The organism is Paenibacillus hemerocallicola, from assembly GCF_006265175.1.
Lineage (GTDB): Bacteria > Bacillota > Bacilli > Paenibacillales > NBRC-103111 > Paenibacillus_AB > Paenibacillus_AB hemerocallicola.
This window is the reverse complement of the sequence record NZ_VDCQ01000008.1, coordinates 115,344-173,014: the sequence shown is the minus strand read 5'-3', so window position 1 is coordinate 173,014 and position 57,671 is coordinate 115,344. Positions and strand designations below refer to the sequence as shown.

Genomic DNA, 57,671 nt, shown 5'->3' with positions numbered 1-57,671 from the left:
CGTTCCCTTCGAGTCGGTGCAAGCGCTAAGGAGCAGCATGGCTGAAATATAAAGCAGAAGTTTGAAATGCATAAGATCATCTCCGCGGATAAAAGTAAAAGGTTATAACCCTTTGAGCCGGTCTGCCAGAACGCGCAAAATACTTTTGAGCACATTCCGATTTTGAAAACAGAAAGCGATCACCAGATCTCTATGCAGCTCCAATACGATCACATCGTCGATCGCGGTGCAATCCGCAGAACGGGGGCCGCTGTCTATGACGGCCATTTCGCCGAAATACTCTCCTTCGTTCAGCCGCGCAATCTCTTCGGCGCCTCTGTGTACGCGTACCTTCCCGCTAACAATGGCATACATCGTTTCTCCGAACTCACCTGCACGGCATATCGGTTGTCCGGCCGGATATTCCACCTCTTCAATCAACTGAGCAAGCCAAATGAAATCGTCTTGCGCAAGATGGACGAACAATTCAATGTTCTGCAAGGTCAATATTCGACGTAAAATCGTCTCATGTCCGGATATGCCATTGCCGTGCATAGCCGAAATGGGACGGTCGCTGCCGGAGGATGCGGCGGCTGTTTCGGATAAAGACAATGCTTCCGTTTTCGCGCCGCCGTCTCTTTGCTCCAACAACGATCTCAGCCTGCGCGACAGCAGCTTCATCATCTCGAATGCTATACTTGAATGGTTAAACAAAATGTCGTAGAAAATGGAAGAATCGAGCCGCCATAATAAAAGATCGTCTTCCGCCCGAATGGTGGCCGTTCTCAATCCTTGGCCAAACAAAGCCATTTCTCCGAAGCAATCTCCTCTATGCAAATCGCCGAGCTTCCGTCCGTTCCGATAAACGCCGGCGTGACCGCTGCCCATAATATACATGCAATCGCCCGGATCGCCTTCGCGGATTAAAATAGTTCCGGAGCTTGCGCCTATTTGCTGCAGCCGTTTGGCAATACCTGACAGCTCTTTGCTGGTCAATCCCTGAAATACCGGCACTTTCCTCAATAAGTCGACACGATCGAGCTGTTCGGATATATCGCTGTCGGCTGCAGTGGAGTCTTTGCTTTGATTTGCGGCAAAGCTTACGACTTCCTGGAGCCATTCATCGCCTTGACTGGAGAGCCAAGCGTAGTGGGCTTCAAGTTCTTCTTGAGTAGAAGCGCTTCCCGAAATGTTTCGGGGGGCGGACATCAAGGCGGCCAGCTGCATCCGCAAGGAGCCATGCAGCGTTTGGTCGATAACCTCGGCCGCATTGGCCTGCTGCCTGGAGTCGCCCTTAGACCAATTGTTGAAAACAGCCTGCATCGTACTGGCATCGTACAGTAAAGCCAATAATTGAAACACGCGGCGGCTAATGGCTGACCGAGTTTGTTCAATGATGATCCCGATCTCCAAACCATGCCGCGTACCAATGAACGGTGCCCCGTGCCCGGCGAATTGGTGATAGGACTGGATCTCCGCAGCAATAAGACTTTCGACGATTTCCTTTGGACTGACGAAAAGCGACTTTTTACGCATACGTGTGAGCGATTCCAATATTTGATCCCGCATGTCGAATGTTGCCGCACTGTAGCAGGAAAGCAGCGTGTCGAAAGATTGCTGGGTACCGATTTTTTCAAATACGGCGGGCACATGCAAAGAGATGCCGGTTCCATCCATGGAGCCCTTAAGCAGCGGGATGATTTCCGTTTCCCCATAGGAAGAGAGCGCATCGACGGCATATCGTCGGGTCTCAAAGTCCTTTAAGCATGACAGGATAAGCGGAATCAATGCGGTCACGCCAAGTGCGGCTGCCGATTGCAAGGCATGTATTCTTACCGGAGAAGAGCTGTCCTGCAATAAAGCGGCCAAAGGCTTATAGAAGCTTCTCACTCCGATTTGCCCGAACAGAGAGGCCACCGCGACCCGGTTTTCTTCTCGATCGCTCTCGATTAGCTGTTTGAGCTTCGCTACCGATCTGAACATGCCTTCAATGCCGTAATATTTGACTAAAGCCGCAATTGCTGCCGCTTGAATCTCAGCCTCCCGTTCCTCAAGAAGGATTGTTATTTCATCCAGGTACTCCTCTTTTGCGTAGGCTGCCAATGCAAGGATCGCTTTTGCTTTTACCTTGGTAGGCGTTGAAGCTAGAAAGGTTTGCGCAATCCCCTCGAATCCGTTCGGAAGCGTCTGCTCTATTAAAGCCAGCGCCTCGATGCATACCTTCGGATCGGGATGATGAAGAAGCGGTTTGAGATACGGAGTGAAGTCGAAAGTCTCCATACCGCGCAAAACGCGGAGCGCATATAAAGCCTGCTGCGTATCCGGGCTTAATAAAGCATCGGTTAATAAGCGGCGGCTGGCCGGATCCATGACGTTCAGCTCTGTCCTTTGAAGGTCATGATTGCCCGTTTGCAGCGTCGATACGAGAGTTTGCAAATAAGCTTTCTTAAGCTTGATCGCGGCAACGACGCCGATGCCCAGCAGCGCAAGTATTACGTAACTGAGCTGCTCGGGAGCAAGAAGACGCGAGGAGATGAGCAAGCATACGGCTGCCAGCCCTTTTGCGCTGTTTCTGACGATACCATCCAGAAAGCTTTTTGCCCTCCCGCGCCATTCCGGGGGGATGGGAAACATGATGAGCTGGCTGACCGAGGAGTATATCGTATCTCCGACCACTTTGTCGCTACCTTTAACGATTACGGCCATGGCAAGGACAGGCAGCATCAAAATGCCCAGGCTTCCCGCAAATAAAGCGATGGGGAAAACAAGCAGCGCCGTCATAACCCCGAAACGCGTTATAACCCAACCGGAAACGAATAGCTGGACAAGCAGCGCGGCGATCCCGGAATATCCGTAAAAGCTGCCCATAAATCCAGCTAAAGCTTCATTTTGCAAGCTTCCTCTCAAAATGACCTTAAATTGATAATCGATTAACGTTAGCGAGAATACGAGCGCCGCCGCCAGCAGAGCCACATATTTTAGATGGGGAACATGTTTAAAAAGGCCCGCTTTTCTCTCAAAGCCCGGCTTTGCTTGCGGTTGGATTTTGGCCGGTCTTGCTTCTGCCTCCTGCGGATACAGGCGTATGATCAGAAGCACAACCGCCAGTCCTATCAATTGCAACCCTGCGTACACATAGATCAGATTGGCTGTTCCCAATAAAGGGACGAAGGCTTTTAGACCAAAGCCGCTTGCAATGCCTCCGGCAATTCCTCCGCTTCCGACAATTCCGATCATCCGCTTGGCTTTTCTTTGATCCATTACCGATGTGGCGAACTGCCAGAAGCAGACGATCATTAGAAAGTTAAACACATCGTAGCCTATATAAATCGTCGGAAAAACCCAGCGGAAATCCAGTCCTACTCCGATCCTGGAGATGAGCACCAGCATTACGACTACGGGGATCAGCGCCATAATGAGGCGCTCCAGCCGGAATCGGGGCGAATAACGTTGGAATATAATGCCGGATAGGATCATGATCATCGCTTGGGGCAAGTACATGAAAGATAAAGCGGAGTTGTCGAACCGGCTTAAAAATAAGGTATCCGACGCGGTTCTTCCTATGGTTGAGGCTGAGACCACACAAAATAAATAACCGCACAGCAGCATCACTTTCCTATACTCCGCGCGGTCTTCGCCAAATGTCGGAAACAGCCTGTGGATAGCCCTGTCAATCCCCATCTCCCGATTTACAACTCCTTTATGCATACGCCAACTCTATGTTGCATGCACGGCTATTTGATCGTTATAGCGGAAATACTTCCATTGGTTTTAAAGTCTTTCGTGTAGGATACCGCAGCTGTCGCAGTAACGGCGCCGTTTGGTCCCGTTACGGTTACGGTTGGAGTTGAAGAATACCCCGATCCCGGATTCGTGATCGTAATACCGGTCACGACGCCATTCGAAACGGTTGCGACTGCGGCAGCCCGAGTCTTTTGCCACGTTTCGCCGTTTCTTCCGTTATAGCGGTAATAGTCGGACACCTCGTCCAATCGTTCATTTGTAATCCCGTAGGGAGCAAGTACTTTCAAAAGGGCCGCTTTGTTTCGCTGAGCCAGCTCCGGGCTTGGCTGGCTATCCAGCCCTGCAGGAGTTACGCCGCTAAATGCTTCCCTAAACACCTCCGTGGGTACCCCGAGGGCCGCAGCGATAAGCACTACCGGTCTGCCATGATCCTGCGGGTCCGTGTCAAATCCATCGGATATGGCTACTGAAAACCCTTCTTGTTCAGAAGGAGTGCTGCCGGTAGTCGTGCCGGTGCTTGCGGCCCCTTCTACAGGACGGCAAAGCTCTGCTCTTCCGGGGGCGCCGATTGCTCCGGGGGCTTTGGTTTGATCTCTTTTCGGCGCATCTTTAGCCGGTCTATGTTTTACCGGTCCGGAAGACGGGGGAGGTTCGGTCGGCTCGGCGTATGCCCTGTAGCCGCTGTTCAACGCCAGCGCTCCACTGCCTGCGATAATGGCTGCCATTGTACTGACGATCATGATTTTCCTCACTTTGTTCATGGTCATGTTCCTTTCAATATATTGGATTTGTCGTTTCTTGATTCTCATATTACTTGGACTTGGTGAAATTACGGTGAAAGCTCGAAGGCTTTCGATTATACTATTTCTAGAAGAGGAACCGGGAGATGGAACGAGCCTATGAAAATCTTATTGGCGGAAGACGATATCCGGCTTGGAGAGCTAACCGCGCATATGCTGAAGAAAAAAGCGGGCTGCGTCGTCGATTGGGTGACGACAGGCAACGAGGCGTTCGAATATGCGACGGGTTCCGGCTACGATGTTGTCGTCCTCGATTGGATGATGCCGGAAGGGGATGGTCGGGATACATGCGCCAAGCTCCGCAATAGGGGGTATAGCGGTGCGATTCTAATGCTGACGGCGAGAGATGCGTTGCAGGACCGCGTTGAAGGTCTCGATGCGGGAGCCGACGATTATCTGGTCAAGCCGTTCGAGATGGACGAGCTGCTCGCTCGCTTGCGGGCACTGACGCGCAGAAATTTCGTTCCCCTGCAGGAGGATGTAATCCGGATCCGCGATCTGGAGCTGCAGCGGACGAATCAGACCGTCATTCAAGGCGGCCGGCAAATCCAATTATCCCCGCGCGAGTTTCAAATTTTGGACATGCTGCTGCAGAACAAAGGGCGCACTCTGACCCGCGAAGTTATTCTGGACAAAGTATGGGGTCTTGATGCCGACGTAAATCTGAAGACGATCGACGCGATCGTGAAATTAATCCGCAAGAAACTCGAGCAGTCCGGGGCGAGGGAGCTCATTCAGAGCGTGAGAGGCGTAGGGTATAAAATTGAAGCGTAGCTGGAGTTCGTTGAAAAATCGGCAAGCGGAAGGCGATTTGTTCGACCGGACGCGTAATAAGCTCACCTTGCAATATAGCGGGGTGCTTGTTGTGTTTCTCGGTTTGTTCGTCGTCATTGTGTACGGCCTGCTATATTTGCTCATATGGAGCGATCAGCGGAATCGTCTGAACGAGATCGCCGACAGCGAAATCCGTTTGCTGCAGAACTGGGCCGATCAAGACGAGAATCCTAATAGACGTCCCCCGCGCGAAATAGAGGATGCGTTCTCGATCAGCGCCGATCAATCGTTCTATTACTTGATTGCCGAGAATGGGACGATGGAGCTGGAAAATGAGATTCAGCCCGAGCTGCGCACTCAGGTGATGGAGTCGATCCGCAAGGGCCGGTTCAAACGGGATGGGATCGAGCAGATTACTATGCAGATGATCGACAATCCGTCTCTGGACGGGGAAGGAAGCCGGAGCCGGCTAACGGATGCGAGATTCCTTGTCACGGAGCGGGAGCTGCTGTGGAAGGGGGAACGGATCGCCGCCTTATACATAGGCAAGGAAGTTACATTCCAGCACGATTTGTTCCGTTTGCTGCTCGTTCTGCTGATCGGAATGGCGCTGCTGTTCTTTGGCTTGGCTTTATGGCTCAGCCATCTAATGGCGCGGGAAGCGATTATACCGATCGGCAACATGTATGCGAGACAGCGTGAGTTCGTTGCCGATGCTTCCCATGAGTTGCGCACTCCGCTAAGCGTCATGCTGACATCGATCGAAGCGCTTCAGCTTGATGCGCGCACCGAGAACGATTCCTTCTCGTACAACGTACTGGACGGCATGAAGGAGGAGGTTCATTCGATGACGAAGCTGGCCGGCGATCTGCTGCGGTTGGCCCGATCCGAGGCAGGCGAATTTGCGCTGGACCGTTCCTTGTTTAATCTAAGGGAGGTCTCCGAAAGCGCGATCCATAAGCTCCTGCCATTGGCCAAAGCCAAGGATATTGTCATTAAGCTGGATGCTCCCGATGGGCTGACGGTGAATTGGGACGCGGAGAAATTGAAGCAGTTGCTTGTCCTGTTAATCGATAACGCGGTTAAATATACGCCGGCGAGCGGATCCGTAGATGTAAGGCTTGCCGAGGGCATGGAAAAGGGGGGCCGCTTCCTCGCAATCGAAGTTAAGGATAGCGGTATCGGCATTGCCGCCGAATCGCTTCCCCGCATCTTTGACCGTTTCTATCGCCAGGATAAGGCGAGAACGCGCAAAGCCGGCGGCCACGGTCTCGGTCTGGCGATCGCCAAAACGATCGTGGCCGCCGGTCGGGGTACTATTCATGCGGACAGCACGCCAGGCGAGGGCAGTACGTTCAAGGTGCGTATTCCGTTGTAGTCAAGGCAGAATCCCGCCTCCGAACAAGAAGCGGATGTTCAGCTGTCTCCAATTCATTTCATCGATACGGACACCTCCGCTCTTTTTGGAAGCGCAATGAATGATCCTGCCATTCCCCAAATAAATAGCCATGTGGGATATTGGCCTATCGGATGGCTTTAAGCCTATGTAGTCGGATGCTTTATTGCCCCGATAGCTTGAGAAAAACAACAAATCACCGCGTTGCGCATGTTCCAGCGACGTATAGGTTTTTTTGGAAAAGGCTCTGACATAGGCGGCTTGACTCCTTGAATCCCATGGCAGGTCCATGCCCAAGGCAGACAGGAACACCCAACGCGTAAAATCGGAACAGTCGAAAGAGGACGGTTCGGTTCGGTCAGAGCCGTATAGGTAAGGAGTGCCCATATAAGTTGTGGCGGTTTTGACGATATTCTCCGCATAGCTCCCTTTGATCGGACGGATGGAAGGGAGGGGGGAGCGCCGGATAAGAGGAAACCCGTTAGGATCCAATAACGGTTGCGCATTCGGATCCGCAGCGGCAAAGCTCCTTACGCGGTAGCGATAGATCAGCTGCTCGATTCCTAAATCTCCAACATACAGCTCAGGGTCAGTATCGGGGGCTTCCGCTTCCGAATCGGTGTTGACGGTTGCTCCCGGGTCCGTGTTCGTGGAATGTCCTTTTATCGATTGGGATCGTGTCCCATCTTTCGCCGCACAAGAAGATAGGAATATAAGGCTGCACAATAACCCTAACTTCAGTACCGTTTTTTTGTCCATTCATCCAATTCCCTTCTGCGGGCAGTATGAAGTTAGGATTTCAATATTTCCTTTTTTTATCAAAAATAAAACGGAGCCCTCTCACACAAAGGCTCCGTTTCATTTTCATTCTCCGGCAATCATCTATTTGATTTTCCCCAGCATCCGATAAAGAACGACCGCGGCTTGGGCTCGCGTACTAGGATCGGCCGGGGCGAAGTTGCCCGCCTCGGTTCCGTTTACCAAGCCCAGTCCGGAAGCGGCTCTAACGTAAGCTCTGGCCCAATCGCTGATGCTACCCTCATCGGAGTACTTCACTTCCTGGGTGATAACCAGATCGGACAGCTTTTTCCCCGTCGCGTGCAAGTAGGCGTTCACCATCATGACAGCCATTTGCTCGCGGGTGATCGGGGCATCGGGAGCGAAGTCGGTTTCGTTTACGCCGCTTACGATGTTGGCTTCGTGGGCCGCATATACCGATTTGTTATACCAGGCGTCGGCCGTGACATCACGGAACGTTTTGGCGGTGCCGCGGCTCTGAAGCTGCAAGGCTTTGGCGAGCAAGGTTACGAATTGGGCTCTGGTCATGTCGGCGTCCGGTCTAAAGGACGTATCGTCAACCCCGTCTACTAGCCGGGCCGCGGCCAGCTTCTCGATTTCCGGCTTGGCCCAATGATTTTGGATATCGGCAAAAGTCCGCGCGGCGGGAAGCGGCTGTTGTTTATCGGTTGCCGGCAATTTCTCCAAAACCGCGTATTTGGAGAAATGCGGCAGGGACGCCGTAATCGCGCCGGACTCGCTCGGCGTTCCGCCCAAGCCGGTCCATGCGCCGGTTTTTTCATCGAGTACATACACGCCGAGATTTTGCGGATTGTTCACCTTCGTCTTATCGTAAGGGAAGGTGACCTGAACGGGCTTGGCAAATGAAGGGATCGGGTCCCCTTTTTCCGTTATAGTCAGATCGTATATAGACGAAGCGGCAGCAAAATTAGGGATGGCTGGCGCAGCATCCATAGCCGCTGTAAACTGAATCGTATTATTTTGATTGTTCACCTCGAAAGCATTGGGCGGAAACGATACCGTAAGCTCATTGGATTTGATGACGAGCGACTTGTCGCGGCTCCAAGCTTTCGGAATGATATCGGCATCGAATTTTACGGCGAGCTTGTCCAGCTTTTCTTTCGTTCTGGCATCCAGCAGCAGCTCGTTTGAGCCGGAACCGAGCGAGATTAACAAATCGATTCGCGGAGGGTTCAACGTATAGCTCATTTTCCCGTCGGCATCTTTGGACGGAGGCGACTGGCTGCTGCCCCCGCCGCCACCACCACCACCGCCGCCGCCGCCAACGGGCGTGACCGCCTTTGGCTTAATCAGGTATTGGTAGACGGCGTCGTCACTGTATAGATCATAGAGCAGCGTGGCGACGGTCAAGATCGAATCTTGCGTAATCTGCAAGCTGCCGCCGCGAGCATCGGAGCTGCCGGTAAAGGTTTTGTCAATCGTTTGAAGCATATAGTACAGGCGCCCATCCTGATAGGGAGAGGTGATCCTTACCGTTTGCTCTCCCGTGTACGTTCCCGACTGCAGACTGACGATCGGCGCCGAAGGGCGCTTCAGGAACGTGTCCGCGTTGGAGCGATGCGTATAAAATCCGCCGCCAGGGAGTGCCTCTTTCCAAGTGGCGTACAAATAAATATAGTACGCGGAATTGAAGTTGCCGACCGTAGCGGATAGACTTGTATATCCTTCCGCCAAATTCCGCTTGGAACCAAATCCGAGGGAACTGCTAGTGTCCATATCGCGGTCGAGAATCGTATCTTTGTAGAATCGGATTTCCAGAGAAACTTCATACGAAGCTTTGACTACCGTATTGCGAACGTTGAGCAAAGTCGCGTCGTATGTCACTTGTTGGCTCCCCGGGAAGTTCGCGATTACCGGCTTCAGCTTGAGCCTTGGAATCAGAAATGCCCGACTTCCTTGGATCAGGCCATCTCCGTAAGCCATCGAGTTGGAAACGTATGTATTGGGAGAGACGGTCAGGTTCGTGTAGGTCTTGCCGCGCAAAGTCACCAGCTCTACCGATTTCGCCGAAGTTTTAAGAATCGTACGGATATCCTCGGCACCCAAAGCTTTGTTCGTCGCTTTCAATAGCACGGCCAATCCGGCGGCCATGGGAGTAGCCTGGGACGTACCCGATTTGTACACATACCCTCCGCCCAAGGCGGTGCTATAAATATCGACTCCGGGCGCAACGATATCGACCTTCCCGATGTTGGAGAAATCGGCCAGAGCAAAGCTTCGGTCCGGCATCTGCCCGATGGCGCCGACGCTTATCACTTCTTCGTAAGCGGCAGGGTAATTGGTCAATGATACGTAACGCTTTGTATCGGAGGTGGGAATGTCGAGCTGTCCGGCTTCATTCGAAATCCAATGGCTGCTCTCATTCCCTGCCGCCGCCACCAGCACTATGTTTTGACTATAGGCATCCTTGATCGCTTCATGCAGCGCTTTGCTGTTGCCGCCAATGCCTATGCTCATATTTATGACGTCGGCCTGATGGGTCTTGGCGAATTGCAGAGCGTTTATGAGCTGCTCCGAGTCTCCGACTCCTTTGCTGTCCAGCACTTTGAGGGGCATGATCTTTACGCCCGGGGCAATTCCGTAAACGGATCCGTCGACCGAATTCGAGGCGATGATGCCGGATACGTGCGTACCATGGCCGTTGTCGTCTTGAGCGACGGCATCGCCGTTGACGAAATCGTAGCCCGGGACGATCGAGCCTTGCAGAGCGGGATGGTTCATATCCACTCCCGTATCCATGACTGCGACCGTGATTTGTTCATTTTGCGAACGGGACGAGAAGGCGCTCATGTCCGCCAAACCGGTCGCCAGCTTTCCCCATTGCCGCTTATACTCTTCGGAGCCGGAATATACCGCGCCGGAGACGGCGTCGTTCGACGAGGAGGCGATGAGATGGATTTTATAGACGGGCTCTGCGTACTCTACCTCGGGGTTTTGCCCGAGTTCCGCCAGCTTATCGGCTACAGAGATTTGTTCGTTAAAGGATAAGACCGTAAACGAAGAAGAAGCGAAAGACCGGGCTTGCACGCTCTGGTCTCCGTTGCCGGCATCGTTTTTGTATTTGACCATAACTTTTCCCGGAACAATTTCGCTTTCGTTAAACCGCGCTTCCGATGCTGCCGTAATCGTGCCGTTACCGTCTTCGGCAAACCCTCGTACGGGAATGGCGAGACCGGATAAAAATAATAGAGAAATCAGGAAAATGAGTATGTTCCGCTTTTGCTGCAAAAGCATGGTGCGCCTCCTTTTATAATCGCGAATCAATTGTAGTACCTGTATGTATTGTATAAGAATTGGAAGTCTATCATTGTCGAAATTTGTAAATACATATAAATAAATATCGGTTCTATTGTAAAAATGCGGACAGTAAAGAGAAGCAGCCGGCTAACGCGGGTTGCTTCTTGTAATCTATTACTCTCAGTCGCTATCGTTATGAAAGGTCCCTTCCCGACGAAAAAAGACTGCCGATATTACTCGACAGTCCCAGGTTCACAACGGCAGGCGCCGGCGTCGCTTTACGGCTCAGCACGGCTCCCGAATCGATGGCAATAAGACTCTACCTCCCGGAAGGGGACGGTATAGAACGCCAAATCGTTTACGATCGATCTCGTCGAACCGGGAAGAGCGACTAGTTTGGACAGAAGCTTCTCCAGATTCTCCTGACCTGCAGGAGCCCAGAACTGAACCTGTTCGACGTCGGGGTTGCCGGCCTTCATCTCCGCGGCGAGCGCGTGCAATCCGCGTATAAACAAAGAGGTTCGCCTGTATTCCTCCCGGATAAAGGCAACCTCTACTTGGCATATGTGCCGATCCTGATACTCATTGGCGCCCGTGCCGTATACGAACCCTGCGGCAGCGGCAATTTCGTAAGGCTCCTCATCGATTACGAGGATGGCCTTCCCGAACAACAGAGGGCTACTCATAAAGCTGAGCTTCATGGCAAACGGATAGGGCAAGTTCAGTCCGTCGTGATGCTGGAGCAGAAAATGCATATATGCCTTGTGGTCCATTTCCATGTTACAAGGACGAAACTGGAACGGCATTACTTCGGCTGTGCTCTCAAAGCATCGTTCAAAATAACGATTCTTCCGAGACTGCTGCCGTTTTTCTTGTTAATGCTAGGGGGTATTATGATCATTGGGTACTCCTCCTTCTCTTGTATCACATCGGTATCACTGCTGTAATTATACCCTACCGTATTTCCTTAAGATAGCCTTTAATTTGTTAATTTTGACACAAAACACGAGTTGTTCGAGCTCCGTCCCTGCACGCGAATAGCTGGTCTCGGTAAATTTGGAATACAACCTGCACAAATATGCATTATCCGCAAGAGCGGCCAGCCTGATTTCCTGTACCTCCGTGTGCTCCTGGGCGATCTGGTTCACCATATATTGAAGTCCGACAAGAAAGAGCCGCGTACCCCGATAAGCTTTGTCGGCAATAGCCATGTCCAAAAAAGCGATATCTTTGTCCTGAAAATCCCGTTCCGGAGTTCCGTGGTAATAGGCGGATGCCCCGATGACCCGATTATCGGCGTCTTCGACGAAAACCATATGGGCTTGAGTCACATACGTATACAGCACTTCCACCATGTCCATGGTATAAAAAGATCGATGCAGCTCGTGTTTGTTATCGAGAACGAACAAACAGACTTTGGCGAAGTCTTCATCGGTTGTACAGCGTTTGCAGTGCATGGTCATGGCATATCCTCCTTTACTTAGGAGCGGTCAAATGCGCTTCTGCAGCGTACGCTCGAGCGTTGCCAACATCTGCGGATATTCGGCCGTCAATCTATGGAAAGCTTCCCGTCTTACGGACAACAGCACGGAGGGCCCCGCAGCTCTCACTGTTGCGGTCCGCGGAATGCCCTTGAGCAGCGCGATTTCGCCGAAATGATCGCCGTCCTGCAGAACGGCTACCCGCTTCTCGCCTTCCCCCGCCAGCTGCTTCATGATCTCGAACTTGCCGCGGACAATGATATAAAATTTATTTCCTTCCTCGCCCTCACGCACGATAGCGTCGCCTTCTTGACAAGTTTCGGTTGAAAACAGGGTGGCGATATCCCGAAGCAGCGGAAGCTCGATCCCTTCGAAAAAAGGCAGCTTCGCAAGCCGGTCGACCTCGACCGTTGCATGAAGTCCGTCCTGAGACAGGTGAAACCCGTGCTGCTTCTCCCACAAACCGGAGTACAGCCCGTTCTTGCTTAGAAGCTCCCGGTGGGTGCCGTATTCCGCGATTTGGCCGTCCTGGAATACATAGATGGCATCCGCATCGACGACGGAGGCGAGACGGTGGGTGACGGAAACAATCGTCTTGTCCCCGCGCAGTCGTCGAATCAATCGGTTGATATCCGCTTCCGTAGCAGGGTCCAGCGCGGCCGTCACCTCGTCGAGCAGCAGCAGCTCGGGCTTTCTCAGCAGCGCCCGGGCAAGCGATACACGCTGGCGCTCGCCTCCGGACAAGGACCCGCCTTCATGATGAATCCATGTGTCATAACCATCCGGCCAACCGGAGATGGCGTCATGGATATTGGCTTGCTTCGCCGCTTCGACCATGTCCGATTCCGCGGACTGGTCGCCATCCAGCAGCAGATTTTCCCGGATCGTGGCGTTAAAGAGAAAGGTATCTTGAGTAACCAGAGTCGATAGCCTTCTTAATGAAGCCTCGCTTACGGTACGCAAGTCGTGATCGTCTATGGCTACCGAGCCTTGCTTCGGATCGTAGAAGCGGGATAGCAGCTGCAGCGCGGTGCTTTTGCCGGAACCGCTAGGCCCGACGAAAGCGACATAGCTTCCGCCCGCAATGCGCACGGAAACGTCACGCAACTGGTCGGCATCTTCCGTATAGCCGAAGGTAACATGATCCATGCGGATCGACGTTATGCCGGAAGATAGCTCTATCGGGTTCTCCGCCTCCGGAACGCCGGGCGGGGACTCGAATATTTCCGCGACGCGCCGGAAGCTGACGCCCGATTCGATCAGGGTCGGAATGAGGAACGCCAAATTGGAGCCCGATTGGCCTACGCTCAAAAACAGGGTGAAAAACGCCATGAAGCCGCCGACCGTCATCTCGTCCTGAAAAATCAAATAGCCGCCGAAGCCGATCATAATCCCGTTCATGATCAGCAAAGCCGTTACGGGCAGCCGTTCCATCAAAGAGTTGAACAGGTGCAGACGCAGGCCGAACGAAAACAGCTCGGAAATTTGCTTGCGGGCCCGTTCCCGGATCCGGTTCTGCTGATGCAGCCCCTTAATCGTTTTATGACCTTTGACCGTCTCGTCGATCGCATTGGAGAAGCGTTCTTGAGCTTCTTTATAATTCGCATTGGCCGCTTCCGTGCGGCCCTGCAGCATCCGGGGGCCGACGAACATCAGCATGGAGCCGGCGAGCATGGCAAGCGTCAGCTTCCATTCGATGGAAAACAGCATGAAGAGCCCGAGCAGGACGCTTAAAGCTTCTTTCAGAAATAAAGGAGACGAGAAGCGGATCACTCTCTCCATGGAAGCCATGTCCGCGGAGAAGCGCGTGACCAGATCCCCGACCCGATAGCGCCGGTAGAACGGAAGAGACTGCAGCTGCAGGTGATCGAACAGCTCCGTTCTCAGTCTCCGGATCACTTCGCCGCTCAGCTTGCCGAGTGTAAAGTCTCCGAGGACGCCAGCGCAAATATTGAAAAAACCGCCGCCAAGCAATATGCCCAAAATAATCATAAACATCGTGAAGTCTTTGGGCGTGAAAGCCTCATCGACCATATATTTCAAGCTCAAAGGAGCCGCCACCGCATAAGCGGCCTCTACGAATATGCCAAATAAAAATATGCCGCACAGCAGCTTATATGGTGCAAAATGGCGCAGCATCGTCCGTATAAAGCTCAAGTTCATCTCCGCCTCCCGGTACCCTTAGATTACCGCAGTTCCAATAGGATGTAAACGGTGCGGGTGGCGGCTTAAACACTGTCCCGAGCCAAGCCGCCGATGACAAAATCGGTTACATCGTGTCACTGGCTAGCCGGCGGCAACCTTTGTAGTATAAGAACGAATAATGGATCGAAGGGATGATGAACATGAATTTGGAGCGGGTCGCTACAGCGTTGGCGGGAGTCGCCATATTGGGCGGGATCGCGAGGATCGGCATGACGCCCAGTGCCCTCATATGGGGAGAGAACAGCGTTCAGGAGCTGGTGTTCGGCTTGATTGCTTGTCTGTTTATGGGGGTCGGGATATTTGGCGTCTACCTGTATCAGGCGCATCGACTCGGGATCACCGGCCTGGCGTCCGTGCTGCTCCTGTCGATCAGCAGTACGCTTACCGCCGCTTTGGTATGGTCTACGATGCTCGGCGTTATGGCGGAAGATCAACCGTTCGTGGCGCCGTTGCAGACGATCAACTCGACGGCGGCGATGCTCGGCACAATCGGGTTTTGCGTCCAGACGCTCCGCGCGCGAATTCTCCCGGCCTGGCCGGTCGTCCTGTTCCTGCTCTTCCCGGCGATTATGTTCATTCCGGCGCTATCCAATTGGGGAGCTGTTCTCTGGGGGATCAGCTACATGGGCTTGGGTTATTATGTCGTCGGCAAAAAATCGGTAAGGCATCCATCCGTATTCGGCATGTAACGGTAACGGGGTTGCGGTGGAGGGGGAAGAAATAAGGTTAGCTGCAAACGGCGCATTCCCCAACTCCTTGCCTTCATCGCTTCCTCTTCTTGCTCGCGTTCTCAACAACCTGATATTTATTTGCTTTTTTGATTCGACTGCGGTATAATCTTCTTATTGGAATATGACCTGAATTCGCATATCGTAGAGGGTTATTATTTTGACACAAATAACCTTGTACAATATGTGAATTTTTTATTTTAACGAAATAAAGAGCTCATGTAATTTTCTAGGAGGTGTTCCCATGGAAACAGGAACAGTAAAATGGTTTAACGCAGAAAAAGGCTTCGGATTTATCGAGGTTGAAGGCGGCAACGACGTATTCGTACATTTCAGTGCGATTGTCGGAGACGGCTACAAATCGTTGGACGAAGGCCAACGCGTTGAATTCAATGTGGTACAAGGCAATCGCGGACCGCAAGCCGAGAATGTCGTAAAGCTGTAAGAAACCTTTGAAGCCAATGCCCCGAACATCGCGTTTGGGGCATTGTTTTTTTTCGACAACGAGAAGGGGGCCGATTTATGCGTGAATTTGCGGACTGGAACCAAAAAGTGAAAAAGACGTTTAATGCAACAAGCAATGAAGTTGTGTTAACCGTTACGGAAGCGGGCAATTTCATCGGTCTCTCCAAAGACGAGATGAAACAGTATGTGGATAAAAACAAGCTGACCAAAGTTCCGATTATGAGAAGCGTCCATCGCTATTTGTTGCTGAAAAGCGAAATCGACCAGATCGTTCGTCGGGTATAGGATACAGTGCTATAATGAAGGGAACCATTTGTTACATGGAGGCCACTTTATGCTCAGTTTTGAACAAAAGCTTGCCATTGCGGATTCATTCCCCGAGCTGCAGCGCAAAGACGTATCCCTCGGTCGCGTAAATTATCACTACGAGAAAAGCGCGTATGACAAAAAGAACGTTCTGTACCATCTGCATCCGAACGGCAACGGGTATGTGTACGCGGGTCTTCTGAAGCAATACGACACCGACGAGAAAGGGTTCGTCAGTATTCGCGAGCTGTCCGAGGAAGAGCTTCGAGCCCTGATCGGACAGTCGATTCGTTCTTTGACGTCATCGGGCGCCCGCCAGTCCGGCAAAGCCGCGAAAGCTCGGGAAGAGCAGTGGGCGAACGACAAGAAGCAGTCGCTTACGCTCAAATTCGAAGACGAAGATCAGATGTGGTACATTTTCGCCGGAATGGATCTGGACGCGATATTCGAAACGTACGAGGAAGCGAAGGAATACCTTGAGGAAGAAGGGTTTTCGCGTCTCTGAGCCGGTAATAGAAATATCCGGAGGTCCCGCAAAGTTGTCGGTTTCGAAGCAGAAGCTCCGCCTTTGCGGGGCTATTTTGCGCGTGCGGGCGTGTAAACGCTTCGATGGATTTAATTCGGAAAATTTGATACGATAGCTGCAGGCCCCGATATGCGGAGGCCTATCTTGCTATAGGAGGAAAACGATATGAGAAAAGCCGTCATCACTGTCGCAGTGGAGAAGCTTCGTTTAGGAGGTGAGATCTACTATGAGCCATAGTCTCGCATTGAACGGCTCCCGGACGCAGCTGATCAGCCAGCTTATTTATTTGAATGACGAGAAGACGCATTTCCTGGACCAATATTGCCCGAGCTACGGTCACGAACGGAGCAAGATTGATCAAACGCTTACCGCTTATTCCTCGACGCTCGAACAAATATTGGCCGAATTCAGCGAAGAAAGCATAACCTCCGCCGTATTGATCGGCAGCCAGGTGAAGCTATGCTATGTAGAAGACGATTTCACCGAATCGTATACGATCGTGTTTCCTCATCAAGCGGATCCGAATGCCAACAAAATCTCATTCTTGTCTCCCATCGGTTCCCAACTGCTGATGACGAGAACGAACGGAACGTATCAGCTCAAAATACCTTCCGGAGAGGTTCAGGTCAGGGTAGAGGAGATCAAATATATGAACCGCGGCGATTTGCATGAGGAGATCTATTAGTTAATCCATCATTATCGGATCGGATCCGAGCGGATATCGATGCGCAACCGAACAAGCAGCCGCCTCCAACGAGGTCAGGCTGCTTGTTTGGCTGCCGGCACTATGGCTCCGTGTAGATACCGCTCTGTGCAAGGGGATACCGGGCCAACGCGGGAGCGATCACTTCGAGTCCTCCCCGCCCGTCTTATAAACGACCAGTATCGTGCTTCTCGGATAAACGGTGCCCGACGGAGACGGTTTCATGATGGACCCGTAGCAAATATTGACGATTTGATCTTCCTTCAGTTCCGCCAGAAACTCATTCGCTCTCTTCTCGGCATAGGACTTGTCGGTGTCTACGAATTCTTTGACTTGAATCATCGGAACATCACCCTTTGCTAAGTATTGGATAACGAATTGTTCGTGCTTGTCTCGGGGCGGCTCACCTCCCGACGCTTAAGTAACATTAAATGTAAGAAAACCGGCAAAAGTACAGATGGCACCCCGCGTTATCGCGGAATGCCGATCACGTCCAACATAGCATTGGCCGGTGGAGGTGTCAACTTATTGCCAGCTTTGGAAATGGAGCAGAGGCCTGGCAAGCGCGATAATCAGGCTTTATGGATAGTTGAGATGTCCGTTTCCGAAAAGGGAGGGATGGAATTTACTAGTAAACAAAGGAGGTGTTGCAGCATGGCAGATTTGATCTTGCCGCGCAGCATGGTCATCACGAATACGATCACCAATTATTTCATGACTGCGCCGACGGCTATTGCTTTGGCGGCGGCTACTCCCGTCGATATCGGGATCGGGCCTCAAACCTGGCTAACCGATACGGGAGCTACGGCCGCAGCGTTCATAGACGTTAGCGTGCCGGTAGCGGGGCACCAATACGCCTACGAGTTGTATATCGACGGACAAAAGCAGGAAGAGGGGCTCATTACCGATGCGACCGCGACCGTATTGGAGCTGACTTCCGCAACGGCCGGAACGATTCCGCAATTCGCCAGAATCGTATATACGATCGTCGACATCGGAACGGCCTAATACGCTTCGCTCGAACGGTGCCTGGAAAGTTTCCGGACTTTCTAGGCCTTCTTAATGATCGCTACGAATTCGGCGATAATGCGGGCCGCGCGTACCGGCGCCAGCTTGGAAAGAAACCGGAGCTTGGCGGTGCGCACGAGATAGCTTCTGGGGGATTGCAGCAGCCCGTCCACGAACACATGGGTGAAGGGTAAGCGTCGCAGATACGGTATTTTGCTGCCGTAGCGGGGAGCCGATCACGATTGGTGAACGTTGTTTGCGCCCCGTTGCCGATCGCATAATAGAAAAAAGTTTTCGCTCGAAGCACGTTGCCACGCTTTGCGCGTCGTTTATGCCGTCTTTTCCTTTTCGGTCTGGCGGCACATTTGCAGCCGCATCGTCTATCGATCGCGCTTTTCTCGTCCTGTGGCTTGCCCTTTACGATCGTACTCGTTCCTTTAAGCTTTCCTTATATTCATATGTATGCGCGGCATTCGTTGTCGGACGCCGTTATTTGTCCCCTATCCGATACGGCATCCGAGGCCGGATTTAGACCGATGGATCATTTGGAAAATAATCTTGAGAAAAATTTGCTTTTCCAATTTTAACGTGGTATCATGTAATTAACCATGATTGAAACCTATTCACATATTGTAAAGGGTTGCTATTATGAAAAATGGTGCCTTTTCCAATATGTGAATTTTTATTTTCGTAACCGAAAAAGAAAAATCATGTAAATAAACACTGTGGAGGTCATATCCATGCAAACAGGAACAGTAAAATGGTTTAACGCAGAAAAAGGTTTTGGATTCATCGAGGTTGAAGGCGGCAATGACGTGTTCGTACACTTCAGCGCAATCACCGGCGAGGGCTTCAAAACGTTGGACGAAGGCCAACGCGTTCAATTCAATGTGGTACAAGGCAACCGCGGACCACAAGCGGAGAACGTAGTTAAGCTGTAAGTCTAACGGTAGAAAACTGCCCTACGCGTACGTTGGGGCAGTTTTTTTTAACGTTACAGCAAGATAGACGCTTTTCTTCTTTTCGGAAAATTGTGTAGGGGAGGGGCTCATCTATGTATTCAAGGAAAAAGCAGTTAGAGGAAATTCCTGAAGAACTAACGGCCATCTGGTTGTGCACGAAGGACGGTTGCAACGGTTGGATGAGAGACAACTTCGCATTCGAGGCGGTGCCAACTTGTCGGCAATGCAACTCCGAGATGCAGCGCGGTACGAAGATGCTGCCCTTACTTGTCAACACAAACAGTGATCAGAAATCGCTGAAAAAAGGCGTGCAAATCGGCGATCAGTAACGGTCATATGGGAGAAGACGAAGAGAGCCGGACCAAGAGCAAGACGGTCCGGCTCTTTTTGTCACGCCCGGGAAAGCCGATAGGCGTTATAATAAATCGTGCTCCTGCTCCGCCTCCGTATAGACGGCTATAAGAACGACCGCAGTGTCTTCGCCGATATTCGTCACCCGGTGCGGCGTGCAAGCGTTCCAGCTGAACGAATCCCCGACGCCGAGCCGGGCCGAGTCTTCCCCCTGCTCGGCGAGAATCGTTCCTTGAACGACCACATGGACTTCTTCTCCTTCATGCGCGTGCGGAGTGCCGCCTGTCGAGCTTCCGGGCGGAAATTCGACGATCATCATCCTGATGCTTTTGGTACGGCTTAAATGCTCTACGTTCAAATGGTCGGCGCCGCTCTTCGTGACCAGACGCTCTTCGCTCCGGACAATGTTCATCCGCTCCTCTTTTTTTAGAAGCAAGTAGGCCAGCGGGACGTTCAGGGCGCGGGCGATACTGTCCAAGGTGGCGATAGAAGGCGACGTTTTGTTGTTCTCGACTTGGCTCATGAATCCTTGGGATAATCCGGTTTCTTCACAAATTTGGGCGATCGTGATGTGTTTGCGCTTGCGGATGGCGCGTATGGAGGAACCGATGTCCATGCGAAGTTCACCTCGATATATTTGTAATATGAATATTAATTTAATAATAACAATTTTCCTGTTGACTTGCTACTGAAATTTGCGATAAATTATTAATACAAATAGTTGTTTGTTATTTATAATATATCGTGAAAAGGCGGAGATCATAATGGCAAGTAACGCTTGGGTAACGACCCTGATGCGCGTTGTATTGGGCATTTTATTCGTAGCGCACGGCATCAGCAAATTCCGGATGGGCCTCGGAAACGTGGCCGGTTGGTTCGACAGCGTGGGCGTTCCGGGGGCATTGGCCTACGTCATAGGGCCGCTCGAATTAATCGGGGGACTGCTGCTGATCGTCGGACTTTTTACCCGGTATGTTTCGGCTCTCTTCATTATCATGCTCCTCGGAGCGATCCTTACGCTGAAGCTTTCCGCGGGATTGCTCGGCAGCGGGGAGATGGCGGGCTACGAGCTGGACGTGGCCTATATGCTGGTCGCTCTTTATTTGAGCGTGGCCAAGCCAGCGCCGTTGTCCGTAGATCGGATATTCGTAAAATCGGGAATTTAATGGCGACTGGAGGAGGGGACGGCAATGAAGCCTGTTTACGAGTACGATATTCGTTTTCCGGACGGATACGATCCGGATCGAACATATCCTACGATTTTTACGTTGCATGGCAGAGGCTCCAATGAGCGCAACATGGCCGGCTTGACCGAGCCCTTGTCGGAGGCATTTATTACGATTTCCATCCGCGGTCATTTGACCTTGGGCGCGGGATACCAATATTACGAGCTGAGAAGCTTGGGCAATCCTATACGCGAAACGTTCGATGCGGCAGTGAAGCAGTTGGAGGCGTTCATTCATTACGCGACGGGGAAGTATGCTGTGGATCCTAAGAGGCGGTATTTGCTCGGCTTCAGCCAAGGGGCGATTTTGTCCATGACGCTTGCGCTTGCAATGGGGGACCAGCTGCGGGGAATCGTAGCATTGAACGGCTATGTACCGGATTTCGTCAAGGAGGAGTATCCGTTAAGAAGCGTTAAGGACGTATCGGTATTCATATCCCACGGCGAGTATGACCGGGTATTCCCGCTTTGGGTCGGACAAGAAACGGCGGCTTTTTTCGAAAGCCGGACGGAGAGACTTGCATTCAAAACGTATGCGGAGGATCACGGGGTGTCGGAGGAAAATCAACGGGACTTCACGGACTGGTTGTATCGGGATACGGGGGTGCGTCAGGAGTAGGTCGAGGGGAAGCATAAAGGGCGAGTGCATAATTGCATTCGCCCTTCCGGTCGTTTTTCTAATAGAAGCTTGCTGCCGAATTCACGATTACGGCTTGCCGTACACGCTGGCGGTAATGAGGTCGCGCAGCTCCGCCTTGTGGGATTCGTACTGCTCCGTCGTAATGCTTCCGCTCATGAAGCGGAGGTCCAATTGTTCGGATAGCTGAGCGACCTGGAGATCGATAATCGGCTGTGTGTCCCTGTTGTTGTCTCTGGCGATATCCGCCAAAGATTGGCCGGAATACAGCGCATCGTATACTTGCTCGTCCGAGCTTGCGCCGAGCGCCTGGTGGAAATCGTCTTGATGCGAAATGTTGGCCGATTTATCGAGAGGGCAAAATAAGGCGTTGGCGTAAGTTTTGTCGCTTTGCATCATCGCGCTGAGCGAGATCACGATTGCCATTGTGCTGACAATGATGATTTGTTTCGGATTCATGGAGGAGTCCTCTTTTCCGGGAAATTCGTTTTGTCTTCCTAATTGTATTACGGCCCTGCATAGAATAGGTTACAAAAAAGCTATTTCCATTTCAAGTATTGCAAATAGGCCGGCAAAGGTGTATAATTATCTTAAATTAAAGATATATAAAATTAAGATTAATTCCCGCCCATGCATGATTGCAAGCATCAGGGCAAAATAAGGAACGATATGGAGGAGGAAATTAGATGACAATGAAAACGGCAGGAATTCACCACATTACGGCATTCGTGACCGATGCGCAGCGCAATGTCGATTTTTACGCCGGAGTGCTTGGCTTGCGGCTTGTGAAAAAAACGATCAACTTCGATGCTCCGGAGGTGTACCATCTGTATTTCGGCAACGAATCGGGCAGTCCGGGTACGGCCATTACCTTCTTCCCTTGGGCGACGGCTCGCCGGGGCCGGATCGGAGGGGGACAGGTCGGATATACGGGGTTCGTCGTTCCGCCCGGATCGATGGAGTTTTGGCAGAACCGGTTGCAAAAGCTGAATGTCCCCTACACGCAAACGGAGCGATTCGGCGAGACGTATATCCGGTTCCAGGATTGGGACGGCCTTCAACTGGAAATCGTCGAACGCGAGGAAGGATCGGCCAGCGAGTGGGCGTTCGGCGGCGTTCCCGCGGACAAAGCGATTAAAGGCTTTGGCGGCGCCGTGCTGAACAGCTTCGCACCCGATAAAACGGCAAAGCTGCTGGAGCAGGTCATGGGCCTGGAAAAAGTGGGGGAAGAAGGAGAATTGGTCCGTTTCCGCTCATATGGCGACTTGGGCAATGTTATCGATATGAATCGTACGCCGATGGGCTGGGGAGCGGGCGGCGCGGGAACCGTCCATCATATCGCATGGAGGGCCAAAGACGAGGTGGACCACCGCAAATGGCGAGAGCATATTGCCCAAAGCGGCTTTCAACCGACTCCGGTCGTCGACCGGCAATATTTCAACGCGATTTACTTTCGGGAGGAAGGCGGCATTTTGTTCGAGATTGCTTCGGATACGCCCGGATTTGCCGTTGATGAACCTTTCGAAGCGCTGGGCGAGAAGCTGATGCTGCCCGGATGGCTGGAGGCGAACCGTTCCCAGGTGGAGCAAGGCCTTCCGCCTATCGAAGTCAACCGATTGGAGGCGGATGTGTAATGAAGCATATATTCAGACAAGGGACGGACCCCGCTGCCCCGACATTGCTGCTGCTGCACGGGACCGGTGGAACGGAAAGGGATTTGCTGCCGATTGCCGAAGCGCTGGCGCCGACAGCTTCCGTCCTGAGCGTCCGGGGGAATGTGCTTGAGAACGGAATGCCCCGGTTTTTCCGGCGATTGGCCGAAGGGGTGTTCGACGAGGAGGATCTCGTCTTCCGGACGCGGGAATTGTACGAATTTCTCGATAAGGCATCGGTCGAGCACGGGTTCGATCGGGGCAGCCTCGTGGCGGTCGGCTATTCCAACGGCGCCAATATCGCGGCGAGCTTGCTTTTTCACTTCAAGGATGCGTTCAAGGGAGCCATTTTGCACCACCCGATGGTGCCGCTTCGCGGGTTGAAGCTGCCGGAGCTGTCCGGTCTCCCCGTGTTTATCGGTGCCGGCAGTAACGATCCGATCTGCTCTCCCGGCGAGACAGAGGAGCTGAAGGAACTGCTCGGGCAAGCGGGCGCAGATGTAACCGTTCATTGGGAGCGAAATGGGCATCAATTGACCCGTACGGAAGTAGAGGCCGCAAAAGCGTGGTTTGACGGACGATTTGCCAAATGATCAGCTGTCGCGACAATAGGAAGGGGCTCGATGAATCAGATCGATGCCCTTTCTTTTCGTATGGATTCATGACGGGTACCCTCAAAAAGGTATTGCCATATAAAAACGACGGTGTTACAATAAATTCTGACGAAATGACCAAAATAGAAATTTAGTCATTCAATCGGGGGTGACGGGATGACGGTTGACCGGCGCAAGCTGATTATCGAGGCTGCAGCGAAGTCGTTTGCTTTGTTCGGCTACAAGGCGACCACGATGGACCAGGTGGCCAAGATCGCGGGCGTAGGCAAAGGGACGATTTATACGTTTTTTGCCAACAAGGAAGAGCTGTTCCAGGAAATTATGAACAAGCTTATTCAAGAAATGAAGCGGGTTGCCGAAGAAGTGGTCGATCCGGAACGCAAATTTTTCGATAATTTGCATAGGGTGCTGGAGCGGCTGCTCGATTTCCGCGAGGAGCATGAGCTTGCTATCAAGCTGACGCAGGAAGTGAAGGAAATCGGCACGCAGATGGCGCAGGAGGGCATTCAGCAAATCGAGAAGGCGGTAGTCGGGTACATCCGGATTCAGGTGAAGAAGGCCGTCGATAAAGGCGAGATCAAGCCCTGCGATCCCGAGATCACCGCATTTGTCATGCTGAAGCTGTATATGGCGTTGACCGCCGATTGGAAAAAATCGCACGAGCCGCTCGGAAAAGGGCAGGTCGCCGAGCTGTTGCCATTTTACTTGCAGGCAGGATTGGCTCCGGATTAAAACGGAAGCCGTTTTTTTTACTATAAAATGACCATATGACCAAAATAGTCAATATGTAAAGAGGAGTGGAGAATGATGTTGAAAGGGTTCAAACAATTCGGCAAGGAGTTGGCCGCGATCGGGTGCAACCGCAAAGTGCTCATTCCGGTATTGGCCGTGCTATTGATTCCCGTGTTGTACACCGCCATGTTTCTGGGGGCGTTCTGGGATCCGTACGGCCGGCTGGACGATTTGCCGGTTGCGATCGTCAATGCCGACAAGGGGACGCAGTTCAACGGCAAGTCGCTGCATGTCGGGGATGAATTCGAGGAGAAGCTGAAGGAAAATCGTCAATTCGACTGGCGGTTCGTAAGCAAGGAAGAGGCGATGGACGGACTGAAAAACAATGAATATTACATGGCGATCGAAATTCCGGAAGACTTCTCGGAGAAAACGACGACCTTGACGTCCGATCATCCGACGACAGCACGGCTTTCCTTCCTCCCGAACGAAAGCTATAACTTTCTGGCTTCCCAGATAGGCAACTCCGCGATCGATAAAATGAAAGCATTATTGAATAAAGAAATAACGGAAACATACGCCAAAACGGTGATTGGCCAAATGGAACTGCTCGTCGACGGCATCGGCAAGGCTAGCGACGGAGCCGGCCGGTTGGCGGACGGAACATCGAAGGCGAAGGAAGGCGCGCTGCTGATCGAGCAAAACTTGAGCAAGCTGGCCAGCGGCTCCGTGACGCTCAAAGACGGAGTCGCACAGCTGGAAGCGGGCGGCGGGCAGCTGAAGCAAGGCGCAACCAAGCTTAACGTCGGTGCGGACGATCTGGCCGACGGACTTGCCAAGCTGAGCGAGGCACAGCGGGAGCTGACTGTCGGAGCGGCGTCGCTCGGCGATGGGGCGAAATCGCTCGGCGCCGGCTCGGAAAGCTTGAGCGGCGGCTTGTCTCAGCTCGTTCAAGGGAGCGGCAAGCTTGCCGCGAGCTCCGGGCAAGCCGAGTTGGCGTCGGAACAATTGGCCGAGGGACTCGGTCAATCGGCGGCAGGCGCCATGAAGCTGGAGCAAGGGGCTGCGCAACTGGCGCAAGGGCTCGAGCAGCTGGCCGGATCGAATGCGCAGCTGGCGCAGGATCCCAATGTCCAGAAGCTGCTCGCCGCAAGCCAACAACTGGCGGCGGGACTAGCGGAAAACACGCAAGCTCAGCAAAAATTGAGCGACGGGGCGCAACAACTGCATGGAGGCGCCGTTCAGTTGAAGGAAGGCTTGTCCGCGTTCGACGTCAAAATGAAGGAAGCTGGCGCAGGCGGGCAGCAGCTCGCCGCGGGCGGACAAAAGCTGGCTGCCGGAGCCGGACAATGGACCGCGGGGATGGCGCAATTCGGGACCAAGCTGTCGGAGGCGAAGGAAGGCGGGGCGGCTCTTGCGGCCGGCGCGAAGCAGCTGACCGGAGGCGCGACCGAGCTGCAGGCAGGCTTGGCGAAGCTGTTGGCTAATGTAGATCCTCTCGTGGACGGTACGATCCAATTGGAGAACGGGGCGCAGCAGGTCGCTTCGGGATTGCTGCAGCTGGACGACGGCTCGCACGAGCTGTCGGGCAAGCTGAGCGAGGCGACCGCCCAAACGTCCGGGCTGCAAGTGACGGACACGATGTACGACATGTTTGCCGGACCGGTGGAGTTGGATGTCCAGAAGATCAATGAGGTTCCGAACTACGGAACGGGCTTCGCTCCTTATTTCCTGTCGCTCGGCTTGTACGTGGGGGCACTGCTTCTGACGATCGTGTACACCGTGCGGGAGCCTGCCGTGCTTCCCGCGAGCGGCTGGAGCTGGTTTTGGAGCAAAGCGCTGACGCTTGTCCTGGTGGGAGCCGTTCAGGCGCTGATCGCCGATGCGGCGCTGCTGTTCATACTCGATATGGAAGTGAAAAGCGTTCCGTTATTCATCCTATTGTCGATCATTACGAGCATTACGTTTATGATGCTCATTCAATTTCTCGTTACGGCGCTGCAAAATCCGGGCCGCTTCGTAGCGATCGTCGTCCTCATCTTCCAATTGACGAGCTCGGCCGGCACGTTCCCGCTGGAGCTGATTCCGGATTGGCTGCAAAAAGTGACGCCGTGGCTGCCGATGACGTATTCGGTTGCCGGCTTGAAGGACGTCATCTCGAGCGGCGATTACGCGTCGATGTGGAAAAACGCCGCGGTACTGGGCATATTCGCGATTGTGTTTGCGGCATTGACGCTCGGCTACTTCGTTGCATCCCACCGCAAAAACAAACAACCCGGGGGGCAAGCCCCGGCGGTGACCGTTTCCTAAGGCAAAGACGAGCAGGCTCGAAACCGGCTCCATCCATGCGGACTGTCGATAAGACCCTCAGAGGGCTTGGCGACAGTCTTTTCTTTTCGGATTAACGTCCGAGCTGCCCGAGCACCGCTATCAGCCGGTCGTTGAAAAGCCCGAGCTCATCGTAGAAGATGCCGTGGCCGCTCTTCTCGAATGGCAGCAGCACCGAGCCGCGGATTCCTTTGTGGAGCTGTCCGGCGAGCGGAAACGGGCATATTTTGTCCAGCTTGCCGTGGAAAATCGTCGTAGGGGCATGAACGTTCGGAAGATCCGGCCGCAAATCCTCGAGTGAGAGGACGCAGTCAGACCGAGAGAGTGAAACCAACTGCGGAAGCTTGGCGTTACGGTGCTCGCAAAGAACGATTGGCCGAAATCGTGCAGCATTTGCGGTCGGTTCGTATCGTTCTGCGCGATCAGCGCATTGACCTCCTCTTTAGTCATGCCGTAAGGAAAGCCGGGCCTTTTCGTGAAGGAAGGAGCAGCGGCCGCCATCAGCACAAGCTGGGCCACGCCGTGTCCCCGGTGGCGGCTCATATAGCGGATGCCGATCGCCCCTCCCATGGAGAAGCAGACTAACCGGCATTGGCGGAGACGCAGAGCATCGATGACGATGCGGATGTCGTCGGCCACCCGATTATAAGAATAGCCCGTCCAGGGACGGTCCGACTTGCCGAATCCCCTTAGGTCGATTTGAATGCACCGGTAGCCGTATTTGGGTAACTGAGCTGCCTGATATTCGAACATTTCATGATTGACCGGCCATCCGTGAATAAGCAGGACGGGAATCCCGACGCCAACGTCCTCGACGTACAATTTCACTCCATGCTCCACCTCGACATAGTAGCCCAAATCGATTGCCCCTTTACCGGAATTGATGCGCTCTAAGTAAACATATGTACGGCCCCCGAAACTATGCGGCGTCGCGGCATAGCGCGGGGTCGCCGGGTTGTACGCCGCGTAATTTCGTTGTATGCTGAATCCGAAACGTTCAGCCGGCTTTCAGGCAGCGTTCAGAGTGGAGTAAGCTGCATGCCCGATAATAGAGCGTAGAACCGGAAATGATAACCTGGAGCGGTCGGAGGAGATCGTATGGCTCAAATAAAAGGAATTAAAATCATGCTTGTCGATGACGAGCCGAATATTTTGCAATTTCTCGAGATGGGGCTCGTGGGCGAGGGCTTCGAGGTGCAGACGGCCCCGGACGGCATTACCGCCGTCACGCTGGCCAAACAGTTCCAGCCTCATATCGTCATTCTCGACGTCATGATGCCGGGCATGGACGGGTTCGAAGTGTGCCGGCTGCTGAAGAAGACGGAGAACGTCGCCATCATTATGCTGACCGCCAAAGACGAAGTGGACGACCGCGTAAAAGGGCTTACGCTGGGTGCGGACGATTATGTTGTCAAGCCGTTCAGCTTCGAGGAGCTGCTCGCCCGCATCCATGCCAGAATCCGCAACCAGTTTCCGAATTTGCTCGGAGAAGTGCTGATCGGCCCTTTCCGCATCGATGACCGGCGCAAGGAAATCGCTTACCAGGAACGGGTGCTGGAGCTTTCCCCGACCGAATACGAGCTGCTCAAGTTCATGGTCATCAACCACGGACTCGTGCTGAGCAAAAGCGTCATCCTCGACAAGGTGTGGGGCTACGATTTCGGCGGGGAGGAAAACATCGTGGAAGTATACATCCGTTCCCTCAGAGACAAGCTGCGGGATAAAGAGCACCGCGTCATCCGCACTTTGCGCGGAGCCGGCTACAGAGTGGATGCCACATGAAGCTGAAGCTGCGCCTCCCGTCCATTTTGACGCCTCATTCGCTCGGCTTTCAGCTGCTGTCCCGTTCCTTGCTCGTCTTGGCGGTCATTTTGCTGTTTATCGGCATATTCCAATATGTCGTGATGCGGGAGTTCCTGTTCAAGAACAAAGCGGAGACGATGCAAAATCAGCTGCAGTCGGTTCCGCGGGACGTTCTGGCGAATCCGGAAGGAGCTTCCGAAGGGATGGGGCGGGGACGGGGGCCGATGTTTTTTCTCCCGGACATGACTTTGGCCGTCATCGACCTTTCGGGCAACATGACCAATTTGTCCAATTGGCCGGAATCCCGCACGCCGCCCAAGCTGCCGCAGCAGGACTACGACGAAGCGCTGCAGAAGAAAATGAGGCTGAATTATAAAATTACACGCGACGACCAAGGGAACGAGCAGCTTGTCGTTCTGCAGCAGATCGATATGAGGGGACGCATACTCGGAGTCGTACAGCTCAGCACGAGCACGGCTCCGCTGAACGATGTGGCGGTCAGCCAATTGATCACCTTCGTCTCGCTGTCGCTGCTGGCGCTTTTCCTCGGGCTGCTCTCCTTCATTCCGGTCATGAGACGGACGCTGGTGCCTTTATCGAAAATGGTGGACACGGTCGGCCGCATCGATGCCGGAAGTCTGGATGAACGGCTGCCCGCACGCCAAGGGCAAATGGAGGTCGACCGTTTGGCGCTGTCGTTCAACGGGATGCTGGAGAGGCTGGAGGCGTCGTTTGCGGCGGAAAAAGAGGCGAAGGAGCAGATGCGGCGTTTTATCGCCGACGCTTCCCATGAGCTGCGAACGCCGCTTACCTCGATCCACGGCTTTCTGGAAGTGCTGCTTCGCGGCGCGATGAACCAGCCGAACCAGCTGCACAAGGCACTGACAAGCATGCACAGCGAGTCGGAGAGGATCAACAAGCTCGTTCGCGATCTGCTGCTGCTGGCCAAAATGGACCGGGCCCCGATCATGGAAATGCGCGAAGGCGCGCTCGACCGGCTGGCCAAAGAAATGGAGCACCAGATGCGCCTGCTTGCCGGGAATCGGGAGGTGTCGTTCCGCATGGATGCCGGCACACAGTGTCTGTACGACGCCGACAAGATGAAGCAAGTCGTGCTGAATTTGTTCCACAACGCTGTCCAGCACACGGACCCTGACAATGGAAGAATAGGAATCGCTCTGACAGAGGCCGAAGACCATGTCGAGCTGTCCGTGGCAGACAACGGCTCAGGTATACCCGAGGAGCACCTTCCGCATGTATTCGACCGGTTTTACCGGAGCGAATCGTCGCGCACGCGCAAATCCGGCGGAGCCGGTCTGGGTTTGTCGATCTCGAGGTCGATCGTGGAGGCCCACGGCGGCACGATTCGGGCGGAGAGCCGCGTGGGCGAGGGGAGCGTGTTTATCGTCCGCTTGCCGGTTTCCCCTCCATACGGAGCAATTCAAAGCTAACTTGAACCGCATTCAGGCGTAGCGTCGATCCTTCATGGGTCGGCGCTTTTCGTGCATGCTTCCCGAATCGTTAAGGGGACGGCGGATAAAATACCGTTTCCTTACAAAACCTAATTCGTAGTTATTATTCCAGAAAACGCTTCCGGGAGATGGGCCCTGTGCACTCCACCAAAAAAATTTCTCCGTTGTTGCTGTATATGATGCTGATGCTCTCTATCGGCATATCCAACCATGTGCTCCTGATTCCCGTCCTGCTGGAGACGGCCAAAAGGGACGCGTGGGCCGGAGTAACGGCGGCGATCCTCCCGATGATCGTTTGGGTGGGCGTATTGCATGTTATTATCCGTAAAGTCGGTCATCGTCATATGGGTGAATGGCTGAGACAGCATTACGGCAAGGCCGCCCGTCTGATTTTGATCGTTCTTGCCGTGGTCTATTTCTCCGTGACTTCGTTTATATCGCTTGCCGACACTGTGATGTGGACGAACGTCACTTATTTGCCGCGGACGCCCAAGCTTGTCATTTCGCTCATTTTCATGCTTGTTTGTTTTTTCGCCGCACGAGCCGGTATCCGGGCAATCGCCATCACTTCCGGGCTGCTGCTGCCCGGCGTCGTGCTGCTCGGCTATTTCGTCGCCTCGGCGAACTTGCAATATAAAGACTATTCGCTGCTTGCGCCTCTATTCACCCATGGCTACGCTCCCGCTGCCAAAGCAATGGCGTACACGAGCGGCGGCTTGTTCGAGCTGGTGCTGATCTTGTTTATGGGCCATCATGTATCGTCCGCCTTCCGGACTCGCAGCCTGATCGTGCTGGCGATTATTCTGGTCGGTCTGACCGTCGGACCGGTAACGGGTTCGATCGCCTTGTTCGGTCCCTTCGAAGCGGCGGATCAACGGTATCCGGCTTTCGAGCAGTGGCGAATGGTCACTTTGGGCAAGTTCGTCTCCCACCTTGATTTTTTCTCTATTTATCAATGGATTTCGGGCTCGTTCATCCGCGTTTCCTTGATGCTCTTTCTTATCCCGGATGTCTTGGGCATGAAAAAGCGCAGAAGTCGGAGTTTCCTTCTGGCGGGTTTGTCCGCGGGCCTTGTCGGTGTGACAATGCTTCCCATTAGCGACGTTGTGTTGCTGTACTTTTTATCCAATTGGTATTTTCCGGGCATATCGGTCCTGAATATCGTGTTCGGCTTGCTGCTGCTCGTGCTGTCGCTGCTGCCGGCAGCCCGACGAAAGGAGAAAGCGTAAACGATGACTGACTTGAAAGAGTTGGATGAGCGCCGGCTCAGGGAACTGTTCGCCCGGGCGCAAGACGTCAGAATCGAGTCCGTTCGGTTCGGCCCCCCCGACAATCCCCATAAAATCGTGCTTCTCTATTGCAATGGGATGACGCATGCGTCCCATATCAATATGGTCGTTTTGCCGAGCCTGCAGACCATGCTCGAGGAGGCGGAGGCCATCAGTCCCCGACTGCTGGAGACGAACAATTCTTTGCTGCTCGGACGCGTCGGGGGCGAGGATTGGATGGATACCTTCATGTATCGACTATACTCCGGGCATCTCGTCCTATTTTTCGAGTCGCCCAATCTGCTCTATACGATCAATATTTCGCAGCCGCCGAACCGGACGCCCGAGGAGTCGAGCACGGAGGTATCGATCAAAGGTCCGAGAGATGCGTTCATCGAAGATTTGACAACGAACGTGGCGCTCGTGCGCAAACGGCTGCTCACGCATTCGCTGTGCTGCGAGATGTTCTCCATCGGGGAGCGCAGCCATACGGCGGTCGCGCTATTGTTTTTGGATGACGTGGCCGATCCGGCATTGGTAGAGGAAGCGAGGAGCAATCTCGGCAAGCTGCGAATCGACGGGCTGATCAGCAGCGGTCAGCTGGAGGAGGGCTTTACCGGCGTCGGGTTCTCTCTGGTTCCGCTGCTGGATTATATCGGCCGGCCGGATTTCGTCGCGGACAGCTTGCTCAGAGGGCGCATCGGTATTATCGTGGACGGCTCTCCGATGGCGCTTATCGCTCCGGCGAACATGACCTTGATATTGAAATCGCCCGAGGATGTGCATTTTCCGTCCTACTACGTTGCGATGGAACGGTTCTTGCGGGCGGTCGGATTGCTCGTGGCCGTCTTTTTCCCCGGCTTCTATATCGCGATTACGTCCTTCAATTTCGACCAAATTCCGTTTCCGCTGCTCGCGACGATCGCATCGGTCCGTCTCGGACTCCCATTGTCCGGTCCGATGGATTTTTTCATTATGCTCGGTTTGTTCGAGCTGTTCCGGGAGGCCGGCGTACGTTTGCCCAAGGCGGTCGGACAGACCGTAGCGGTAATCGGGGGACTCATTGTGGGCGATGCGGCCATCCGGGCCGGCGTCACCGGGCCGACTACGCTTGTTGCCGTGGCCATATCCACGATGTCCATGTTTACGCTGGTGAATCAGTCTTTGGCAGGTTCGGTTACGCTTTTGCGCATCGCGATTCTGATCGTATCCGCAAGTCTCGGCATGTTCGGGTTCATGATCTCGGTTATCGCCTTGGCGCTTTATTTATCGACGCTGGAATCGTTCGGGGTACCCTATCTGGCTCCCATATCGCCGACTTCGCTCCGAGACATGTATTTTGCGGTCAAATATAAAAAGTGGAAAGTTGCCAAACGGCGGCCTTCGTTCCTGAAGCCCTTGGACGATACGAGGAAAAGAGGTGACTCCTCTTGAACAAAATGTGTCTTGTCCCGCTCGTCGGACTATTGCTGTCCGTTGCACTGACCGGCTGCTGGGACATCAAAGCGATACAGGATACCAATTATGTGACCGCAATCGGGTTCGATTATGAGGATAGCCAATATGTCGTGTATGCCCAAATGGTCGATTTCGCCAATGTGGCGAAGCAGGAGGGCGGCAAATCGGGGCAGCCGTCCTCGGTATGGTCGGGTCACGAGAAAGGGGGGACGGTCATCGAAGCGATGACCAAGTTGTATCAAACGTCCCAGCAACGGATGTTTTGGGGACAGGTTTCTTCAATCGTATTTACGGATAAAGCGCTCGGGCACGGCATCGCCGAATATATGGAAGGGCTCATCCGTTTCCGGGAAATGCGATATACCCAATGGGTGTACGGTACGAAAGAGCCGATCGATCGCGTATTTCTGATGATCCCTTTTTTCAATCAGTCCCCCCTTGGTTCGATTCTGCATCAGCCGGAAGAAAATTACCGGCAAAGATCGTATATTCGGCCGTTGCGGCTGCAGAAAATCGTCGCGACGTATAGGGAGCCTGGGTCCAGCGCACAGCTGCCCTCCCTTGGAATCTCCAAGGACGTATGGAAAGAAAACGGCAAGGACGATCCGAAGCTGATGGTGGACGGCATTTTCGTATTAAACAAAAACAAGCCGCCGGTCTGGGTGAGCGATGACGATCTGCTCGGATTGCGCTGGCTGGATCGGGATACGAAGCGGAGCAATGTCATGCTCAGCAGGAATGGCGCGCCTGCCGTGTCGATCATCGTGGACGGTCCGAAAGTCGATGTGATGCCCGAAACGACAAACACAAACGGAAAGCCGGTTTATTCCATTAGAGTACGAGCCAAATATTACATAACGGAGCTCTTGGAACATATAGACGCATCGCAGATCGAGAAAGAGGCGGTAGAGGTTGTGACGTCGGAGATTGAGCGTACCTTCGAATATGGAAAGAAAAAAGGTCTCGACCTGTACCAGCTCGACCATATTCTGTATCGTCGCAAATTCCCGCTCTGGAGCAAGCTTACCCGGAACGGGGAGGTGCCTCTCGACGACTATGAGCTCAAGTTTGTCAAGGTGGAGCTGGAGCTGCTTCATTCGGGCATGTACAAAGTCCGGGACCATGGAAAAGATTATTGATAACGGAATAAGCGGTCGAAAGGCCGTAAAAACCGTGGCGTACGCCACGGTTTTTTTGGCATTTAGGAGAGAGGATGACAAAGGTGTGTGTAATATGTCATATTTTGCATTTTAATGTCGAAATTTTGGTGACAGAATGGTGCTAAGGACTTATAATGAAATTGTTCATAATTTTTCCTCTTGACTTGGACAAGCGGAAACGGATTTTACTACACAGAATACGCCGAGGTGACGCGAGACATGAAATGGTTTTTGAATTTGAGAACATCCGTGAAACTGATTTCCGCTTTTGTAGCAGTTGCTGTCATTTTGGCGGCGGTCGGCGTGTATGCGCTTTCGAACTTGAGCATGCTTAACGGAAATGTGAAGGAAGTGTACAACAATAACCTGGTATCTGTTCGGGATTTGTCAGCGGCTCAGATCAACTATCAACAGATGCGGGTCGCGCTCCGGGAGATGAGCATGAGCCCGGATAAGGTGGACAAGGACAAGCTGTCTGCAGAAATTGACGAATACAACAAGGAATTCGTCGAAAAAATGGACTCCTACCGTAAAGTCGCCTTTACGAAACCGGAACAGGACGAAATCAAAACGTTCGATGCCGCCTATGCGAGCTACATTAAATTGTTCGATCAAGGACGTCAGTTGACTTACCAATCCGACGTCAACGTGTTCCGACAATTTCTGGATACCCAATTGAATGCGGCCGGAACGAAAATGAGAGGCAGCCTGACCAAATTGATCGACATGAACGTCGACATCGCGGAGACAACCTATAATGAATCGGGCTCGGCGTACTCCTCGGCCCGGAATATAATGATCGCGGTCATCATCATAGCGTTTCTGTTCAGCATTTTCCTCGGGTATTACATAGCCGGCACGATCGCCAATCCGCTCGCACGGATCGTCGATCTGGTATCGAAGGTGGCGCAGGGCGACTTGCGGGAGCAAGCGGATATCGATACGAAGGACGAGGTCGGTCAGCTGTCCCGTTCCGTTAACGATATGATCCATAATCTGCAAAGCTTAATCGGCGGGGTCATCCAATCTTCCCAAAGCGTGGCGGCCGCGTCCGAAGAAATATCGGCAAGCACCGAAGAAATTGCCGGCAGCAGTACGAATCAAGCTCAATCCGCGCAGCACATTACGGATCTGTTCAACGAGTTGTCCAGCGCGATCAATTCGGTCGCCATGGGAGCCGAGCAAGCAGCCGAGCTGTCCTCGGAAACGGTACGGACCGCGAACCAAGGGGGCAAGGTCATCGAGGAATCCGTTGCCGGCATGCAGGCCGTAAACACCAAGATGTCCAAGCTGGAAGAGGACTCCCAGAGAATCGGGGATATTATCGAGGTAATCGACGATATTGCCGACCAGACGAACTTGCTGGCGCTGAACGCCGCCATCGAAGCGGCGCGTGCCGGCGATCAAGGCCGGGGATTCGCCGTCGTAGCCGACGAGGTGCGCAAGCTGGCGGAGCGCAGCAGCGAAGCGACCAAGCAAATTTCCTCGATCATCAAAGTGATGCAGGAAAATACGAAGCAAAGCGTAGCCGCCGTTATGGAAAGCGTCAAGGAATCGTCCAAGACGGGAGAGGCGTTCCAGAAAATCGTCGCGATGGTGGATGCCTCGTCCAACAAAGTCAATGAGATCGCGGCCGCCTGCGAGCAGCAATCGGCGCAAGCTTCCGAAGTGATGACGGCCGTTCAGTCGATCGCGGCAGCAAGCGAGGAGGCGGCGGCGGCATCGGAGGAGACGGCGGCTACTTGCCAATCGCTCGCCAATTTGGCCGATGAGCTCAATACATCGGTCGCCATTTTCAAAATTCGCTAATACTTCGATACGGATGTGTGACTATGACCTCTCAACAGGAGCAATATATCGAATTCGGAATCGGCCTCGAAAATTATGCCGTCAAAATCGAGGATGTCCACGAGATTATCAAAATGCAGACGATCACCGACATTCCCCATTCCCGACGTTACGTAAGGGGCGTTATCAATCTGCGAGGCAAAGTGGTGCCGGTCATCGCCTTGCGCGGCTTGTTCGGTCTTCCCGACGAAGCGTATACGAAAAGCACCCGTATCGTCGTAGTGAAGCATCTCGAGGAATCGGTAGGCATTATCGTCGATCGGGTAAACAAGGTAACCGCTTATCCCGATATTCAGCCTCCGCCGGAGCAAGCCGGTAATTTGAGCGGCTCGTATTTTCTCGGAATCGGACTGAGGGAGCAGCAGCTCGTCGGGATATTGAAACTGGATGAAGTGCTTCTTCGCGAGTAAGAACAGGAGGCTTGCTTACATGAACGACATGTCGGTCTACCGCGAAGCCTTTATGGAAGAATTAGCGGATCAGTTGGAACGGATCGAGCAAGATTTGCTGGCGATCGAACAGCAGGTTACCGAGCCGCTCGTCCAATCGATCTTCCGGGCGGCCCATACGATCAAAGGATCGTCGGCGGCGATGGAATTCGGGGAGATGAAGCTGCTTACCCACGAGATGGAGCATCTGCTCGATTTGGTCAGGGGACGCCGGCTGGATGTGGACGATGCGCTTATCGAGCTTCTGTTCCAAGCGCTGGATTTGTTGAAAAGGCTGCGCGATCAGTACGCGAACGGCGGGCCGTACGCCGATATTAACGGGATGCTGGCCGGACTGCGCGGCTTCGTGCAAGATAAGGATGAAGCCCTTCCGCAAATTGCTCTGCCGGAGCTGACGCCCGAGCAGTCGGAGCGGGCCGCGGACGCCGTCCGTTCGGGCCATCGGCTGCTGGCCGTGCAAATTCGGCTGGCCGAAGAATGTCCGATGAAAGGGGCACGCTTCTATCTGATCGCGGACAAAATCGCCGGCTCGATAGGACCTGTCGTGATGACCGATCCGCCTCTGCCGACGGAGGTGCAGGGCGAAGACGCCGACTACGGCACTGTCCGGCTGCTGATCGGCAGCCGTACGGAGGCGGCCCGTGTCAAGCGCGACATAAGCGCGGATACGGACGTGCAAAAGGTGCAAGCGATCGAATACAAGCTCGTCGAGCCGGCGGTGGAGACGCTGTCCGAGACTTTCAAGGAGTCTTCTGCCGTTCCGGAAGAACGACAGAAGCAGGGCGCGCAGACGATCCGGGTCAGTGTCGAACGGCTGGAGCAGCTAATGAATTTGGTAGGAGAGCTGCTCATTGATCAAACGTCGTTGGCCGAGCTGAAGCGGACGGCTTACCAGCGGTTTCCGCACGAGGAATTCACGGAGCGGTTGAGCGATGTTTCCGATCATATGGCGCGAATCGTCGGAGAGCTTCAAGAAAGCGTCATGAAAGCGCGAATGCTGCCGATCGAGCATATGTTTAACCGGTTCCCGCGAATGGTTCGCGACTTGTCGCGCAATCTGGGCAAAGAAATCGAGCTTGTGCTGGACGGGACGGAGACGGAGCTGGATCGTACGTTAATCGAGGAAATCGGCGACCCGCTCATCCATCTCGTCCGCAATGCGCTCGATCACGGCATCGAGGCTCCGGAGGTGCGTACGGGCAAAGGTAAGCCGGAACAGGGCCGGGTTCGGTTAAATTCGTATCATGAAGATAACCAGGTTGTCATTACGGTCGAGGACGACGGTGCGGGAATCCGGCCGGAAATCATTAAGCAGTCCGCCGTTCGCAAGGGGCTCGTCACCGAGGAGCAGGCGGGCCGGCTAACCGAGCAGGAAGCGGTGCATCTTATTTTCCAGCCCGGCTTCTCCACCGCTTCGGCGGTAAGCGAAATATCGGGTCGGGGTGTCGGTATGGACATCGTCCGCAACCAGATCGAGCGGCTGAACGGGCTGATTTCGATCCGGACGGCCCCCGACGAAGGGACCTGCTTTACGATCCGGCTTCCTTTGACGCTCGCTATCATTACCGGTCTGATGGTCAAAGTATCCGAGCGCGATTATGTGATACCGATGAACAATGTATCCGAGATCGTACGCATTCCCCGCGATAAAATTCAGAAGATGCAGGGCGACAACGTTATTCTGATCCGCGATCAGGTCATTCCGCTCGTACCTCTGCACGAGATAATGGGCTACCCCGCCCCGGCTTCCTTAGGCAAAAACGTACCCGTTGTCATTATCGGCTCGATGGACAAGAAGGTGGCGCTCGCGGTCGACGAGACGATCGGCAACCAGGAAATCGTCATCAAGACGCTTCCTCCGATGCTGGGCAAGCTGGAGCATGTGGCCGGCGCGACCATTCTCGGCAACGGGCGTGTGGCGCTTATCTTGGAGGCTGCCTACTTCGTCAAGCTGCGGGGTCGCAGATACGGTGCGTAAGCAGACCGCGAAGGCTGCCGCTTCCCTTGAGAACACGGATGATGCGGGGTACAATGAGTGTAGAAGCAGTCGCAAAATCCGGACTTGTTCAGGTTCGGATTTTTCCTTCTTTTCTTGGTATCCTAATGGAAGAATCGAATACAGTTCGGAAGGCGTGAAGACGATGGTAGAGAAACGATTCGCGAAGGAATCCCGTTGTTATAAGACGTTCCGGGTATTTCCGACAGACGTGAACAATTACAATACGCTGTTCGGCGGCAAATTGATGGCTTATATCGACGATATCGCCTCAATCTCGGCGGCCAAGCATTGCCGGAGATCGGCCGTTACCGCTTCGACCGATTCCGTCGATTTTTTGTCCCCGATCCCGATGACCGCATCGGTCTGTCTGGAGTCGTTCGTCACGTATACGGGCCGAAGCTCCATGGAAGTGTTCGTCAAGGTCATTACCGAAGACATGCTGAGCGGAGAACGGCATATCGCGGCAACCTCGTTCCTGACCTTCGTCGCGCTCGGCGACGACAAGAGACCGGTTCCCGTGCCTCAGGTCATACCGGAATCGGAAGAGGAAGTCCAGCTGCACCAGACCGCGGTCGGCCGTGCGGATATGCGCCGGCATCGCAGGGAAGAGAGCAAGAAGTTCGCCGACTTTTTGACGACCAGTTATTCGTGGGAGTGACATTGGCGTTCGGTACACCGTGCGACGAAGCGTGTTGACAAAACGTGAATTTGTAACTAAAATTGTTACAAAAAAACGTCATGAATAGGGAAGGGGCATTAAAATGGCGATCAACAGCCGTTTTGCGGTGGGAGTGCATATTTTGTCCTTGCTCGAGATCAACAAGGGAGGCCGCAACACCTCCGACTATATAGCCGGCAGCGTCAACACGAACCCTGTCGTCGTACGGCGCATCATGAGCATGCTGAGCAAGGCCGGACTAGTCCTTACGAGCCCGGGGGTGGCCGGAGCGACACTCGCCCGCCCGATCGGTGAGATCACTTTGCACGACGTGTACAAGGCGGTACGGGATGACGACGCGGACCCGTTGTTTGCCGTTCACGACAAGCCGAATCCGGATTGCGTCGTAGGGAAAAACATCCAGGGCGCACTCGAGACGAGCTTCAATCAGGCGCAGGCCGCGATGGAGAACGAATTGGCCGGCGTTACGCTGGATACCGTCATCCGATCGATCCTTCAGCAGGAATCGTAAACGCCCGTCGCGGCGCTCCTCGATGAACATGCTTCCTCTTGCATTCCTTTCTCGGCCTTTTCGAGCCGAGCCGCTTATTGTCCCCAACAGCAGCACCACTTCTTCCAGAGTCAATCCCCTATCGAAACCGCCCTTCATGTTCCCTAATCGGCTACACGGCTCCGATTCTCACCGCAACCGGCCTGCCGCAAATGTTGCTTAATCCCGCCCAATTCATACTGAGTTCACAAAAACGGGGTATAGTGTATGCTAAAGTATGCTAGAACAAGAGAGGGGGCGGCTGTATGACCCGGATACTGGTCGTTGACGACGATCCTCATATCCGCGAGCTGGTCAAGCATTTCATGGAGCGGGAAGGGTTCGATACGATCGAGGCGTCCGACGGCCGGGAGGCGCTGGCCAAGCTGGACAACGTTCAAGCCGACATGGCCATACTCGACGTCATGATGCCCAACATGGACGGTTGGGAGCTTTGCCGCGAGCTTAGGGAGCTGTACGATATTCCTCTCTTGATGCTGACGGCCAAGGGCGACACGTCGCAAAAAGTAAAAGGCTTCGAGCTCGGCACCGACGATTACCTCGTGAAGCCTTTCGAGCCGGCCGAGCTCATTGTACGGGTAAAGGCGCTGCTGAAGCGGTATAAAATCGCCGCTTCGCAAACGGTACAGATCGGCGGGCTCATGCTGAACCGGAAGACGTACGAGGCGGCCGTGGACGGCAGAAGCCTGACGCTGCCGCTCAAGGAATTCGAGCTGCTGTTCAAGCTGGCGAGCTACCCGGGCAAAACGTTATCCCGCGAACAGCTGATCGAACAAATATGGGGCTTCGATTACGAAGGGGACGAGCGCACGGTGGACGTTCATATCAAGCGGTTAAGGGAGCGATTTCCGGAGGATCGCCACACGTTCAAAATAAGCACGATCCGGGGACTCGGCTACCGGCTGGAGACTTCGGAATGAGGCGCGTGCGGGAATCGAGGCGGCCGAGGCCGACCCGGGAAGAGCGGCTGCGCCGAAAGCCTTCGGCAAAAAACATTTTGCTCGCGATCGTATTTCTTGTCGTCGTCTATTATGCGCTGTGGACGGCCGCCTTCCTGGCATCTTCCTTCATCCACGGTCGCGGGGATAAGGAAGCGATTTGGAGCTCGCTTGCTTCCGATTGGGAGCAGCTATCGACTGCCGTACAGGAAGGCGGGAAGGCGGAAGATATCGATCGCTCCATAAAGCAGCTGTCCCGTGCCATGGGGGTACAAGCAAATTTGCTGGACCGTGACGGCAACGGTCGCCGGTACGGAGACGATATCGGGCAGCTTGCCGCTGTCGTAGGCCAAGTGGAGCTGGATTCCGTGTTTTCCGGCGGAAAAGCGATGAAGCTGGAGCGGCCGAATCCTTTCCGGGACGGCGTGGCGGCTTTTGGCGGCGCAGTTGATATAGATGGCGCGACCTACGCATTATTCGTTCAGACGGAAGCTCCCGGCTTGTTTTACGGCTATCGCCGGCAGCTGACGCCGCTGCTGCTCATCAACGGAATGCTTGTGATCGGAGCCATAGCCGGATATATCCACGGGGTGCCTCGGCGAATACGTCTGTGGTCTTCGATTCTCGGCGCGTTGAACCGAATCGCCAAGGGCGACTTTAATGTGCGGGTCGACTATTTCGGAACGGATCGACGGAGAGGGGAGGACAACAACGAATTCGCCGATCTCATCGACAGCATCAACGATATGGCGGTCGGGTTGAAGAAAATGGAGGAAATGCGCCAGGAGTTCATCTCCAACGTATCCCATGAGATCCAGTCCCCGCTTACTTCCATCGGCGGCTTCGCCAAAGCTTTGCATAACGGGGATTTGAGCGTGCAGGAACGGGATCATTACTTGGATATTATCGAGACGGAAACGAGGAGGCTGTCCAAGCTGAGCGACAATTTGCTCAAGCTGTCCTCACTCGATTCCGAGCGGCATCCGTTCGAACGGAAACGATACCGGCTGGACAAGCAGCTCCGCAATATCGTTCTGTCCTGCGAGCCGCAATGGGCAGCCAAAAGGATCGCGATGGAGGTCGAGCTCGACGAAACCCCGGTGATGGCCGACGAGGATTTGATGAGCCAGGTTTGGATGAATCTGATCTCCAACAGCATCAAATTCACGCCCGATGGCGGAGAGATTCGCGTCCGCGTTCAGCATGCCAACGGAGCGGCGACAGTCGAGGTGGAGGATTCCGGAATCGGCATGTCCGAAGAGGATCGCCTGCGCGCCTTCGACCGGTTCTATAAAGCGGACAAATCGCGAAATCGTTCGTCCGGAGGGAGCGGCTTGGGACTGTCCATCGTGAAGAAAATCGTTCATATGCACGGAGGCGATATAAGGATCGACAGCCGTACCGGCGAAGGCACCACGGTAACCGTCACGATGCCGGACTGATCGGACGGCCAAGGTCTAGAAAACAGGCATCGGAAGCTTGAATGCCGGAAATGCCCAACGGATAAATCCTCCCCCGACAAGCATACTAAACCGTAAAACGGGAGGGGATGTCCATGAAACGAATGACCGCATTCGTGCTATGCTGCATGCTCGCATCCGGATGCTCGATTGGCGGGCGGCAGGCGGTCGAGCATATCGGCAGTCCGGAGCCGAAGGCAATGGCACAGATCGAGAATATTGCCGCGCCTGGGGCAGAAGGCCAACAATTGTTCGCCGAGACGGCGGAGCAGGAGAGACGAGTAGCCCAAACCATATCCGTCCCGCCCGCGCCGCCAGTCAGTCAACCGGAGCCTGCAATTGTGCCTCAGCCGACATTGAAGCCGGAGACGCCGAAGAGCAATCGATCCGGACAAACGAAGGCTCCTTCGGTCACGGTGCAGAAATCGCAACAGATTGCCGGCAAGAAGCTGTCGCTGCCGCAGCTCAGGGCCAAATACCCCGACGCCTTCCGGGTAAGCGGAGCGTCGAAGGAACGAAACATCGCGCTGACGTTCGACGACGGGCCGGACGAACGGTTTACGCCTCAGATTCTGGACATACTGAAGGCGCATGGAGTGAAAGCGACCTTTTTCGTACTGGGGAAAAAGGCGGAGGCGCATCCGGCCATTATGAAACGAATGGTTCGCGAAGGCCATGTCATCGGTAATCATTCTTTTCGGCATCCGTTATTTACGAAAATCACGGTCGATCAGTTCGCCCAAGAGGTCGAACAGACCGAGGAAGTATTGAACCGGCTGATCGGCTACAAGCCGAAGCTGCTGCGCCCTCCATACGGCGAAATCGACGAAGAGCAGCTGCAATGGGCGAAAAGCCGCGGTTATGTAATCGTGAATTGGAATGTGGACTCGCTGGATTGGAAAAACCTCGGGGAACAACAAGTGTCGGGCAACATTCTCGGCCATACGAAGGCGGGGGCGATCGTGCTGCAGCATTCGGCAGGAGGGGATAGCCAAGATTTGAGCGGAACGGTAAAGGCGCTTCCGGGCATTATTTCCAAGCTGAGGGAGCAAGGCTACGGGCTCGTTACTGTCTCCGAGCTGCTGCATTTGCCTAAACAGAAATAAAGGCAAAAAGCCGCCGACATTAGTCGACGACATGTACCGTAACGTTCTGATAGCCGAACGTCTTGGCTTTCTCGCGTGATCCGGGTACGTATATATCGATCCGGTTACCATTGATGGCTCCGCCTATATCGGAGGCTTTGGCCATCATGCCGCCGACTGGAAGTCCGTCGTAGCTGTAGCCGGTCACGTACACGGTAGAGCCGAGCGGAATCATGTCCGGATCGACGGCGATCGTGCCGACCTGCAGCGGATTGCCGTAATAATCTTTACCCGCATATCCGCCATTCTCGGCGGCGCTCCCCGTATAAGCCGAGGCTACGGCGGCGATGGTCTTCTTCGGTGTAAGAGTAGCTCCGGTTACGGTCGCGATCGTGCCCGGCTTTTCGGCCGGAGCTGCTTTCGCGGCTGCGGGGGGCGCTTTTTTCACCTTCGCCTCTGCTGCGGCAGGCTCCGGCTGACTTGCAGCTTCGGGCAGTTGCCCTCCAACGGCAGCTTGGGCAGGCGCGATCGAAAGCAACGTTTCGGGTGCCGGCGTTTGCGCGGCGACAACCGCCAATAGCGGCTCCGCGGATGCAGTCGAATTCGTCATCGCTTTTGGGGCGAATGAAGCGGTTTGCAACGCGGAAAACTCGGATTTCCACTTTGCCAAATATTCGCTCTGGAATGCAAGGGGAGACAACAACGGTTGAAGCAGAATCGGATCTGTCGGTCGGCCCATGGCCGAAACGGCCGAGCCGGACATAATGAACAAGGCGAGACCGCCCGTAAGCAGCGTATGCTTCCAGTTAGATCGGGTCAAATGTATAATTCACTCCTTTTTTATCGCCTACGAGGTTAGTTGTCGGATTCGGATTGAGGATACAACCCTACGCGCGATTCGCGCGATTCACCCCGAACGGAATGGGCATGGCGCCGCATTGCCGTAATGAAAATTCCCCCGCACTCTTGGATAGAGATGCCGTTTTGCTTACCAGCAACTCCCATGCACCGAAGTTTCGGCTACTTGTAGAAGGCTATCATAACTGGGGCGGCGAGAAAACCCTCAATTTCTGGAAGACGCCGCTTCCGTGTGGCGAAAGCAGCTCGTTACGTGATCCTGTACCATGCCCGTAGCCTGCATCATGGCGTAGCAAATCGTGGGGCCTACGAACGTAAAGCCCCTTTTCTTCAAATCTTTGCTCATCGCGTCCGATATCGGCGTCGTCGCGGGAACATCGCTCAACTGCTGCCAGCTGTTGCGAATCGGACTTCCGCCAACGAACCGCCATATGTAGGCATCGAAGCTGCCGAATTGCTTCTGGATGTCCAGAAATGCCTTGGCGTTGCGAACGGCGGAATTGATTTTCAGTCGGTTGCGCACGATGCCGGCGTTACCCAGCAGCTCCTCGATTTTGTGCTCATCGTACTGCGCGACCTTCGCCGGATCGAACCGGTCGAAAGCCTTCCTGTAATTTTCCCGCTTGAGTAAAATCGTATACCAGCTCAATCCGGCTTGGGCTCCCTCCAGCACGAGTCGTTCGAACCAAATCTTGTCGTCATGCACGGGAACTCCCCATTCCCGGTCGTGGTATTCGATATATAAAGGACTGTCATTTACCCAGCCGCATCGCGTTACTGAATCGCTCACGTTAATTCGCCTCCATGATTAAAGTTTTGTCCAGTATATCATGTCGGGAGGCGGAATCCATCGTCCTAAGCGCACGCCAAACGGCGCCGCGCGATTCGACGAACCGCGCGGCGCCGGTGAACGGCCTGCAATAGGAATAAGCCTTGGATCAAGCCTTATTTTTGGGCGGCTTTGATGCCGTCGTTTACTTCTTTCATTAATTGCGTGCCTCCGCGGCCTTTCCATTCCTCGATCATTTTATCCCAGTCGGCAATCGGACGCTGGCCGGATATCATTTTCGTTTGCTCGCCGAGCAAATATTTGTCCAGCTCCGAGCCCTTGGAAGCTTTCGTTTCCGAGTATACCAGGTTGACCGGATCGTCGTAAGGATTTTTGTTGGACGTTTTCTCCATTTGCTCGATGGAGGCGATAAACGCTTGCATTTCCGGCGAATTATACGAAGCCTTCGAGAATTGGTTCGCATCGTCGCTTGGCGCCCAAGGCTTCCAAAATTCATGACGCTGTAGCATATATTGGATCGGAGTGCTCGATTCCTGCCCTGCTTTCGGCACCGCTTTGCCGTCTATCATCTCGTAGCCGACGCCGTTTCCGCCCATGATCCAGTCGAACTGCTGGTTTTGCGGCGTACGCTGATCGAGCGGGAGGAATTGGCGGCCATAGTCGAGGATTTCCAAAATCTTCTTCACCTTGTCCGGATCATCCTTCAGCTTGGCGGAAAGCGTCGTCAGTCCGAAGAAGCCGCGGCCCTTCAAATTGCCTTGCGAGCCGTCCGGAGCCTTGAAGAACGGAATCGGAACGACCTTGGCCTTCGGATCGACCTTCAGCAAGCCGGTGTAATATTCCTCGACCATGCCGCTTGGCGTGCCGATGAAGATACCGGCTTTGCCGGAGTAGAACTCTTTATTCGTCTGGGCCCAGTTCAGCACCGCAAAGTCTTTCGTAACGGCGCCTTCCTTGTAGGCAGCGGCAAGCGTTTCAACCGCTTCCTTGCGTCCCGGGCTGATCAGGCCGGGGATATAGTTGCCGTCCTTGTCTTTATGGTACCACGCCGTCGACCAATAGGCGCCCATCGTTGGAGCCGGGTTGACGTCTTCCCCGAGTGCAAAGCCGTACGTGTCGTTTTTGCCGTTTTTGTCCGGGTCGTTTTTCGTAAAGGCGATGGCGACGTCGAGCAGCTCTTTGTAGTTGGTCGGCATTTTCAGCCCGAGATTGTCGAGCCAGTCTTGCCGGATCGTTCCCGAGAACGTGTACGTCGGCGCATACATCGGAATGCTGTAAATTTTGCCGTTGACGCGGAACTGATCGTAAATCGATTTCGGCACGCCCTTGAGCGTCGCATATTTGTCGATATAATCGTCGAGCGGGAGGAAGGCGCCCTGCTTCGCCCATTTGTAATAGTTCGCGTCCAGATCCTTGATCGCCACCACATCAGGCATATCGCCCGAGGCCATGATGACGTTCAGCTTCTCTTTATAGTCGGATTGCAGCACGAATTGCGATTTGATATTGGCGCCGAACTTTTGCTTGATCGCTTCGACGCCTTTTCCGTTCGGATCGGGAAAAATGGTATAGGCGAAGTTGAGGAAGCCGATATCGTACGTTTTGTTCGTCTTGGGTGCGTTCGTATCGCCCGATTTCGTGTCGGTTGCCGTCTTGCCGCCGCTGGAGCAGGCAGCCAAAGCCGCGGTTAATACGGCTACGGTGGTCAGGCTGACAAATGTTTTTCCTTTCATTGCGGACACCTCCAGGAATGATCATACCTTTCCAACATTTCCACTTGCGATAATCCCCTTTTGTCGTAAACGTTCCAACGAGCTGCTAGCGATGGTATCCGTTTCTTGGCGCCGGTGCGGGACGGGCTCGATAGCTTCAGCCCTTTACCGAACCGATCATCACCCCCTTGGCGAAATGCTTCTGCAGGAATGGGTAAACGATCAGGATCGGCAGCGTCGCGAGCAATATCGCGGCCATCTGGATCGTCTCCGCGGGCGGAGGCTGAATGTTGACGAACTGTTCGGCCGACAGCGAGGACGTATCGTTGACGACGACGATTTGCCGGAGCAGCAATTGAATCGTCCACAGCTTCGGATTGCTCAAGTACAGCATGCCGGTAAAGTACGAGTTCCAATGCATGACCGCGTAGAATAGTCCGAACGTGGCCAGAGCCGGCTTGGAAAGCGGCAGGACGATGCTGGTGAATACTTTGAACGGACCGGCTCCGTCGATGAGGGCCGCCTCGTTCAGCTCCTCCGGAATGCTTTTGAAAAATTGGCTGAACACGATCAAATTCCACGGACTGATCAAGACGGGAATAATGAGCGCCCATACCGAATTCAGCAGACCCGTTTCTTTGACGATCAAATACGTCGGAATAATGCCGGCGCTGAACAGAAAGGTGAACAGCACCATGAACAAAAACAGCTTCTGTCCGAAGAACGGCTTCGACAGCGCGTAAGCCATCGTCGAGGTGAAAGCCAGATTAAGCGTCGTGCCTAGCACCGTGACGAAAATAGTGACGAGCACCGATTTGATGAATTTGTCGTTGGACAAAATATAGCGGTAAGCGTCGGTCACCCAATGATCCGGCCACAAAATAAAGTCTTTGCGCAAATATTCTTCCATTGACGAGAACGATACCGAGAATATATACAGGAAGGGCACGACCATCGCCGCGGCGATCAAGCTTAATACGATTACGTTAATCCAGTCGGCGATCCGGTCGACCCAGGTTCGATGGTTCACAGCTGTTCGCACCTCCTTTTACTAATTTGGAAGCTTCGCTTTTTGGGGTATCTTAGTAGATGCCTTCCTCGCCGAACCGTTTGGACAGCTTGTTGGCGGCTACGACGAGGACAAGCCCGACGACCGACTTGAACAAGCCTACGGCGGTGGCAAAGCTGAAGTCCGATTGCAAAACCCCTTTATAGTACACGTACGTGTCCAGCACTTCGCCGACTTCCTTGACGTAAGGATTGAGCATCAGGAATATTTGCTCGAAGCCGTTGTCGAGCACGGTGCCGAGCCGCAAAATAAGCAAAATGACGATCGTGCTGCGAATGGCCGGCAGCGTAATGCTCCAGATGCGCCGGAAGCGGCTTGCCCCGTCGACGACCGCGGCTTCGTACAGCTCCGGATTGACGCCGGACAGCGCGGCGAGAAATACGATCGTGCTCCAGCCGGACTCTTTCCATATGACCTCGAGTACGATAAGCGGCTTGAACAAGTACGGCTGTTGCAAATACAAGACCGGTTCCGTGCCGAACAGATTGGCCATCAGACTGTTTACGACTCCGTCGCTTCTAAGGAAGATGGTGACGAGCCCGATGACGACAACCCACGACAGGAAGTGGGGCAAGTAAACGAGCGACTGGATCAGCCGTTTGAACCATTCCTGGCGAGCTTCGTTCAGCATGAGCGCGAGAACGATCGGAATGGGAAACGCGAAGGCGATCTGCAGAAACGAAAGCACTAGTGTGTTAATGAGTACCTGCACCACTTCGGCATTGTCGAAGATGCTGCGGAAGTGGTCGAAACCGACCCAATCGCTGTGCAGAAAGCCTTGGAACGGACTGTAATCCTGGAACGCGATGACCGAGCCGAGCAGCGGCACATATTTGTAGATCAAAAAATACAGTGTGCCGGGGAGAGCGAACAAATACATGGCCCTGCTTTTCCATAGCTTCCTGCGGATGCGGGTCCAGGCGCCGGCATTCGGTCCGGGGACCCGGGATGCCGCCTTTGCAACCGTTCTCATAATGGTAATAGACCCCCTTTCCGGTTCAACCGGTTTGTTCTGAAATCCGTTGTAGTGACCTTATCATAGGCAATCGGCTGCACACATGTAAACGCTCTATTTTTTCCTTCTTCCCGGCAAGAAATGATACCGGTTCGCAAAAGATGACACTTGTCCGCACCGGCCTCGCTCCCTTCCGCCGTGCGGCTTCACGGCAAAAAGCCCCACTCGATGTGGGGCTTGCTTGTTCCGACACGCTACTCCTGGTGGCGGACGGAGACCCGGTATTGGCCGGGGGACATTCCTGTCGTTTGCTTGAAAGCCCGGGAGAAGTTTTGTGTCGTCGTATAGTGGAGCCGGTCGGCGATTTGCTTGATCGGCATATCGGAATGGACGAGCCATTCCTTCGCCCGCGACATCCGCACCTCGATACAGTAATCGATGAAGTTGACGTGCATCTCTTCCTTGAACATCCGGCTGAGCTGAGATTGGGACAGTCCGAAGCGGGATGCGGCTTCCTGCAGCGACAACTCGCCCTCCGCTCCATTGACGATATATTCCGCCACCTGCTGCACGATTTTCGTCTGGTTCGGCACGGTCAGCTTCTCGAAATGGCTGCGGAATGCCGGGAAAAATTGCTGCTTGAACCAGTCCTTCAACTGATCCAGCGATTCGGCTTCGTTGATCCGGGCGTACACGTTATACGGAAACATCGGCTGCAGCTCGAAGCCGAGCTGCTCGAGCAGGTGATCGATTTCGCCGACCAGATTCGTGAAGATGCCGGTGACGGGCTTGAAGCCGGTCAGATGGTGGGGAATTTCCCGCACCATTTCTTCGAATTCCGCGTACACGGTTCCCATGTCGCCTTCGGCGATCCGTTTGACGATCGTTCTTTGACGCTTGATCAAATCGCGCGCAGACTGCTTGACCGTGTCCATCGACTCGATCGCCTGCTGGCTGATCGTCAGATCGCGGCCGAGCAGCAGCCGGAAGCTGAGCAGGTCGATCGCTTCCAGATAGCTTTCGTGAATGCCCCGGAATTCGGGACGAACGCGGCTGACGCCGGCGGTCAGCGTAAAGCGGAACAATTCTTTCGCTTTGATCCGCACCCGTCCGCACAGCTCTTCGATTTGTTGGGCGAAAGCCGTATCCGGATTGTCCGTGCCGACGATGAGAGCGACTTGCCCGAGCGACGGCGAGACGGTAACCGAGCTGAACGGGGTTGCGGAGGCCATCTCGGTCACCAGCTTCGTCAGCGCGTACATCATAAGGGAGCGGTCCTTGCCCAGGTAGCTGGTCCGGAATTCCATGAACGCGTCCACCTCGAATACGCATACGCCGAAGGAACGGCCGTGCAGCGGCAGATCGTATTGCTGCCGCTTGATCGCGAATTCGGCATCGTTCCATTCGCCGTGCAGCAGCTTGATCAGCGTATTTTCGCGCAGCTGCGGGGCTTGCTCGCGAAGCTCGCTGTCCAGCCTGCGGTTCGTATCCATCACCTGCTGCATGAAGGCGTCGATCTGCTGCAAGCCGTCCTGGGAAGGCTTCGCCCGACTCGGCAGCTTCTGCAGCAGCGTGCGGATCGGATTGTACAGCCGCTTCGAGGCGAACAAGGCGATCAGGCCCCATATGAGCGCGAGACAGCCGGCCATCGCCCATGTCACTTTTTTGATCAGGCTGGCCTTGGCCGTCAAACCTCCCTGCGGGGCAATGATCACGTAAGTCCAGTCGTTGTAGCCCGAGCGGTGTACGGAAACATGATACCGTTCCTCGCCGTATGCGACCGAATCGGTCGGGGAAGGCGGCGATGTCTGCTCCAGCTTCCTCGCGAACGGCGAAGGCAGCGTCGTGCCGATTTCTTGCGGATTCCGGCTCAGCACGATACGGTCGGAGCGATCGACGACGAGTAGCTGGCTGTCTCCGGCCATCTGCACCGATCGCAGCAGCTCGTAGAGCCGGGTCGGCTCCGCCTCCAGAAACAGCACGCCGTCTACGGTCGAGGAGCTGCCGATCGGCCTTACGATCAGGAGGTCGGTCTGATTCGGATACGTATTGGACGGAAGGAACAGGGAGCCGGTAAATTTGGGCGCGTATTGGCGCAGAGCGTCAAAGTAAGGGAAGTCCGACTTGGTCAATAGCCCGTATTTGTTGGAATACACCGTATCGAATTTGTTGTAGACGATATAAGCGTTGAACGGAATATCGGACAAGGTGCGATGTTTGCGGACCGTATCGACCATGTCGAGTGTCGCGTCGAGCGTCTCGCGGTCGTCCATGGAGATGCCGAGTCGCGCCGATTTCTCGATCGCCAGATCGCCCGCGATCTGAATCGACATATAATCGAGCCGCTTCAGTAACGAATCTACCTGCAGCCCGATCTGCTGCAGCGTCGCTTCATGCTTCGCATTGACTTCCTCCTGGATGCTCGTAGAGGCGACGTACGAAGCCGCGCTGCCGAGCAGCAGTACGGGAAGGACGCTCAGCAGCAGCGAAGAGAACAGCAGCTTCTTCTGAAACGGAAGCTTGCCCAAGAAGGGAATATGTCCTAACATGCAACCCACCATCCCTCTAATGAAAGCGTTATTACAATCATATACGATAACCGGAACAGAGCCAACCCAACTTTGAATATTGTTTATGGAAATGGCGATGTCGAAATAGGTCGCAAAATACAAAAATGCTTGTTGACTTTTCTCGAAAAATAAGTATTATATATTAAGTGCGAAACAAATCCGATACGCTGATGTAGCTCAGCTGGTAGAGCAACGCATTCGTAATGCGTAGGTCGGGGGTTCGAATCCCTTCATCAGCATTTCACCAGAACCCGGTAACAACGCGCCTTCTCGAGATCGAGGGGGCGCGTTTTTTATTTGATTTCACATCCGAACAGCCGCTAGCTTATTGGGGCGGCTGTTCCTATTTTCCGTATACTCATTTTGTCGCTAGCATGGGTTAGGTTGGATGGAATCCGGGTACGATTAGAATAAGTAGAGCTGCTGCACGGAAGGCTCGTCAGTCGTGTCTGCGGCTGCGGGGGATGGCTGAAGTTCGGGGGAACGGATCGTATCGGCGCTTTGCAAGCCATGCCGCTCGAGCAGGCGGCGGATCGTTTGCTTTACCGGAGCGCGATAGCTGTCGGGAGCGTAGGCGCTGCCGTGGTACAAGTCGGCATACGTTTCCCTCAAGTGCGGGTATTTGGCTTGGAGCGTCCGGAAAAACCATACTTTGACCTCCCGCGTGCTCAGCCGCAAAAAAGAAGTCATTACGGAATCGGCCCTGCTCTCGGCAATTGCTTCAACTAACGAGCCAAGATCGTCCGCATGATCGGATAGATGCGGTAAAATAGGCGCCATAAACACGCTGGTGCCGATACCCTCCTCGCCGAGACGCTTGACCGTCTCCAGCCGTTTCGCGGGCGAAGGCGTGGTCGGCTCGAAGTCCCGCCATACGTCCGAACGCAGCGTGCCGATGCTCATGTTGACGTTCATCCCGGGTAGCCGCCGGAGCAGATCGATATCCCGCAATATAAGCGGAGACCTCGTCGTGATCGATACGCGGACGTCGTATTCCGCCAATACCTCCAAGCATTTGCGGGTCAGCATCTCGCGGCCCTCCGCCTGCTGATACGGATCGGTAGCCGTCCCGATGGCGATGCGGCCGATTCCTTTCAGCCCTTTCCTGGAGCGTGCCATCTTGTCGAGCTGTTGACGGAGCGCGTCATGCGCATTGCTTTTCAGAAAGATGCGGTTCTGGAACGTATCGTCGGCCTCCACGCCGAGGAACGAGTGGGTGGCTCGCGCGTAGCAGAAGGCGCAGCCATGCTGGCAGCCGCGATATGGATTGATGGACCATTCGAAAGGCATGGAAGGAGCCTTCACCGGGTTGAGCAGCGTCTTGACCGGCATCGCTTCGTATCGGATATGGCGTTTCAATCGGGATCACTCCTTTTCGCAAAAGGGAACATATGTTCTTATCATAACAAATTAGAGGCGGCTCCGCAATTTCCAATATTAGTTGACCGGCCCGACCGCAGACGGGGAGCCGGTATTGGCTTTGGTCCGATGTTGCGCTTTCGGACGAATGCTATAATCAAGCCATAGAAGAACACAAGCATACGGTCGGGAGGAGAAAACAAAATGAGTTTATCGCGATTAATGAAATTCGTTACCGGCGGAATGGAAGCATTCCTGGGCATACCCGTTCTCGGAGGAGCCTTTGTCATATTTACCGGCTATACCGCACTGTGGGTCATGCTGGCGCTGCACATCGTCACCTTGCTCATTTGCCACAAGGAAAAAGCGGGCAGACTCGGCAGCGTCGTCGGAATCGTAACCTCTTGCGTGGCGGTAATCCCGGTGCTCGGCATGATCATGCACATCATCTCCGCCATCATCCTGGTCCTGAGCGCCTTGGCTCAGCAAGACCGGAACAACTATACAGGACCTTACCGCCGGGTAAGGTAACGCTCCGTAAGGAGCGGCGTCGCCGGAATTCGTTCCGGCGATTTTTTTTGTAAGACAGCATAATTCGCGTGTAAAGTGCATGTACCACATGATCGGTGAAAGGCTGGCTGTCTTTGCCGGCTCCTTGCGGGATCGCGAATCCGTGAATAGCGGAACTGGCGTACGCTATTGACTCGAGTACCCCTATCGATTGCAAAATAAGGGAAAACCGTTCCGCTATTCCGCTGTTCATGATCATTTCCACCCCGAATGACCGATATAACGGAAGTCTGTTCCGTTATCTTCGAGAATTAACGGAATTCGGGACAATAACGGAATATAGTTCCTCAATTTGCGGCAACACGTTGCTCCCGCTTCATCAAGAGGACTCCAGGTTGTTTGCGGATTAAGCTGTCATACTTTTTTTTCGCCGTTATCCGGTCGGGATGTAGTACAATAAAGGGTAAAAAATGGTCATACCGGCCAATGGGGAACGGAGTGGACAAGTTATGGTCCGAATCGACAAAGCGGAATGGGCGATCGAACGGGAGCCGCTGGCTACGCCTTTCGGGTTCAAAGGCGGCTATTTAAGCGAGCTCTGGCAGACGGCCGTCAAGCTTCACAGCCAGGAAGGGCATGCGGCGGTAGGCCTGGGAGTGCAAAGCGTGCTATGGTCGGATCCCCGGGTGTTTTTCGGGACGACGGAGACAGGCGGCAACGAGATGATGCTCGCGCTGACGAAACGGGCGGTGCAGCTGGCCCGGGGGGAAGCGTATCGGGAGCCGATAGAGCTGCTTCGGCATTTGGTGGAGCCCGTGCACGCTTACGGACGGGAAGTGACCGCACGCTCCGATCTAAGGGAGACGTTCGCGCTGAATGCGCTCGTGCCGCTCGATCATGCCGCATGGCTTCTATACGCGGCCAGCATCGGCTCGCGCTCGTTCGAGGAGATGGTCCCGGAACGATTCCGTGGCGCGCTTGCCGAACGGCACCGCGTCTTGGCCTGTACGCCGGTCGTTTCCTACAATCATGCCGAGGCGGACGTGCTCCGCATGTTGGACGACGGGTATTTCGTATTGAAGCTGAAGCTTGGCTCCGATCCGGACAAGGACGGGGATTTGGATAAAATGCTGGAATGGGACAAGCGTCAGCTTGAGCTCGTCCACCGGCTGGCGGCGGACAGAACGACGCCTTACACCGACAGCGGAAAGGTCGTCTATTATCTCGACGCCAACGGCCGATACGATTCGACGGAGCGGGTGCTCCGCCTGCTCGATCATGCGGACCGAATTGGCGCGCTGGAGCGGACGATCCTGCTGGAGGAGCCGTTTCCGGAGGAAAATAAGATGTCCGTAGACGATCTCCCGGTACGGGTAGCCGCCGACGAAAGCGTTAATCATGAGCGGGATGCCGAGGAACGCATGGATCTGGGGTATGGCGCCATTACGCTCAAACCGATCGCCAAGACGATGAGCGTGGCGCTCGGCGTGGCGAAGGCGGCCAAAGATCGCGGCGTTCCATGCTTCTGTGCGGATTTGACCGTCAATCCGTGGATGGTCGATTGGAACAAAAATGTGGCCGCGCGGCTTGCTCCTGTCCCGGGTCTCAAGGTCGGCTTGATCGAATCGAACGGTCATCAAAATTACGCCAACTGGAGGGCGATGACGAGCTACCACCCGAATGCCGGCGCTTCATGGACACAAGCCGATAATGGAGTATTCCATCTGGAGGATTCGTTTTACGACGAGTGCGGAGGGTCGCTCGGAAGGAGCGGCCATTACGAGCGCTTGCCATTCCAGCGTTCTTGATCGATACCATGCATAGAATGCCGAGGCCTCCAGAGGGGCCTCTTTTTTTGTCTGCGGCTTCGTCGCAAATATGGAAAAAAGGTTCTCAAAAAAGGGGAAGATTACCTTGAAGTTCGACAAGGAGATTGACGTAAAATGTCGAAATTTATCATATGTGAGTATGGTTTGTGGTGTCGACCAGAATGGAGGGAGGTGCAGGTTAAAGAAAAGGTTTTAATGAAAATTTGATGAAAACTTGAAGATGAGCGTATGACGGCCATTTATTAGTTATGGTATGATGAGGTGTATAGAGTATATCAATTGTATGCGTAGTTCTAAATGCCTAATTTTCATTCGACATATTTAACTGGAAACCTATTATTAGATATTAACGGCTGACTCGGCTGGTTACCCCCAAGGAAAGAAGATGATGCCGCCATGAAAATCATATTGCTTTCCGGAGGATCCGGCACAAGGCTATGGCCGCTATCCAGCGACAACCATCCGAAGCAGCTGTTGAAGCTGCTGACGGATGAACAGGGACACCCGGTATCGATGCTGCAGAAGGTTTGGGAACAGCTGAAGCGGCGAGGGTTGCATCGTTCTGCCGTAATCGCTACGGCGGCCGGACAACGGGAAACGATTCTGGCCCAATTGGGAGACGATATCGATCTTGTATTGGAGCCGGAGAAGCGCGATACGTTTCCCGCCGTGCTGCTGGCGGTCGCTTATTTAAACTCCCATCGTAATTTGCAGGGCGACGAGCCGGTGTTGGTGATGCCGGTCGACAGCATGGCGGACGACTCGTTTTACGAAACGGTATTCCGGCTGCCCGAAGCGCTGGAGCGGTCGCAGGCCAATTTGGCGCTGCTAGGCGTTAAGCCCGACTACCCTTCGGAAAAATACGGGTATATGATTCCCGATGAAGCGCCGGGCACATGGGAGAAGCCGATTGCCGTTCGACGGTTCCACGAGAAGCCGACGAAGCAAGAAGCGGTCGAGCTGTTAAAGCGGGGGGGCTTATGGAACGGCGGCGTGTTTTGCTTCCGCGCGGCCTACTTATTGGACCATTTGAAGCGATTGGAGCTCCCCTTGACCTATGAGGAGCTGCTTCTGGGGTTTTCGCGAATCGCCGTGCAAAGCTTCGACTACGCCATAGTGGAGAACGAAGACAACATGGCGGCGATCGTCTACGACGGAGCTTGGAAGGATCTCGGAACCTGGTGCTCGCTGACCGAGGCGATGCGTTCGCCGATGCTCGGCAACGGAGTCATGACGGAGGACTGCCGGGATGTACACGTAGTCAACGTGACCGATATGCCCGTTATCGCGATGGGGCTGACGGATGTTGTAGTGGCAGTGAGCCGGGAGGGCATACTGGTGTCCGGCAAGAAATCGAGCTCCAGGCTGAAGGACGCTCTTCGTCTCATGCAGTCCGGCCAGCCCCGGGATATTCCAGCGGAAGGGATTTGGAGCAAGACGCTGGACCGCGAATGCTTGGAGGACGGAACGACCGTCACGACGAGAAAAATCCGACTGGAGAAGGGAAGCTCGTTGTTTCATTCGGAAGCGGGCAGTGTCGTGCGGGCGGTTGCGTGGACGATTCTCCATGGAGCATGCACATTGAGGAAAAATGGAGCGGCCATTCCGCTGCAAACGGGTGCTACGGTAGTGCTGGAGCGGGACGATGCCGGTGAAGTGCTGGCATTGGAGCCGCTCGATCTGATTGAAGTATCAACGGTTTACGTTTAAACGGAGGTGGCCACCATGATAAGCAAAAAAGCGTTATTCGGTTATGATCCCCGAAAGGTGCAAATCCATATGAATCGGATGGAGCGGGAAGCGGGTTTTTTGGAACATCGTCAGCGGGAACAGTCCGAAGATTTTTTGTCGGAGGAGTCGGAGCTGCTGCGGCAAATCGCGGAGGCCGGGGAGCGGTTGAGCGGCATCGAGACGATGGAAGCGAATCTGAGGCAATGGATACAGAAAAACCAAAGCTAGGCACCGCTTTATTCGGACCCCGCAGACAGGACACCGACAAAGATTTCGCCGAAATCGCTTCATGGCTGCACGCTTTCGAGAAGCAGCTTGAGCAAGAACAGCAGGAGCACGACAAACGATTGAGGGAGCTGGAGCGTAAGCTGCAATGGCTCCGTACGGAAGCGGAGTCCAGGACCAAGGTTGTCGACGAATTGCTCGCGCTGAAGCTCGACATCATGGAGCGCGAAGGCTTCCGGCCTTGGACCGACGACGGTTCCGCCAAAGACAACAAGCCGCTGCGTCTGGGAGACCGTCTCGTGGAGGAAGGCATCATTACGGTCGACCAGCTGAACGAAGCGATGGACAGACAGCGGAGAATCGGCGGAAGGCTCGGCGATTGGATCGTAGAGATGGGCCACGCGACGAAGCAGCAGATCGAGGCGTTGTCCAGCCAACCGGTCGGCAAAGGGCGACTGGGCGAAATGCTGGTCGAGGCCGGCGCGATCACGAAGGAGCAGCTGAACGAGGCGCTCGAATTTCAGCGGCGCAGCGGAGGCATGCTGGGAGACATCCTGATGTCGCTGCGCCTGATCGAGCCGGAGAAGCTTTACCGGCTTGTAGCTACGCAAAACAATTTGGGCCGGATCGGGTCGGAATTCGCCTTCGATCATATGACCAAGCTTCCCGAACAGACGGCGCGCCGCTACAATGCGGTAGTCGTCCATCAAGATTTGAACCGGTTTCTCGTGGCGGTCGGATCCCCGCTGAAAGAGTCGGAGTTGCTGGAAATCGAGTCGATACTCGGCTTGCCGGTGGAGCAAGTTTTGGCTACCCGCGAGGAGCTGGAGTTTTTCTGGAAAGAAGTGTACACGTCCGAGCTGCTGCAGGAGAGCACGCAAAAACTCGTCATGGAGCAGCCGCAAAACTCCGCTCACGTGACGTTTACAAAGCCGCAGCTGACCGTGCTGGGGGCGTTGGGACTCGTATTTCTGATTTTTCTCGGATTGGATTGGCTGCATACGCTCATCGTAGTGAATATCGCCGTCCAACTCTTTTATTTCTCGATGACGCTGTTCAAGTTCTTGATCATCATGTACGGTACCCGTGAAAATGCCCAGATCCGGTTCACGCCGGACGAGATCGAGCAGATCGACGAGCGGACACTGCCGATCTATACCATCCTGGTGCCGATGTACAAGGAGAGCGAAGTCATTCCGCACCTGCTCGAAAATATCGAAAG

Annotated in this window: 52 protein-coding genes, 1 tRNA gene, 1 pseudogene and 1 riboswitch (2 of these 55 cut by a window edge); of the genes and pseudogenes, 35 read left to right on the top strand and 19 right to left on the bottom strand. The window is 54.2% G+C overall.

The genetic code is table 11. The features are described from left to right. The 3 genes in view from FE784_RS08390 to FE784_RS08380 are tightly spaced (at most 53 nt apart) and all read right to left on the bottom strand, a layout consistent with a single transcriptional unit that may run on beyond the window. On the bottom strand, positions 1-72 hold the 5' portion of the coding sequence (locus FE784_RS08390; protein ID WP_139601682.1) for a hypothetical protein. 933 nt of this gene lie to the left of the window's left edge; the window shows 72 of its 1,005 coding nt (coding positions 1-72); its start codon is at positions 70-72; the stop codon falls past the left edge of the window. A 30-nt stretch (positions 73-102) separates the two neighbouring features. Then, complete coding sequence (locus FE784_RS08385) at positions 103-3,660, bottom strand: Npt1/Npt2 family nucleotide transporter (protein WP_176706051.1); 3,558 nt, start codon at positions 3,658-3,660, stop codon at positions 103-105. Between the two features lie 53 nt (positions 3,661-3,713). Beyond that, positions 3,714-4,484 (bottom strand): hypothetical protein, encoded by a 771-nt coding sequence (locus FE784_RS08380; protein WP_139601680.1) that lies wholly within the window; start codon positions 4,482-4,484, stop codon positions 3,714-3,716. 138 nt (positions 4,485-4,622) lie between these two features. On the opposite strand from FE784_RS08380, the gene FE784_RS08375 reads away from it, so the two are divergent. Together FE784_RS08375 and FE784_RS08370 are read left to right on the top strand one after the other, a co-directional pair. Further along, positions 4,623-5,297: a response regulator transcription factor gene (locus tag FE784_RS08375; RefSeq protein WP_139601679.1), complete on the top strand. Its 675-nt coding sequence runs from the start codon at positions 4,623-4,625 to the stop codon at positions 5,295-5,297. 10 nt (positions 5,298-5,307) lie between these two features. After that, positions 5,308-6,675 carry a sensor histidine kinase gene (locus FE784_RS08370; RefSeq protein WP_139601678.1) on the top strand — a complete coding sequence of 456 codons (1,368 nt, stop codon included), beginning with the start codon at positions 5,308-5,310 and terminating at the stop codon, positions 6,673-6,675. On the opposite strand, the gene FE784_RS08365 is transcribed toward FE784_RS08370, so the two are convergent. The 5 genes from FE784_RS08365 to FE784_RS08345 form a co-directional block, all read right to left on the bottom strand. Then, on the bottom strand, positions 6,676-7,452 hold the full coding sequence (locus FE784_RS08365) for a C40 family peptidase (protein ID WP_139601677.1): 777 nt from the start codon (positions 7,450-7,452) through the stop codon (positions 6,676-6,678). A gap of 123 nt (positions 7,453-7,575) precedes the next feature. Next, positions 7,576-10,746 carry a S8 family serine peptidase gene (locus FE784_RS08360; RefSeq protein ID WP_139601676.1) on the bottom strand — a complete coding sequence of 1,057 codons (3,171 nt, stop codon included), beginning with the start codon at positions 10,744-10,746 and terminating at the stop codon, positions 7,576-7,578. Between the two features lie 281 nt (positions 10,747-11,027). After that, positions 11,028-11,504, bottom strand: a complete 477-nt coding sequence (locus tag FE784_RS08355) for a hypothetical protein (RefSeq protein WP_139601675.1) — start codon at positions 11,502-11,504, stop codon at positions 11,028-11,030. A 192-nt stretch (positions 11,505-11,696) separates the two neighbouring features. Beyond that, on the bottom strand, positions 11,697-12,212 hold the full coding sequence (locus FE784_RS08350; RefSeq protein ID WP_139601674.1) for a hypothetical protein: 516 nt from the start codon (positions 12,210-12,212) through the stop codon (positions 11,697-11,699). Between the two features lie 27 nt (positions 12,213-12,239). After that, complete coding sequence (locus tag FE784_RS08345; RefSeq protein WP_139601673.1) at positions 12,240-14,393, bottom strand: ABC transporter transmembrane domain-containing protein; 2,154 nt, start codon at positions 14,391-14,393, stop codon at positions 12,240-12,242. Between the two features lie 182 nt (positions 14,394-14,575). On the opposite strand from FE784_RS08345, the gene FE784_RS08340 reads away from it, so the two are divergent. The 5 genes from FE784_RS08340 (at position 14,576) to FE784_RS08320 (ending at position 17,145) form a co-directional block, all read left to right on the top strand. Beyond that, the gene (locus FE784_RS08340) at positions 14,576-15,124 is read left to right on the top strand and encodes a hypothetical protein (protein ID WP_139601672.1); all 549 of its coding nucleotides are present in this window, start codon (positions 14,576-14,578) and stop codon (positions 15,122-15,124) included. Positions 15,125-15,407: 283 nt separating this feature from the next. Beyond that, entirely contained in the window at positions 15,408-15,608 is a 201-nt protein-coding gene (locus FE784_RS08335; protein WP_085495361.1) for a cold-shock protein, read from the top strand. A 77-nt stretch (positions 15,609-15,685) separates the two neighbouring features. Then, positions 15,686-15,913: a DNA-binding protein gene (locus tag FE784_RS08330; RefSeq protein WP_139601671.1), complete on the top strand. Its 228-nt coding sequence runs from the start codon at positions 15,686-15,688 to the stop codon at positions 15,911-15,913. A 49-nt stretch (positions 15,914-15,962) separates the two neighbouring features. Further along, positions 15,963-16,439, top strand: a complete 477-nt coding sequence (locus FE784_RS08325; RefSeq protein WP_139601670.1) for a hypothetical protein — start codon at positions 15,963-15,965, stop codon at positions 16,437-16,439. Between the two features lie 247 nt (positions 16,440-16,686). Then, positions 16,687-17,145, top strand: a complete 459-nt coding sequence (locus FE784_RS08320; protein ID WP_139601669.1) for a GreA/GreB family elongation factor — start codon at positions 16,687-16,689, stop codon at positions 17,143-17,145. Positions 17,146-17,304: 159 nt separating this feature from the next. Here FE784_RS08320 and FE784_RS08315 read toward each other — a convergent pair whose 3' ends face one another. Continuing rightward, the gene (locus tag FE784_RS08315; RefSeq protein ID WP_139601668.1) at positions 17,305-17,505 is read right to left on the bottom strand and encodes a sporulation protein Cse60; all 201 of its coding nucleotides are present in this window, start codon (positions 17,503-17,505) and stop codon (positions 17,305-17,307) included. A 312-nt stretch (positions 17,506-17,817) separates the two neighbouring features. Here FE784_RS08315 and FE784_RS08310 point away from each other — a divergent pair, with 312 nt between their 5' ends. From FE784_RS08310 to FE784_RS08300, 3 genes are all read left to right on the top strand, one after another. Beyond that, positions 17,818-18,171: a hypothetical protein gene (locus tag FE784_RS08310; RefSeq protein ID WP_139601667.1), complete on the top strand. Its 354-nt coding sequence runs from the start codon at positions 17,818-17,820 to the stop codon at positions 18,169-18,171. A gap of 740 nt (positions 18,172-18,911) precedes the next feature. Beyond that, positions 18,912-19,112, top strand: coding sequence for a cold-shock protein (locus tag FE784_RS08305; protein ID WP_138879127.1), 201 nt, complete (start codon positions 18,912-18,914; stop codon positions 19,110-19,112). 113 nt (positions 19,113-19,225) lie between these two features. Further along, the gene (locus FE784_RS08300) at positions 19,226-19,462 is read left to right on the top strand and encodes a cold-shock protein (protein WP_139601666.1); all 237 of its coding nucleotides are present in this window, start codon (positions 19,226-19,228) and stop codon (positions 19,460-19,462) included. Between the two features lie 86 nt (positions 19,463-19,548). On the opposite strand, the gene FE784_RS08295 is transcribed toward FE784_RS08300, so the two are convergent. Then, positions 19,549-20,100, bottom strand: a complete 552-nt coding sequence (locus FE784_RS08295; RefSeq protein WP_139601665.1) for a helix-turn-helix domain-containing protein — start codon at positions 20,098-20,100, stop codon at positions 19,549-19,551. A 145-nt stretch (positions 20,101-20,245) separates the two neighbouring features. On the opposite strand from FE784_RS08295, the gene FE784_RS08290 reads away from it, so the two are divergent. Both FE784_RS08290 and FE784_RS08285 read left to right on the top strand, forming a co-directional pair. After that, positions 20,246-20,650, top strand: a complete 405-nt coding sequence (locus FE784_RS08290) for a DoxX family protein (protein WP_139601712.1) — start codon at positions 20,246-20,248, stop codon at positions 20,648-20,650. A gap of 24 nt (positions 20,651-20,674) precedes the next feature. Continuing rightward, complete coding sequence (locus tag FE784_RS08285; protein ID WP_139601664.1) at positions 20,675-21,328, top strand: alpha/beta hydrolase; 654 nt, start codon at positions 20,675-20,677, stop codon at positions 21,326-21,328. Positions 21,329-21,415: 87 nt separating this feature from the next. On the opposite strand, the gene FE784_RS08280 is transcribed toward FE784_RS08285, so the two are convergent. Next, positions 21,416-21,805 (bottom strand): hypothetical protein, encoded by a 390-nt coding sequence (locus FE784_RS08280; protein ID WP_139601663.1) that lies wholly within the window; start codon positions 21,803-21,805, stop codon positions 21,416-21,418. A gap of 227 nt (positions 21,806-22,032) precedes the next feature. On the opposite strand from FE784_RS08280, the gene FE784_RS08275 reads away from it, so the two are divergent. From FE784_RS08275 to FE784_RS08260, 4 genes are all read left to right on the top strand, one after another. Next, positions 22,033-22,980, top strand: coding sequence for a ring-cleaving dioxygenase (locus tag FE784_RS08275; RefSeq protein ID WP_139601662.1), 948 nt, complete (start codon positions 22,033-22,035; stop codon positions 22,978-22,980). Further along, complete coding sequence (locus tag FE784_RS08270) at positions 22,980-23,591, top strand: alpha/beta hydrolase (RefSeq protein ID WP_139601661.1); 612 nt, start codon at positions 22,980-22,982, stop codon at positions 23,589-23,591. The genes FE784_RS08275 and FE784_RS08270 overlap by 1 nt, the downstream gene beginning before the upstream one ends. A 177-nt stretch (positions 23,592-23,768) precedes the next feature. Continuing rightward, positions 23,769-24,344, top strand: coding sequence for a TetR/AcrR family transcriptional regulator (locus FE784_RS08265; protein ID WP_139601660.1), 576 nt, complete (start codon positions 23,769-23,771; stop codon positions 24,342-24,344). Positions 24,345-24,416: 72 nt separating this feature from the next. Then, positions 24,417-26,654 (top strand): YhgE/Pip domain-containing protein, encoded by a 2,238-nt coding sequence (locus FE784_RS08260; RefSeq protein WP_246131948.1) that lies wholly within the window; start codon positions 24,417-24,419, stop codon positions 26,652-26,654. Between the two features lie 91 nt (positions 26,655-26,745). Here FE784_RS08260 and FE784_RS08255 read toward each other — a convergent pair. Further along, positions 26,746-27,530: pseudogene (locus tag FE784_RS08255) on the bottom strand (alpha/beta fold hydrolase). Positions 27,531-27,770: 240 nt separating this feature from the next. Here FE784_RS08255 and FE784_RS08250 point away from each other — a divergent pair. The 13 genes from FE784_RS08250 (at position 27,771) to FE784_RS08190 (ending at position 42,862) form a co-directional block, all read left to right on the top strand. After that, positions 27,771-28,454 (top strand): response regulator transcription factor, encoded by a 684-nt coding sequence (locus tag FE784_RS08250; RefSeq protein WP_139601659.1) that lies wholly within the window; start codon positions 27,771-27,773, stop codon positions 28,452-28,454. Continuing rightward, positions 28,451-29,926 carry a sensor histidine kinase gene (locus FE784_RS08245; RefSeq protein ID WP_139601658.1) on the top strand — a complete coding sequence of 492 codons (1,476 nt, stop codon included), beginning with the start codon at positions 28,451-28,453 and terminating at the stop codon, positions 29,924-29,926. Before FE784_RS08250 ends, FE784_RS08245 begins: the two co-directional genes overlap by 4 nt. A 158-nt stretch (positions 29,927-30,084) precedes the next feature. Continuing rightward, positions 30,085-31,176, top strand: a complete 1,092-nt coding sequence (locus FE784_RS08240; protein ID WP_176706050.1) for an endospore germination permease — start codon at positions 30,085-30,087, stop codon at positions 31,174-31,176. Positions 31,177-31,179: 3 nt separating this feature from the next. After that, positions 31,180-32,649: a spore germination protein gene (locus tag FE784_RS08235; RefSeq protein WP_139601656.1), complete on the top strand. Its 1,470-nt coding sequence runs from the start codon at positions 31,180-31,182 to the stop codon at positions 32,647-32,649. Positions 32,650-32,654: 5 nt separating this feature from the next. Further along, positions 32,655-33,812 carry a Ger(x)C family spore germination protein gene (locus FE784_RS08230; RefSeq protein ID WP_246131957.1) on the top strand — a complete coding sequence of 386 codons (1,158 nt, stop codon included), beginning with the start codon at positions 32,655-32,657 and terminating at the stop codon, positions 33,810-33,812. Between the two features lie 240 nt (positions 33,813-34,052). After that, positions 34,053-35,642 (top strand): methyl-accepting chemotaxis protein, encoded by a 1,590-nt coding sequence (locus FE784_RS08225; RefSeq protein WP_139601654.1) that lies wholly within the window; start codon positions 34,053-34,055, stop codon positions 35,640-35,642. 23 nt (positions 35,643-35,665) lie between these two features. Continuing rightward, positions 35,666-36,091: a chemotaxis protein CheW gene (locus tag FE784_RS08220; RefSeq protein ID WP_139601653.1), complete on the top strand. Its 426-nt coding sequence runs from the start codon at positions 35,666-35,668 to the stop codon at positions 36,089-36,091. Positions 36,092-36,110: 19 nt separating this feature from the next. Continuing rightward, positions 36,111-38,108, top strand: a complete 1,998-nt coding sequence (locus tag FE784_RS08215; protein ID WP_139601652.1) for a chemotaxis protein CheA — start codon at positions 36,111-36,113, stop codon at positions 38,106-38,108. Between the two features lie 163 nt (positions 38,109-38,271). After that, entirely contained in the window at positions 38,272-38,787 is a 516-nt protein-coding gene (locus FE784_RS08210) for an acyl-CoA thioesterase (RefSeq protein ID WP_139601651.1), read from the top strand. 103 nt (positions 38,788-38,890) lie between these two features. Beyond that, entirely contained in the window at positions 38,891-39,319 is a 429-nt protein-coding gene (locus FE784_RS08205; protein ID WP_139601650.1) for an Rrf2 family transcriptional regulator, read from the top strand. Positions 39,320-39,603: 284 nt separating this feature from the next. Then, a complete protein-coding gene (locus FE784_RS08200; protein ID WP_139601649.1) occupies positions 39,604-40,278 on the top strand; it encodes a response regulator transcription factor in 675 nt (224 codons plus the stop codon). Continuing rightward, positions 40,275-41,738: a sensor histidine kinase gene (locus FE784_RS08195; protein ID WP_246131947.1), complete on the top strand. Its 1,464-nt coding sequence runs from the start codon at positions 40,275-40,277 to the stop codon at positions 41,736-41,738. The genes FE784_RS08200 and FE784_RS08195 overlap by 4 nt, the downstream gene beginning before the upstream one ends. Before the next feature lie 113 nt (positions 41,739-41,851). Beyond that, positions 41,852-42,862, top strand: coding sequence for a polysaccharide deacetylase family protein (locus FE784_RS08190; RefSeq protein WP_176706049.1), 1,011 nt, complete (start codon positions 41,852-41,854; stop codon positions 42,860-42,862). A gap of 19 nt (positions 42,863-42,881) precedes the next feature. On the opposite strand, the gene FE784_RS08185 is transcribed toward FE784_RS08190, so the two are convergent. From FE784_RS08185 to FE784_RS08160, 6 genes are all read right to left on the bottom strand, one after another. Beyond that, positions 42,882-43,661 (bottom strand): 3D domain-containing protein, encoded by a 780-nt coding sequence (locus tag FE784_RS08185; RefSeq protein ID WP_246131946.1) that lies wholly within the window; start codon positions 43,659-43,661, stop codon positions 42,882-42,884. 9 nt (positions 43,662-43,670) lie between these two features. After that, positions 43,671-43,833, bottom strand: a riboswitch (cyclic di-AMP (ydaO/yuaA leader). A gap of 71 nt (positions 43,834-43,904) precedes the next feature. Further along, complete coding sequence (locus FE784_RS08180) at positions 43,905-44,489, bottom strand: DNA-3-methyladenine glycosylase I (protein ID WP_139601647.1); 585 nt, start codon at positions 44,487-44,489, stop codon at positions 43,905-43,907. A gap of 155 nt (positions 44,490-44,644) precedes the next feature. After that, a complete protein-coding gene (locus FE784_RS08175) occupies positions 44,645-46,222 on the bottom strand; it encodes an extracellular solute-binding protein (RefSeq protein ID WP_139601646.1) in 1,578 nt (525 codons plus the stop codon). 136 nt (positions 46,223-46,358) lie between these two features. Then, positions 46,359-47,231 carry a carbohydrate ABC transporter permease gene (locus tag FE784_RS08170; protein WP_139601645.1) on the bottom strand — a complete coding sequence of 291 codons (873 nt, stop codon included), beginning with the start codon at positions 47,229-47,231 and terminating at the stop codon, positions 46,359-46,361. A 52-nt stretch (positions 47,232-47,283) separates the two neighbouring features. Beyond that, positions 47,284-48,243, bottom strand: a complete 960-nt coding sequence (locus tag FE784_RS08165) for an ABC transporter permease (protein ID WP_139601644.1) — start codon at positions 48,241-48,243, stop codon at positions 47,284-47,286. A 236-nt stretch (positions 48,244-48,479) separates the two neighbouring features. After that, positions 48,480-50,774 (bottom strand): helix-turn-helix domain-containing protein, encoded by a 2,295-nt coding sequence (locus tag FE784_RS08160; RefSeq protein ID WP_176706048.1) that lies wholly within the window; start codon positions 50,772-50,774, stop codon positions 48,480-48,482. Positions 50,775-50,961: 187 nt separating this feature from the next. Between FE784_RS08160 and FE784_RS08155 the strand changes: the two genes are divergently transcribed. Then, positions 50,962-51,034 (top strand) — tRNA-Thr (locus FE784_RS08155). Positions 51,035-51,200: 166 nt separating this feature from the next. Here FE784_RS08155 and FE784_RS08150 read toward each other — a convergent pair. Next, positions 51,201-52,154, bottom strand: a complete 954-nt coding sequence (locus tag FE784_RS08150) for an SPL family radical SAM protein (protein WP_246131945.1) — start codon at positions 52,152-52,154, stop codon at positions 51,201-51,203. Positions 52,155-52,358: 204 nt separating this feature from the next. Here FE784_RS08150 and FE784_RS08145 point away from each other — a divergent pair, with 204 nt between their 5' ends. The 5 genes from FE784_RS08145 to FE784_RS08125 form a co-directional block, all read left to right on the top strand. Further along, positions 52,359-52,685: a hypothetical protein gene (locus tag FE784_RS08145; RefSeq protein WP_139601642.1), complete on the top strand. Its 327-nt coding sequence runs from the start codon at positions 52,359-52,361 to the stop codon at positions 52,683-52,685. 488 nt (positions 52,686-53,173) lie between these two features. Beyond that, positions 53,174-54,472, top strand: coding sequence for an enolase-like domain-containing protein (locus tag FE784_RS08140; protein ID WP_139601641.1), 1,299 nt, complete (start codon positions 53,174-53,176; stop codon positions 54,470-54,472). Between the two features lie 417 nt (positions 54,473-54,889). Next, positions 54,890-56,203, top strand: coding sequence for a sugar phosphate nucleotidyltransferase (locus FE784_RS08135; RefSeq protein ID WP_139601640.1), 1,314 nt, complete (start codon positions 54,890-54,892; stop codon positions 56,201-56,203). 15 nt (positions 56,204-56,218) lie between these two features. Continuing rightward, entirely contained in the window at positions 56,219-56,452 is a 234-nt protein-coding gene (locus tag FE784_RS08130) for a hypothetical protein (protein ID WP_139601639.1), read from the top strand. Then, positions 56,428-57,671, top strand: partial view of a cyclic di-GMP-binding domain-containing protein, MshE-related gene (locus FE784_RS08125; protein ID WP_139601638.1) — the 5' portion only. It continues 1,111 nt past the right edge of the window; the window shows 1,244 of its 2,355 coding nt (coding positions 1-1,244); the start codon lies at positions 56,428-56,430; its stop codon lies off the right edge, out of view. The genes FE784_RS08130 and FE784_RS08125 overlap by 25 nt, the downstream gene beginning before the upstream one ends.

What these genes read in the sequence shown, in the direction of transcription:
- FE784_RS08385 (WP_176706051.1), bottom strand. Translation starts at nt 3,660, where the DNA reads ATGGGGATTGACAGGGCTATCCACAGGCTGTTTCCGACATTTGGCGAA.
- FE784_RS08380 (WP_139601680.1), bottom strand. Translation starts at nt 4,484, where the DNA reads ATGAACAAAGTGAGGAAAATCATGATCGTCAGTACAATGGCAGCCATT.
- FE784_RS08375 (WP_139601679.1), top strand. Translation starts at nt 4,623, where the DNA reads ATGAAAATCTTATTGGCGGAAGACGATATCCGGCTTGGAGAGCTAACC.
- FE784_RS08365 (WP_139601677.1), bottom strand. Translation starts at nt 7,452, where the DNA reads ATGGACAAAAAAACGGTACTGAAGTTAGGGTTATTGTGCAGCCTTATA.
- FE784_RS08360 (WP_139601676.1), bottom strand. Translation starts at nt 10,746, where the DNA reads ATGCTTTTGCAGCAAAAGCGGAACATACTCATTTTCCTGATTTCTCTA.
- FE784_RS08355 (WP_139601675.1), bottom strand. Translation starts at nt 11,504, where the DNA reads ATGCATTTTCTGCTCCAGCATCACGACGGACTGAACTTGCCCTATCCG.
- FE784_RS08350 (WP_139601674.1), bottom strand. Translation starts at nt 12,212, where the DNA reads ATGACCATGCACTGCAAACGCTGTACAACCGATGAAGACTTCGCCAAA.
- FE784_RS08345 (WP_139601673.1), bottom strand. Translation starts at nt 14,393, where the DNA reads ATGAACTTGAGCTTTATACGGACGATGCTGCGCCATTTTGCACCATAT.
- FE784_RS08340 (WP_139601672.1), top strand. Translation starts at nt 14,576, where the DNA reads ATGAATTTGGAGCGGGTCGCTACAGCGTTGGCGGGAGTCGCCATATTG.
- FE784_RS08335 (WP_085495361.1), top strand. Translation starts at nt 15,408, where the DNA reads ATGGAAACAGGAACAGTAAAATGGTTTAACGCAGAAAAAGGCTTCGGA.
- FE784_RS08330 (WP_139601671.1), top strand. Translation starts at nt 15,686, where the DNA reads ATGCGTGAATTTGCGGACTGGAACCAAAAAGTGAAAAAGACGTTTAAT.
- FE784_RS08325 (WP_139601670.1), top strand. Translation starts at nt 15,963, where the DNA reads ATGCTCAGTTTTGAACAAAAGCTTGCCATTGCGGATTCATTCCCCGAG.
- FE784_RS08320 (WP_139601669.1), top strand. Translation starts at nt 16,687, where the DNA reads ATGAGCCATAGTCTCGCATTGAACGGCTCCCGGACGCAGCTGATCAGC.
- FE784_RS08315 (WP_139601668.1), bottom strand. Translation starts at nt 17,505, where the DNA reads ATGATTCAAGTCAAAGAATTCGTAGACACCGACAAGTCCTATGCCGAG.
- FE784_RS08310 (WP_139601667.1), top strand. Translation starts at nt 17,818, where the DNA reads ATGGCAGATTTGATCTTGCCGCGCAGCATGGTCATCACGAATACGATC.
- FE784_RS08305 (WP_138879127.1), top strand. Translation starts at nt 18,912, where the DNA reads ATGCAAACAGGAACAGTAAAATGGTTTAACGCAGAAAAAGGTTTTGGA.
- FE784_RS08300 (WP_139601666.1), top strand. Translation starts at nt 19,226, where the DNA reads ATGTATTCAAGGAAAAAGCAGTTAGAGGAAATTCCTGAAGAACTAACG.
- FE784_RS08295 (WP_139601665.1), bottom strand. Translation starts at nt 20,100, where the DNA reads ATGGACATCGGTTCCTCCATACGCGCCATCCGCAAGCGCAAACACATC.
- FE784_RS08285 (WP_139601664.1), top strand. Translation starts at nt 20,675, where the DNA reads ATGAAGCCTGTTTACGAGTACGATATTCGTTTTCCGGACGGATACGAT.
- FE784_RS08280 (WP_139601663.1), bottom strand. Translation starts at nt 21,805, where the DNA reads ATGAATCCGAAACAAATCATCATTGTCAGCACAATGGCAATCGTGATC.
- FE784_RS08275 (WP_139601662.1), top strand. Translation starts at nt 22,033, where the DNA reads ATGACAATGAAAACGGCAGGAATTCACCACATTACGGCATTCGTGACC.
- FE784_RS08270 (WP_139601661.1), top strand. Translation starts at nt 22,980, where the DNA reads ATGAAGCATATATTCAGACAAGGGACGGACCCCGCTGCCCCGACATTG.
- FE784_RS08265 (WP_139601660.1), top strand. Translation starts at nt 23,769, where the DNA reads ATGACGGTTGACCGGCGCAAGCTGATTATCGAGGCTGCAGCGAAGTCG.
- FE784_RS08260 (WP_246131948.1), top strand. Translation starts at nt 24,417, where the DNA reads ATGATGTTGAAAGGGTTCAAACAATTCGGCAAGGAGTTGGCCGCGATC.
- FE784_RS08250 (WP_139601659.1), top strand. Translation starts at nt 27,771, where the DNA reads ATGGCTCAAATAAAAGGAATTAAAATCATGCTTGTCGATGACGAGCCG.
- FE784_RS08245 (WP_139601658.1), top strand. Translation starts at nt 28,451, where the DNA reads ATGAAGCTGAAGCTGCGCCTCCCGTCCATTTTGACGCCTCATTCGCTC.
- FE784_RS08235 (WP_139601656.1), top strand. Translation starts at nt 31,180, where the DNA reads ATGACTGACTTGAAAGAGTTGGATGAGCGCCGGCTCAGGGAACTGTTC.
- FE784_RS08230 (WP_246131957.1), top strand. Translation starts at nt 32,655, where the DNA reads ATGTGTCTTGTCCCGCTCGTCGGACTATTGCTGTCCGTTGCACTGACC.
- FE784_RS08225 (WP_139601654.1), top strand. Translation starts at nt 34,053, where the DNA reads ATGAAATGGTTTTTGAATTTGAGAACATCCGTGAAACTGATTTCCGCT.
- FE784_RS08220 (WP_139601653.1), top strand. Translation starts at nt 35,666, where the DNA reads ATGACCTCTCAACAGGAGCAATATATCGAATTCGGAATCGGCCTCGAA.
- FE784_RS08215 (WP_139601652.1), top strand. Translation starts at nt 36,111, where the DNA reads ATGAACGACATGTCGGTCTACCGCGAAGCCTTTATGGAAGAATTAGCG.
- FE784_RS08210 (WP_139601651.1), top strand. Translation starts at nt 38,272, where the DNA reads ATGGTAGAGAAACGATTCGCGAAGGAATCCCGTTGTTATAAGACGTTC.
- FE784_RS08205 (WP_139601650.1), top strand. Translation starts at nt 38,891, where the DNA reads ATGGCGATCAACAGCCGTTTTGCGGTGGGAGTGCATATTTTGTCCTTG.
- FE784_RS08200 (WP_139601649.1), top strand. Translation starts at nt 39,604, where the DNA reads ATGACCCGGATACTGGTCGTTGACGACGATCCTCATATCCGCGAGCTG.
- FE784_RS08195 (WP_246131947.1), top strand. Translation starts at nt 40,275, where the DNA reads ATGAGGCGCGTGCGGGAATCGAGGCGGCCGAGGCCGACCCGGGAAGAG.
- FE784_RS08190 (WP_176706049.1), top strand. Translation starts at nt 41,852, where the DNA reads ATGAAACGAATGACCGCATTCGTGCTATGCTGCATGCTCGCATCCGGA.
- FE784_RS08175 (WP_139601646.1), bottom strand. Translation starts at nt 46,222, where the DNA reads ATGAAAGGAAAAACATTTGTCAGCCTGACCACCGTAGCCGTATTAACC.
- FE784_RS08165 (WP_139601644.1), bottom strand. Translation starts at nt 48,243, where the DNA reads ATGAGAACGGTTGCAAAGGCGGCATCCCGGGTCCCCGGACCGAATGCC.
- FE784_RS08160 (WP_176706048.1), bottom strand. Translation starts at nt 50,774, where the DNA reads ATGTTAGGACATATTCCCTTCTTGGGCAAGCTTCCGTTTCAGAAGAAG.
- FE784_RS08145 (WP_139601642.1), top strand. Translation starts at nt 52,359, where the DNA reads ATGAGTTTATCGCGATTAATGAAATTCGTTACCGGCGGAATGGAAGCA.
- FE784_RS08140 (WP_139601641.1), top strand. Translation starts at nt 53,174, where the DNA reads ATGGTCCGAATCGACAAAGCGGAATGGGCGATCGAACGGGAGCCGCTG.
- FE784_RS08135 (WP_139601640.1), top strand. Translation starts at nt 54,890, where the DNA reads ATGAAAATCATATTGCTTTCCGGAGGATCCGGCACAAGGCTATGGCCG.
- FE784_RS08130 (WP_139601639.1), top strand. Translation starts at nt 56,219, where the DNA reads ATGATAAGCAAAAAAGCGTTATTCGGTTATGATCCCCGAAAGGTGCAA.